The organism is Lelliottia amnigena (assembly GCF_019047465.1).
Lineage (GTDB): Bacteria > Pseudomonadota > Gammaproteobacteria > Enterobacterales > Enterobacteriaceae > Enterobacter > Enterobacter amnigenus.
In genome coordinates this window covers 3,622,423-3,678,936 of the sequence record NZ_CP077236.1, presented here as the reverse complement: position 1 = coordinate 3,678,936, position 56,514 = coordinate 3,622,423, and the positions used below count along the sequence as shown (strand labels likewise).

Sequence of the window (56,514 nt, the reverse complement as noted above, 5' to 3'; positions counted from 1 at the left end):
CTCGAATCTCTGAACGGTGGTGACATACTGATTGATAACAAACCCACGCGCGCGCTGACCGGCACGGCCCTTCGTCAACTGCGAAGCCGTGTCGGATTTGTGTTCCAGCAATTCAACCTATACGCCCATCTCAGCGCGTCTGAGAACATCAGTCTGGCGCTTGAAAAAGTGCACGGCTGGACACCGCCGCTGGCTCAGGCGCGCGCGCTGGCCCTGCTCGAACACGTCGGCATGGTGGAAAAGGCGCACCATTATCCGGCACAGCTTTCCGGCGGGCAGCAGCAGCGCGTCGCGATTGCGCGCGCACTGGCGTCCTCACCACAAATTATCCTGTTTGATGAGCCGACATCCGCGCTCGATCCCGAAATGATCGGCGAGGTACTGCAGGTCATGAAATCCCTCGCCCACAGCGGGATCACCATGATTGTGGTAACGCATGAGATGCAGTTCGCTCGTGAGATTGCTGACCGGGTGGTGTTTATTGACGGCGGCGAGATCCTTGAGACCGCCCCGCCAGCGCAATTTTTCCAGCATCCGGAACATCCTCGCACCCGCCGTTTCCTGCAAAAAGTGTTAAACCCGCTTCATCAGGAGCAGCCGTAATGCCCGCTCTCGACTGGCAAGGTGTGTTGACAGGACAACCTGTGCAATGGATTTTATCCGGCTTCCTGACCACGCTGTGGGTGACGCTGGCGGGGATAATCATCGCCAGCAGCCTGGCGATTCTGTTTCTGTTGTTACGCACGGCTGGCGGTAAAACGGGCAACATCGTCGTTTCCGTCTGGGTGTCGCTGTTTCGCAATACGCCGTTACTGGTGCAACTCCTGTTCTGGTATTTTGCGGCGTGGAACTGGCTGCCGTTTACGCTCCGGGATTACATCAATGGCGAACACACCTGGTCTGTTTTACCGGGCGACGTCTGGTGGTTCACGCCTGAGTTTTTATGTTCCGCCTGGGGACTTGGCGTGTTCACCTCAGCGTTTCTGGTTGAAGAAATTGAATCCGGGTTACAGGCTGTCTCGCGCGGGCAGCGGCAGGCTGCGCTTGCGCAAGGGTTTTCCTCATGGCAGATCTTCCGCTTTATCCTGCTCCCGCAAGGCCTGGCGCATGCGTGGCAGCCCGTTGTTGGCCAGTATCTGAACTTAATGAAACTCTCCTCACTGGCCAGCGGCATTGGCTTTGCCGAGCTGACCTATCAGGTGCGGCAAATTGAAAGTTATAACGCGCATGCGCTGGAAGCCTTTACCGTCGGCACGGTGCTTTACCTGCTGACCGGCGTATTAATGGGGCTGCTGCTGGGCAAACTCGGCCCCTCTTGCGCAAAGCGTATTCAGCGAGCACCAAAAATCACGATTGCCACAGGGAGTGAAAACGCATGATCGCCGGACTGGCTGTGATAACCGATAACCTGGATTATCTGCTGTGGGGGCGGCTTTCCGCAGGCCAGCCCGGGGGCGTGTTGCTGACATTGCTGATGGCGTTGGGCGCGGCGGTTCTGGCTCTGCCCACGGGTATAGCACTGGCAAGTCTGGCCTGGCGTTTCCCTGGCATGGTGCGCAAGGTGCTTTATGTATGGGCGGAAGTGATTCGCGGTATTCCGCTTATCTTTGTAATTTTCTGGATGTGGTATTTGCTGCCACTGTTAACCGGTGGGGATATGCCCGGTGCCGTTACCGTAACCCTGGCGCTGGCATGGTTTACCGCGGCGGCGGTGATGCACTCGGTGTTAGCGGGCCTTCGCGCCCTGCCGACCGGGCAATACGAAGCCGCGCTGACGCAGGGTTTTGGCACGCAGCAAACGCTATGGTTAATATTACTCCCGCAGGTATTCCGCACCATTCTGCCATCGCTTTTGGGGATTTTTATCAGTCTGCTGAAAGACACGTCGCTGGCCTTTATTGTGAACGTTCCGGAGCTAACGACCGTGGCCGGACAGGTCAATAACCGGGTGCAAATTTACCCGGCAGCGATCTTTATCTTCACCGGCCTGGTGTATTACCTGCTTTGCTGCGCCCTGGAGCAAATAGCAAAACGCTGGCGGGCAACCCGGCCAGCGTTTTGAGGGATGTACGTGATGAGAATGCGCGATGCGCCTTCATGCTTACGCGGTGAATACAACCAAGTAGATATTTTTGGATTTCATAACGCTGTTGATTAAAACATTTTTGATTTGAGGAATAATGATTCGCACATTTTATTTAAAGGTAAACATGATGTGCGCGTCATTTTTAACGCTGATTTTCAAAAGTGGCATCTGAAAATAAATAACGCGGGGTATTACTATTGCAAACAAGTAACGCTGCCAGGATTATCCCGCCAGCGATTTGATGACGGTTTCCATCGCCTGAGTGGTTAACTCGCTGCGCTTGATGCGCTGGTTTGCCAGCGAAGTGCGCAGAACGCCTGCGATAACAATGTGTTTTGGCTCCTGGCCTAAATCACGCATTTCAAGAACCACTTTGCCTACGACCCGGCACATCTCCTGATACAACGCTTCGTCTTTGGTGATATTGCCCATATTGCTCACTCCATTGGCCTTTTCGCCTAGCTTAAAGGATTCACTGGATCTATACAAAGAAAAAGCCCGGCACAATGCGCCGGGCTTTAATAAAAAAATAGATGTTTAATTATTTACAGGAATAACTGCGCCTTTATATTTGGTGCGGATCCAGTCCTGAATTTCTTTTGAATGCAGTACGCTCACCAGCGCCACGATATCTTTCTTCTTCTCATCGCCACGATGCACCGTAATGATGTTGGCATACGGGTTATTTTCACCGCTCTCGACGGCGATAGGATCGTGAACCGGGTCCAGACCTGCATCGATGGCATAGTTGGCGTTAATCACTACCGCATCGCCTTCGTCATTGTTATACATCTGCGGCAGCAGCGCGGCTTCGACGTTCGGGGTGAATTTCAGTTTTTTCGGGTTTTCAACGATATCGCTGATGCGTGCCGTTACTTTATCAATGCCCGGCTTCAGCTTGATAACGCCTTCTTTCTCGAAGATGGAAAGAATACGACCTTCTTCAGAGACCGCATCACGCATGATGATTTTGCCGCCTTCCGGCAGGTCTTTCAGCGACTTGTATTTTTTCGAGTAAATGCCAATAGGCTCAATGTGGATCGCGCCCGCACTAACGAAATCGTAATCTTTATCGCCAGCATGATCTTTCAGTACGCTGTTCAGGTAAGGAATGTGCTGGAAATAGTTCGCGTCGATGTCACGGCCCGCCAGCGCGGTGTTCGGCAGGATGTAGTCCTGGAACGGTTTGATTTCCAGATCGATGCCCTGTTTTGCCAGAATCGGTTTGGCCTGCTCCAGAATTTCGGCATGTGGCGTGTTGGACGCTCCCACGGTCAGGGTGTCCGCCCAGGATGCAAAACTCAGGGCGCTCAGCGTTGCGGCGGCAATCAGTGTCAGTGTTTTTTTCATGATGTCGTTTCCTGTGTGTTTTTAGTATGTGTAATTTCAGCGTTTATCGAGCAATGAAGTCATGACATCGCCGCAATACTGGATAATGAAAACGATGATTAAAATGGTCACCGTTGCCACCAGCGTGACGTCACCGTGGTTGCGCTGGAATCCTTCCAGATAAGCCAGATTTCCCAAACCGCCTGCCCCGATCACCCCGGCCATTGCGCTGTAGCTCACCAGGGCAATCAGCGTTACCGTGATGCCTGATACCAGCGCAGGGGATGATTCTGGCAATAAAACCCGAAAAATTAAGGTACTCAGTCGTGCACCCATTGAACGCGTCGCTTCGATAACCCCTTTATCCACTTCTCGCAGGGCGATCTCGACCAGGCGCGCATAGAAAGGGGCCGCACCGACAATCAGTGCAGGAAGTGCTGCATTCGCACCGAGAATGGTACCGACAATCGTTTTGGTGAAGGGAATCAACAAAACAATCAGGATGATGAACGGGATAGAACGGAACACGTTCACCACAATCGAGATCACGCTATACAGCGTTCGGTTCTGAAATAACCCGCCGCGCGCGGTTAAAAACAGCGCCAGGCCCAGTGCAATGCCGAGCACAAAAGTCGCGATCCCGGACAGTGCGGTCATGTACAACGTTTCCAGCGTCGCCGCCCAGAGTTGATCCCATTTCAGATGCGGGAAAAGTGTTTCAGCCATGCTTAATTACCTCACCATCAATATCGCTGTGCTTCAGGTCGGCGAGGATATTGTTCAATTGTTCTTCTGTCGCCACCACGTGCAGCCAAAGCTGGCCAAACACACCGTGGGCGGTTTGTGTCATTTTGCCGTGCAGGATATTAAACGGCAGACCGTAACGCAGCGTCAGCTCACCGACAATCGGCTTGTGTGTGCTGTGCCCGGTAAACGTCAGCTTAATGACGGTGCCTTCAAGTTCATTTGCCAGCTCCGGGTTGAATGCCTCCTCCTCGTGATACTGACTCACCTGGCGTACGAACTGCCGGGTAATCGGTTTTTGCGGATGCGTGAAGACGCTCAGGACGTCGCCCTCCTCCACCACCTGACCATTTTCCATTACCGCCACGCGGTCGCAGATTTTGCGCACAACGTGCATCTCATGAGTAATCAGCACAATCGTCAGTTTGAAACGACGGTTAATGTCGAGCAGCAAATCAAGGATCTGATCGGTCGTCTGCGGATCGAGCGCAGAGGTCGCCTCATCGCACAGCAACACATCCGGGTTATTAGCCAGCGCACGCGCAATGCCGACGCGCTGCTTTTGCCCGCCGCTCAACTGGGACGGATAGGCATTTTCGCGTCCTGTCAGGCCCACCAGCTCCACCAGTTCAGCCACCCGCGCCGTAATTTTGTTTTTCGGTACGCCCGCGATTTGCATGGAAAAGGCAATATTCTCATTGACCGTACGCGACCACAGCAGGTTGAAGTGCTGGAAAACCATGCTGATTTTCAGTCGCGCCTGGCGCAATGCTTCGCCCTTCGCCGATGAGATGTCATGGCCGTTAATCGTCACATTGCCGGACGTCGGTTTTTCCAGACCGTTCAGCAGGCGAATCAGCGTACTTTTTCCGGCGCCGCTATAGCCAATAATTCCGTAAATCTGTCCCTGCTCAACCGTCAAATTGACGTTATCAACAGCGGTGAGCGACACTTTCCCGTTGTCAAAAACCTTCGAAATATTCCTGAGAACAATCATTATTTTACTTATCCGTTACGCATATAGCGGTTTAGCAGTATGGATGTCCAAACGATAATAAACAGACGTTATCATGATTTAAATGAACAAAATAGTCTTTCTTATAACCTCCAGAAATATGTAGCGTGGCAACTGGCCGCAGGAGGATTAGCTTATTTTCAGCAATCATTATCTGTCAGATGCATATGTGACGGTGTAGTTGACGTAAAAACGCGCATTTTTGCAGCATTTTGCGCTTAGATAGCCATCCTCCCATCTGGAGCACTTGACGGCTTGCAGTCCTTACCGCCAAAAACGTCATTTATATTACTTTCCGTTCTATAAGGCAGTGAAACGTTCTTTATTGAGTAGATTTCACAGTCCTATCATCCAGCCATGTTCCCTTTCTGGAAAAGACCATGGCGATTTATCACTCCGTTACCGAACTGATCGGCCGCACGCCGATGATTCAGCTTCATAAACTGAATACCGGTCCGTGCTCGCTCTTTTTAAAACTCGAAAACCAGAATCCCGGCGGCTCCATTAAAGACCGCGTGGCGCTGTCGATGATTAATGAAGCCGAGCGTAAAGGTCTGCTCGCACCGGGCGGGACCATTATTGAAGCCACCGCCGGAAACACCGGGCTGGGGCTGGCGCTGATTGCCGCGCAAAAAGGCTATGCCTTAATTCTGGTCGTCCCCGACAAAATGAGCCGCGAAAAAATCTTCCATCTCCGTGCGCTGGGTGCGCACGTTGTGCTGACGCGGTCCGACGTGAATAAAGGTCATCCGGCGTATTACCAGGATTACGCCCAGCGGCTGGCAGAGGAGACGCCAGGCGCATTTTATATTGACCAGTTCAATAACGAGGCGAATCCGCTGGCTCATCGCACCTCCACTGCGCCGGAGCTGTTTGAACAGCTTGACGGCAGCATTGACGCCATTGTGGTTGGCGTAGGATCGGGCGGGACGCTTGGCGGATTGCAGGCGTGGTTTGCCGAGCACTCGCCACACACCGAGTTTGTCCTCGCCGATCCGGCCGGATCGGTGCTGGCCGATCAGGTGGAGTCCGGTCGTTATCAGGAAGCGGGGTCGTGGCTGGTGGAAGGCATCGGCGAGGATTTTATTCCGCCGCTGGCTCACATCGAAGGGGTGCACCAGGCGTTTCGCGTGAGCGATCGGGAAGCGTTTGCCACTGCGCGCGACCTGTTGAAAACCGAAGGCATTCTGGCCGGCTCGTCGAGCGGTACGTTGCTCGCGGCGGCGCTGCGATACTGCCAGGCGCAAACCACACCCAAACGGGTGGTGACGTTTGCCTGCGACAGCGGCAACAAATATCTGTCGAAAATGTTTAATGACGACTGGATGCGCCAGCAAGGGCTGATCGCGCGTCCTCGATCGGGCGATCTGTCTGACTACATTGCACTACGTCATGACGAAGGGGCCACCGTGACCGCCGCGCCCGATGACACGCTCGCCACCGTTCTGGCGCGAATGCGCCTGTATGACATTTCCCAGCTTCCGGTGCTGGAGAACGGCCAGGTTGTCGGCATCGTCGATGAATGGGATCTCGTCAGCCATATCGCGGGAGACGAAGCGCGTTTCGCCCTGCCCGTGACGCACGCCATGACCCGTCACGTTGAAGTGCTCGATAAACATGCGCCAGAGAGCGCGCTGAAGCCGATTTTCGATCGCGGCCTGGTCGCCGTCATTAATGACCGTGACCGTTTTCTCGGTCTGATAACGCGCAGCGATGTCCTCACCGTCTGGCGCAACCGTCTACAACAATAAGGAGAACACCATGAAAACACTGGCCACGTTAAGCGTTCACAGCGGCGAATTTCACGATCAGCATGGCGCGGTGATGCCGCCGATTTATGCCACATCAACATTTGCGCAACCGTCACCCGGCAATCACACCGGATATGAATATTCCCGCAGCGGCAATCCGACCCGCTATGCGCTGGAAACCGCCATCGCTGAACTGGAGAGCGGCACGCGCGGGTTTGCGTTCGCATCAGGGCTGGCGGCTATCGCCACCGTGCTGGAGCTGCTGGATAAAGACAGCCATATTGTCGCGATTGATGATGTTTACGGCGGAACGTATCGCCTGATAGAGAATGTGCGCAAGCGCAGTTCAGGCCTGCAGGTGAGCTGGGTTGAGCCCGGCGACCTTGCCGGGATCGACGCGGCCATCCGCCCCGAGACCAAAATGATTTGGGTGGAAACGCCGACCAATCCCCTGCTGAAACTGGCCGATCTCGCGGGGATCGCCGATATCGCCCGTCGCCATAACATTATTAGCGTCGCGGATAACACCTTTGCGTCGCCGGTCATTCATCGTCCGCTGGAGTTTGGTTTTGATATCGTGGTGCATTCTGCGACGAAATACCTCAACGGCCACTCGGATGTCGTCGCAGGGCTGGCGGTGGTCGGCAGTAATAGCGCGCTGGCAGAAAAGCTGGGGTATTTGCAAAATGCGATTGGTGGCGTCCTCGATCCGTTCAGCAGTTTCCTGACATTACGTGGAATTCGTACCCTTGCGTTGCGCATGGAAAAACACAGCGCGAATGCGCTGGCGATTGCGCAACGGCTGGAGCAGCATCCACAAATTGAAAAAGTCTGGTTCCCGTGGCTGGAAACTCATCCACATTATCAGCTTGCCCGCACCCAGATGGCGCTGCCCGGTGGGATGATTTCGGTGGTGGTCAAAGGGGATGCGCAACGGGCAACGGACATCATCCGTAAGCTGAAATTATTTACGTTGGCCGAAAGCCTGGGCGGTGTGGAAAGCCTTGTTAGCCAGCCGTACAGCATGACCCATGCGTCTATTCCTCTCGATCAGCGGCTGGCAAAGGGCATAGTTCCACAGCTGATTCGCCTGTCTGTCGGAATAGAGGATGTGAACGACCTGATTGCCGACCTGGAACACGCGCTGACAATTTAACCCTTTTGCGGCAGAGAGGTCATCTGCCGCAACAACCTGCTCTGGCACCTTAACGCGTTGATAACAATCTTATGTGAAACTGCACAGATTATTTTTGAAACGCCGTTTCCATTTTCCTTTTGTCTGAAAATCAGCGTATAATGCGCGCCTAATCCCTGGTGAATGGTTTCAGCCCTTGGAATACAAAAAACAACGTAAAATTTCTCCTCTCCTTCGTTGGGCTGATACTCAGGCACACTTTCTTCTGCACGCTCATTTGATGTCACCTATCCTTAGTGCGTGCCATTTAAAATTTCGCAACACAGGTTTGACTCCGCGGCAGTGCGCCCCCGGAGCGAGATTCCCATATCCTTCCCAACTTAAAAGACTAAGACTGTCATGAAAAAGACGAAAATTGTTTGCACCATCGGCCCGAAAACCGAATCTGAAGAGATGCTGAGCAAAATGCTGGACGCCGGCATGAACGTAATGCGTCTGAACTTCTCTCACGGCGATTATGCTGAACACGGTCAGCGTATTCAGAACTTGCGCAACGTGATGAGCAAGTCGGGTAAAAAAGCCGCCATTCTGCTGGATACCAAAGGCCCAGAAATCCGCACCATTAAACTGGAAGGCGGCAACGACGTCTCCCTGAAAGCCGGTCAGACCTTCACCTTCACCACGGATAAAACCGTTGTGGGTAACAGCGATATCGTGGCTGTAACTTATGAAGGCTTCACCAGCGATCTGTCTGTTGGCAACACCGTACTGGTGGACGATGGCCTGATCGGTATGGAAGTCACCGCGATCGAAGGCAAAAACGTTGTTTGTAAAGTACTGAACAACGGCGACCTGGGCGAAAACAAAGGCGTTAACCTGCCAGGCGTTTCTATTGCTCTGCCAGCGCTGGCTGAAAAAGACAAACAGGACCTGATCTTTGGTTGCGAACAAGGCGTTGACTTTGTTGCGGCTTCCTTCATCCGTAAGCGTTCTGACGTTGTCGAAATCCGTGAACACCTGAAAGCCCACGGTGGCGAGAACATCCAGATCATCTCCAAGATCGAAAACCAGGAAGGCCTGAACAACTTCGACGAAATCCTCGAAGCGTCAGACGGCATCATGGTTGCGCGTGGCGACCTGGGCGTTGAGATCCCGGTTGAAGAAGTTATCTTCGCGCAGAAGATGATGTTCGAGAAATGTGTGCGTGCGCGTAAAGTGGTTATCACCGCAACACAGATGCTTGATTCTATGATCAAAAACCCACGTCCTACCCGTGCAGAAGCCGGCGACGTCGCGAACGCCATCATTGATGGTACCGACGCAGTAATGCTGTCCGGTGAGTCCGCGAAGGGTAAATACCCGCTGGAAGCTGTAACCATCATGGCAACCATCTGCGAGCGTACTGACCGCGTGATGACCAGCCGTCTGGACAGCAACAACGATAGCCGTAAGATGCGTATCACCGAAGCCGTTTGTCGTGGCGCGGTAGAAACGGCTGAAAAACTGGATGCGCCGCTGATCGTTGTAGCGACCCAGGGCGGTAAATCTGCGAAAGCCGTGCGTAAATACTTCCCAAGCGCAACCATCCTGGCGCTGACGACCAATGAAACCACTGCGCGTCAGTTGGTTCTGAGCAAAGGCGTGATCCCACACCTGGTCAAAGAGATTGCGTCTACCGACGATTTCTATCGTCTGGGTAAAGAAGTTGCGCTGCAGCTGGTTGATCGTGGTCTGGCACGTAAAGGCGACGTTGTAGTGATGGTTTCTGGTGCACTGGTTCCAAGTGGCACCACCAACACGGCATCTGTTCACGTGCTGTAATCATTAACCAACGAATTGTTTTTTACAAAAAGCGCCCTCGGGGCGCTTTTTTATTTTTGACAACGCCATGTTTATTCTAAAAGCAAATCGAGTTTTTCTATTTAAGAGTGAATTATCTAAGATGAATCCGATGATAAATCCCTTTTTTAACATAGCTTTTTTAAAGAATTGCCCGGATTCGTTGTTTCTTTGAGCGAACGATCAAAATTAAGGGTATTCCCATCAAAAAAATATTCTCAACCTAAAAAACTTTGTGTAATACTTGTAACGCTACATGGAGATTAACTCAATCTAGAGGGTATTAATAATGAATCGTACTAAACTGGTACTGGGCGCGGTAATCCTGGCTTCTACTATGCTGGCAGGTTGTTCTTCTAACGCTAAAATCGATCAACTGTCTTCTGACGTTCAGACTCTGAACGCTAAAGTTGATCAGCTGAGCAACGACGTGAACGCAATGCGTTCTGACGTTCAGGCTGCTAAAGACGACGCAGCACGCGCTAACCAGCGTCTGGACAACCAGGCTACTAAATACCGTAAGTAATAGTACCTGTTAATAAAATGGCGCACATTGTGCGCCATTTTTTTTGCCTGTTTTCCGCGAATCCCTACTGCATCACCACGTCCTGCTCGCCTTCAGAGACTGCCGCTGAAACACGAGTGTTCTGCACCGACAACACCGCACTGTTCGCAGAAGGGCCATTACCGGCCGACACAGCGACCGGAATCCCGGCACGACGCGTTAACGCTTTGTCGATCAGCGCCTTGTCATTCCCTTCCTGAGACGCAAACGACGCAAAGTCTGCGTTGTGGAGGATTGGCGTGGTTTGCGGGTTCTCGCCTTCTGTCTGCGCCAGAGGACGGTGCACCTCAATGTAGTGCCTGCCATCCGGTTCTACCGAGAACTTCACTGGTTCATTGATGATCTGCACGCGCGTCCCCACGCGGGCCTGCGCAAACAGCGCTTTAATATCCGGGGCGTTCATTCGCATGCACCCGGAACTGACACGCAGCCCGACGCTATCGGGAGCACTGGTGCCGTGGATAAGATATTCTCCATTACCTATCCCCAGACGCAACGCAAAGCGCCCTAACGGGTTATTAGGCCCTGCTGGTACTACCGGCGGCAGTTTGATGCCCTGAGCCAGTGAGCGCGCTCTGATGCCCGCTGTAGGCGTCCAGGTTGGATTAGGGATCTTCTGGCTTACCCGCGTGGTGCTGACCGGCGTCTCCAGTCCTAATTGCCCTATCCCTAACGGATAGACCTGGACGATATTTTCACCCGGCGGGAAATAATAGAGCCGCAGTTCGGCCAGGTTCACCACAATGCCTTCTCGCGGCGTATCAGGGAGCAGCATTTGCGACGGGATCGTAATCACCGTGCCGGGCGCAGGATAGACCGGTGCAATCGTATTATTGGTTTCGAGGATCAGTTGCGCCGCCGTATTAAATCGTCGGGCAATAGCCTGCAAATTTTTATCCCCTTCCTGAATGGAATAGGTTTGATTTTGACCGATAAGACGACTTCCCGCAGGCGGCAACGGGTAATCCATCGCGCTCGCAGAATGAAGGCCACCGAAAGAGCTAATCAGTAAAAGAGTAATAAGAGACGCGCGCTTCATGCTGAGATTCCTTATTCACTGACAGGACGCCAGAAAGCTGAAAAACCCGCGAGATGGGAACCACCTCGCGAAACATGAATGAATGCTGTTTTGTTAGTTTAGCTAATGTTGGCGGCTTTGGAGCGGATTGCGCGGATCATCGCTTCCAGCCCCTGAGATCGGGAAGGGGTTAAATGCTGTGCCAGCGCCATTTTTTCGAACCACGGGCGAATGTCAAAGGCGACAATATCCTGCGCGGACATCTGGTGATACAGAATGAAAACGACGGCCACCAGCCCTTTGACAATCGCCGCATCGCTATCGCCCTGCAACTCAATCACGCCATCATCGTTCTGGCGCATCACAATCCACACCTGACTCTGGCAGCCCTGAATAATATTCTCCGGGCTATGTGCCTCTTCGCAGAGAACCGGCAGTCGCTGCCCCAGCTCAATGATGTACAAGTACTTTTCTTCCCAGTTGGCGCAACGGGTAAAGTTACGCAACAGTTTATCTCTGTCCGGCAACGCGGCCATCTCTTGCCTCTCTCTTATCCCAGGAGGTGATGGATGCGTTTCAGCCCCGTCACCAGCCTGTCGACCTCTTCCGTCGTGTTATACATCACCAGCGACGCGCGGCACATTGCCGGCACCTGGTAAAACGCCATCAGCGGCATTGCGCAGTGGTGACCCGTGCGGACCGCCACGCCATAGTTATCCAGGAAACTGCCCACATCGTAGGCATGATGTTTGCCCAGATTAAAGGCAATAACGCCTTTACGCGAGTCAGGACCATACAGGGTCAGATCCGGCACGCTGGCCAGTTCCGCGAGCGCATAGCGCATCAGAGACGCTTCATACTCTGCGATAGCATCCAGCCCGATCGTCGAAACGTAGCCGATTGCCGCACCCAGCCCAATGATCCCGCCGGTATTCGGCGTACCCGCTTCAAACCGCCACGGGGCTTTGGCGTACGTCGTCCCCTGCGTCAGGCTGACGGTCGCGATCATCGATCCGCCCCCTTCCCACGGCGGCATCGCCTGCAAAATAGCGTCTTTCACATACAGCATGCCGATACCGGTAGGGCCGTAGAGTTTGTGGCCGGAAAACACGTAAAAATCACAGTCCAGCGCCTGCACGTCAACGGTGTGATGCATAACGGCCTGCGCGCCATCCACCAGCACTTTTGCGCCAGCCTGATGCGCTTTCGCAATGATTTCAGCGACCGGATTCTCCGTGCCCAGCACGTTAGAGATCTGCGTAATCGCCACCAGTCGCGTACGCGCATCGAGCAGCGCGTCGAGCTGCTCCAGCTGCAACGTGCCGTCCACATTGAGTGGGATGACGCGCAGCTGCGCACCTACACGCTCGCAGAGCATCTGCCACGGCACGATATTGGCGTGGTGCTCCATCTGGGTGATCACAATATTATCGCCCGCCTGCACTTGGGCATTGCCCCAGCTATTGGCGACCAGGTTAATCCCTTCTGTCGTGCCGCGTACAAACACCAGCTCTTCCGGCGAACGGGCATTCAGGAATGTTGCCACCTGCGTGCGGACAGTTTCCATACGCTGCGTGGCTTCTGCGCTCAGGGTATGGATCCCGCGATGCACGGCCGCATAGCCGTGGCGGTAAAATTCCATCTCGGCGTCAATCACCTGATTCGGCTTTTGCGCACTGGCTGCGCTGTCGAGATAGGCAAGCGGCAAACCGTTGACTTCACGGGTCAGGACAGGGAAATCCGCCCGCACTTTCTCTACCGGGAAACTCATGCTTTGCCTCCAGGCAAACGCTGACCAATGCGTGCCAGCACCTGCTGTTTGAGTACTTCGTCGCCGAGTGCTTCCGTCAGTTCCGCAGCAAACGCGTAGATGATCATTTTCTGCGCGGCCTGTTTGTCAATCCCACGCGAACGGAGATAGAACATCTGTTCGTCGTCGATACGACCGACCGTCGCGCCATGGCTGCACTTCACGTCATCGGCGTAAATTTCCAGCTGCGGCTTGGTATCCACCTCAGACAAACGCCCCAGCAGCAAATTGTTGTTGGTCATCTGGCCGTCAGTTTTGATAGCGTGTTGCGCAACATTGATCATGCCGTTAAATACCGCACGACCCTTATCGTTGACGATAATTTTGTGCATCTGGCGGCTATTGCAGTAGCCCTTATTATGCTCAACCCAGGTGCGCGTATCGCACACTTCAGATTTCACCGGCATCGCGAGGCTGTTAATGCGCAGTGTGGTATTTTCGCCGTTGAGCTGGGTACTGGTGTTGTGGCGCAGCACCGAACCGCCGAGCAGGAAACTGTGGCTATACGCCGCCGCATCGGCTGCCATAAAGAGATCGTTATGGGCAAAATGGTGACAAGACGGGTTTTCGAACGCCAGCTTGATGTGATGCAGTTGCGCATTCGCCGCGACGTTCATCGTCACCCGCGCGCCGGTGAAATGCGCAGTCTCGTTCAGGCTGACGTAATGCTCAAGAATGGTCGCATCGGCCCCTTCGGCCAATTCAACATGGTGACGATAATGCGCGGTGTTGACCTCGTCGCCCTCAAGACCCTGCGTGATATGCAGCAGCAGCAACGGTTTTGCCGGACGCTGATTACGCTTAACGCGAATGTGCGTCACGCTCGGAGAAAGGCTTTCGGTCAGATGCAGAAACACGTCCGGCTGCACTGGTGCGGGCAAGGCCTGACGATTGTCGTTAATCTCAACGTCAAAACCGCTGCCTTCGGTGCTATCGCTAAGTGACGGGTTATAGCACCCGTCGACAAACACCAGGCGCACGGCGTCAATATTCAGCGCCAGCGCATCGCGCTGAGCCGGGCTAACGTCCGCCAGCCGCGTCACAAACTGGCTGTTCAGCAAGCCGTCCAGCGGGGTGTATTTCCAGTTCTCATGCTTACGCGTCGGCAGGCCCAGTCGCAGCATGTGTTGCAGATGCTGCTGCGCGTATTCCGAACGCGTTTTGCCCTGCGCTTCAAACAGGCGATGCCACTGCTGCAGCGCGTTACTGCTGTTCGGTAAGCCAGCCATAGCCCTGCTCCTCCAGTTGTTTGACCAGCGTAAAATCACCCGATTTCACAATACGGCCCTGGTACAGCACGTGGACGTGATCCGGTTTGATATAGTCCAGAATGCGCTGGTAGTGGGTGACGATAATGAAAGAACGTTTGCCGTCACGCAGGGAGTTCACGCCGTCAGCGACAATTTTGAGCGCATCAATGTCCAGCCCGGAGTCGGTTTCATCCAGAATGCACAGCTCAGGTTCAAGCACCGCCATCTGCAGAATATCGTTACGCTTTTTCTCACCGCCGGAGAACCCCACGTTCACCGAACGGGTCAGCAAATCTTCCGGCATTTTCAGCAGTTTGATCTTCTCTTCCATCAGATCCTGAAAATCAAAACGATCCAGTTCTTCTTCACCGCGGTATTTCCGCACCGCATTCAGAGACGTTTGCAGGAAGAACTGGTTGCTGACGCCCGGGATTTCGACCGGGTACTGGAAAGCCATGAAAATGCCTTCGCCCGCGCGGTCTTCCGGTGACAGTTCCAGCAAATCTTTGCCTTTGAATTCAACCGTTCCGCCGACGACTTCATAGTCTTCACGTCCGGCAAGCGTAGCCGACAGCGTGCTTTTACCGGAGCCATTCGGGCCCATAATGGCGTGCACTTCGCCCGGACGAACCTCGATGTTCAGCCCGCGCAGGATCGCTTTATCTTCCACACTGACCTGTAAATCTTTAATGCTTAACATGTGCTTTCCTTAATCCTTAACCGACGCTGTGTTCGAGGCTAATTGCCAACAGTTTTTGTGCTTCAACGGCGAACTCCAGCGGCAGTTCAGAGAACACGTCTTTACAGAAGCCGTTCACAATCATCGAAATGGCATCTTCTTCGCTGATCCCGCGCTGCAGACAGTAAAACAGCTGATCTTCACCGATGCGCGAAGTGGTGGCTTCATGTTCAAGCTGAGCCGTATTGTTACGGCACTCCACATACGGGAAGGTGTGCGCGCCGCAGTCGGTGCCAATCAGCATCGAGTCGCATTGGGTAAAGTTGCGTGCGTTGGTGGCCGTCGGCATGATTTTCACCAGGCCGCGATAGCTGTTCTGGCTGTGTCCGGCGGAGATCCCTTTCGAAATAATTGTCGATTTGGTGTTTTTACCGATGTGAATCATCTTGGTGCCGGTATCGGCCTGCTGATGCCCGCTGGTCAGCGCTACGGAGTAGAACTCACCGATGGAGTTATCCCCGCGCAAAATGCAGCTCGGGTATTTCCAGGTGATGGCTGAGCCGGTTTCCGATTGCGTCCAGGACATCTTGCTATTTTCACCTTCGCACAACGCGCGTTTGGTGACGAAATTCAAAATCCCGCCCGTATTGCCATCGCCCGGGAACCAGTTCTGCACGGTGGAATATTTTACTTCCGCATCTTTATGGATAATCACTTCCACCACCGCTGCGTGCAGCTGGTAGCTGTCGCGCACGGGCGCAGAACACCCTTCGATATAACTGACGTAGCTGCCTTCGTCGGCCACCAGAATGGTGCGCTCGAACTGTCCGGTTTTTTCGGCGTTGATACGGAAATAGGTCGACAGTTCCATCGGGCAACGCACGCCTTTCGGAATGTAAATAAAGGTCCCGTCAGAGGCCACAGCGGCATTGAGTGCGGCAAAGAAATTATCGTTACTCGGCACAACGGTGCCGATGTACTTTTTCACCAGATCCGGATGATCGTGGATCGCTTCGCCGAATGAACAGAAGATAATGCCCTGCTCCGCCAGCTTGCCGCGATAGGTCGTGGCGACGGAAACGGAGTCAAATATGGCATCGACCGCCACTTCGCGTCCTTCACGGACCGGCACGCCGAGCTGTTCAAACGCCTCTTCCACCTCTTTACTCAGATAACTATTTTCCCCGGTCTGCTGCACAGCGCCAGGCTGTGAGGCACAGGTATCGTCACAGCTACCGCAAGACGGCGCGGAATAATAGCTGTAATCCTGATAGTTAAGATGTTTATAGTGCGCCTTCAGCCAGTGCGGCTCTTCCATCTCCAGCCATGCGCGAAATGCGCTCAGGCGAAATTCGAGCATCCATTCTGGCTCGTTACGCTTTGCCGAGATTGCCCGCACGACATCTTCGTTAATGCCTTTTGCGAGCTCATCAGTTTGTAGCTGGGTGAAGAACCCCTCTTTGTAATTGAGGTGCCCGCCGCTCCAGGTGTTGACATCGTCTGTTGCTTCAGTATTACGAGACATAGTACCGCCTATACCCCAAAGCTTTCGCCGCAGCCGCATTCGTTCTGGGCTTTCGGGTTATTAAATTTGAATAACTGGTTTAAACCTTCGCGCACGAAATCGACTTCTGTTCCGTCGATAAACGGCATGGCCTGGAGGGCAACAAACAGCTTCGCGCCGTCCGTTTCAAAGACCAGATCGTCTTTCTCAGGCTCGGTGACCGTATCCAGCACGTAGCCAAAGCCCGCACAGCCAGTCTGTTTCACGCCTAAACGCAAACCCACTATTTCCGGTTTTTTATCGATTAATTCGTGAATCTGCGCCGCCGCAGTCGGCGTGAGAGTCAATCCACGCCAGGCGAAATCAGCAGGGTTAAAGGTTTCTGAATGCAGTTCCATAGGTCCACCTCGTCTATTGAGCCACTACGGGCATAACACCATGTTAGTGATAACGATTATCACTTCAACCCCCTGACAGCAGGGGCTTTCGGCTTAATCGCCCTTTTTGGCTACTTTACTTAAGCATAGACCCTGCCACGGCTGGCAGGAGCGTTGGATAAAATAATGCAATATATTGATAAATAATGGATTAGAAAAAGCTAATCGCTGCAACGGGTTACCCTGTTAAAGATGCATAGACAATACCTATTTTTAAAATAGACAGAGCAGAATTTCCAGGAAAATACTGAAACAGGGTGAAAATGGCGCGTCGAGCGAGCGATTTGGCCGTCAGGCGCTAGACTTTAGGAGACACCAAAAGGAGATTACTATGTCATCACATGATTTTGAGAATGAAGCCGATCGCCTGGCGAATAAAGCCTTTAACAAAGCTGACGAACTTGCTGGAGAAGCGCAATCCCAGTTTGGCGCTGCGGTTGACTCTCCGAAACATCAGCTTAAAGGCGCAGCACGAAAATATGCCGCCAAAGCGTCGGATGTGGCAGATGATGTGTCTGAAAGAGTGCGTGATAATCCGCTAACCGGATTGATGGCCGCAGGTGCCATTGGCCTGATTATTGGCCTGTTGATGGGTCGTAAATAATACCTTCACTCTGGCCCGCAAGGGCCTTTTTTACAATCCCGCTTCGTGGAACGACACCGCAAACCCCTGCTCTCGCCAGTGATCCAGCTGTTCCTGCTGACGTGGTGTAGCGGTTTTACCCGTCCAGACAAAGATTTTTTGCCCCGGGAAAAGCTCCGGGCGTGGGGAATCGATCGGCTCTGCTAACACGTCAATATGCCAGCCTTTATGGGAAAGCCGGGCAGCTTCAAGCCACAAGCGCGTGCGGTCTTCGCACTCCCATCCCATTAACAGCGCGTCTTTTCCTGGTTTTTTGCGCGACTCCACCAGAGAAGCCGCCGCAACCTCAATGAGCACACCGTCTAGCAGACTTGCCATATGGCGAACCGTGTTTTGATCGAGACTCATGCGTTGGCGGACCGGGACAAGAATATGATCGATGAGGGCTTCAACGGAATGTTCACGGCGGAAGTCAGCAAGTTTGGCGCGCAGTTTTGCCGGGCTGGCGTAGCGCAAGACCAGCATCATCTCTTCCTGATATGCCGTCCAGCTACTCTCCGTGACCAGTTCCTGCGTGCCCAAAAGGGCTTTCACCTTGCCCACCGAAACGCCGCTCTTCATAAGACGTTTAATTTCTTCGATGCGCAGAATGTCTTCTTCATCGAACTGGCGATGGCCGCCTTCGCTGCGCTGCGGTTTCAACAAACCGTAGCGACGCTGCCATGCACGCAGCGTAACTGGGTTGATTCCGCATCGTTCGGCGACTTCGCCGATACTGTAATAGGCCATTAGCTCCCTCACGCTCAATACTTCCATACTAAAACTAACTAACCTTATCAGATTGTACAAACGAAATGTATAACTAAGAACCCGGATGACAGCAAGTATTAGTCTTACAAACCCGGATTAGGTTTATGCATTGTTGTACAATCTTTACGATATGTATCGCTTAGCATGAGGGAGATTTACGGCAACGTTAGAAATCGACTTTCTTTTCAGGCCAGGCAATCGGCGGAATGCCTCCCAGTTTTGGGCTGGCAAAAAGATGCCCCTGAAACTCAGAAATGCCAGCCGATTCAAGCCACATCCACTCTTCCGCTTTTTCAACGCCCACGGCGCAAAACTGGATTTCCAGTGAGGCGCAGCATTTGATGATGGCCTGGACAATCGCCTGGCGCGGGCCGCTTTTATGCACATCCGCAACCAGTTCGCGGTTGATCTTGATACGATCTGGCTGGAATTGCGCCAGCAGCAGCAAGCCCGCAAAACCAGCTCCAAAGTGATCGATCGCCACGCTGATGCCGGCGCTCTTGAGCTGTCGGACCGCCACTTTGAATTCGGTGAGCCGCGAAATCACTTCACTTTCGGTGAATTCGATAATGATTTGCTCAGGCACCAGACCATTGGCAGCAATTTCTTTCAGCAGGAAATCGACGGCATCAGGCACATTGACCAGCGTCATCGGCAGCAGATTCAGGGATAACGTCTGGCCTTCAAGGCCCAGCGCACTCGCCATCGACAGCGCCACCTGTTTGCTTTTCAGATCAGATTCGTAAATCGCATTCCCGGTCAGCGACGCAAAATAAGTGACCGGTGACTCGCCAGACGGCGTACGCAGCAGCGCTTCCCAGGAGACAACTTGTTGAGTCAACGGGTCAACAATAGGCTGAAACGCAAAGCTACAGTCTGCCCCTTTGGCGATCACTTGAGGCTGGCGTGAAAACGCATCCTCTTCGGGGATAAAATCCCACGAATCGCCCGGCGGAATCTCGAAATAGTTTTCTTTTTCAGTGGCTTCAACAAAGGTTCGAAAGAACTGTAGCGCACGATCGTTGTACGTCAGCTGATAGCGCGTTGTCCCTTTATTCAACACCTGCTGAAGCACTTCTTCCCTGTCATAGCGCCTCAGATCAAAGAGTTCCATTCCTACATGGCCAAATCGTCTTGATGGACCGTAGTCATAGAGCAACTCCACCAGATTGTAGTGCCGGGTGTCCTGGCAAATATGCTCGTAGATACGCCTGACGCTCTCTTCTGGCCCTTCCAGCAGCTGGAAAAAGTGCATTCCGTTGAATAATAAAATCCCTGTGACGTCAGAGTGCCGGTTCTTATCCGCGGCAGCCTCTACCATCTTTTCCAGAGATTTAACTGGAACGTCCGCGCAGATATGGCTGCGGTAAATAATGGTTGTGAGCATGATTTTCCAGGGTGTTTTTGAGTGAGTCACACATGCAAATGGTGTGAATATCGCTTGTTATACCATATTAGTTGCTTAACAAATAATTTACAGCTCAAGGATTTAGGTGTTTTTTTGATCCGTTTTTCCGCCTTGTACAACTTTGCTTCGGCATACACGTTGTACAATATATCCTTTGCATAATCCTGCATTCCTGATAAACGTAAAGCATTGATTTATATAAAACCTGTTACAAAAAATGAAAAAATATGAAAAATCTGTACATTTTTAATGTACAGATTTAGGAAAAGTGTATACCTTATTTGTAACGTTACTGATTACTCATTTTTACAGGATCGAAACATGCGCCAGAACGGATACCAACCCGATGCCGCCACTGCCATTGCACAGTACTTTGACAAGGCCGCCTTACCTACCCAGCAGGAGACGCTCGGGCAGGTGGTTGTCGAAATCCTGCGTGACGGGCGCAGCCTGAACCGCAAAACGCTGTGTGCCAAGCTCCTGTGCCGTCTTGAAGATGCATCGGATTTGGAAGAAGAGAAACATTATCAAACGCTTATCGGATTACTGTTTGATCGCTGAAGTTCGCAAAACAATTAACAGGTTTCCTGGTTTGTCAGTCAACGGGACGAAGGAGCGCTGAGGGCTAGCAAAGACCAGGCGATCGGAAATGCTGTTAGAGATGCTGTTATGAATAGACGTGGTGTAGACAAAATAGTTGACGAGCTTATTGGTGAAGCCGTTCTTTCGCTTTTGAAAGAGAACGGCCCCATCAATACGCATGCATTAACGCAAAGATTACGGAATATGAAAGCTCATGAAAAGGATCCTGAGCGGCGGGAAGCCATAGCAGCGGTTATTGCAGAGATAAGCGGCAATGATGTGGCGTTTAAACATTACAGAGCCGTGCAAAACCCAGCGAATCGAGAGGGATCTCAAAGGATGAATAATAACAACGTTGTTCCTTTATTCAGCAACGGAAAGCCTGCCGATCCAAAGAAAATACATTGACTGCCAACCGCCACTTAACCATCACGGTGAGAATAAATGAGACAGAATATTCAGGTTCAACCCGAATTTAATACAGTAAACTTCGATAGCGCAGTATCAGAATATTTTCGTAACGCAGGCGATCGGTTTGCGGATGAGTCCGCTGTTTTTAACGCTGCGGTGCGTGATGTGCTGGTAAACGATGGATATGTCTCCAACAAAGCGATCATTCTTTGGCTCATTCATGCGCTGGAGTCGACGAGCGATGTCGTTCGCGCCGACGTGATTCGCAAAACGCTGGAAATCGTTGTGGGTTACACAATGGATGATATTTAACGCCTGTACGCTAATCCCCGTAACGTGTCATCGTCAAATGTGTCGAGCATCATGACGATGACACGCTCTTCCTGGCAACAAACCCTCCAATAAACCCTGATATATCAATGAAATGAATATATGGCATGGATTCTGCTTATGTCCTGCTTTCGAGAGTGTTTCCCGCTGAACCTCTCTTCATTTCTTAACAGGTCTGTTATTGATGAAAAAAGTCGCAAGCGTCTGCCCTTACTGCGGTGCAGGCTGTAAATTAAATCTCGTTGTCGAAAACAATCGTATTATCCGCGCCGAAGCCGCCGATGGCGTCACGAACCAGGGTACGCTGTGCCTGAAAGGTTTTTACGGCTGGGATTTTCTGAACGATACCCGACTCCTCACCCCTCGCCTGACCCAACCGATGATCCGCTACAACAAAGGTGACGCCTTTACGCCCGTCACCTGGGTAGAGGCGATCCGTTACACCGCGAATAAACTGAAAACGATCAAAGAACACTATGGCCCACGATCCATTATGACCACCGGGTCATCACGCGGAACGGGCAACGAAACCAACTATGTGATGCAGAAATTTGCTCGCGCCGTCCTGAACACCAACAATGTGGATTGCTGCGCGCGCGTATGTCACGGCCCGTCTGTTGCCGGTTTGCAGCAAACCCTCGGGAACGGGGCGATGAGTAACTCAATTAACGATATCGAGAACTCAAAATGCCTGCTGGTGTTTGGCTATAACTGTGCAGATTCTCACCCTATCGTGGCGCGCCGCGTGCTGAAAGCGCGTCAGAACGGCGCGAAAATCATCGTTTGCGACCCGCGTCGTATCGAAACCGCCCGCATCGCCGATCAACATTTACCGCTCAAAAACGGCAGCAATATGGCGCTGGTTAATGCGTTCGGCTACGTCCTGCTGGAAGAGGAGTTGTACGACAAAACCTACGTCGCACGCTTTGCTGAGGGGCTCGATGCCTATCGTGAGACCGTCAAAGATTACGCCCCAGAAAAGGTTGAGCATCTGACCGGCATTCCCGCGCGGGACGTGCGTCAGGCAATGCGCACCTTTGCGGCCGCGCCGTCTGCCACGGTGATGTGGGGCATGGGCGTGACGCAGTTTGGACAAGCGGTGGATGTGGTAAAAGGGCTTTCCAGCCTGGCGCTGCTGACCGGGAATCTCGGTCGTCCTGCCGTTGGCGTCGGCCCGGTTCGCGGTCAAAACAACGTGCAGGGTGCGTGTGATATGGGCGTCCTGCCCAACATGTTCCCGGGCTATCAGGATGTCACCGATCCTGAAATACGTCAGAAATTTGCCGACGCGTGGGGAATCGACGCCACCAAAATGGACGATCAGCCAGGCGTTCGCATCACCGAAGTCCCGCATCTGGCGCTGGAAGGCAAGGTGAAAGCCTATTACATCATGGGCGAAGATCCGCTTCAGACCGAGGCCGATCTGGGCCTGGTGCGCAGCGGTTTTGAGGCTCTCGATTTCGTTGTGGTGCAAGATATCTTCATGACCAAAACGGCGGAAGTGGCGGACGTGCTGCTGCCCGCGACGTCCTGGGGCGAGCACGGCGGGGTTTTCACCTGCGCCGATCGCGGATTCCAGCGTTTTGGCAAGGCGATCGATGCCACCGGCAACGTGAAGCGCGACTGGGAGATCATCAGTTTGCTGGCCAGCGAGATGGGTTATCCGATGCATTACGATTCTAACCAGCAAATCTGGGACGAAATGCGCGAGCTGTGCCCGCTGTTTTACGGTGTCACCTACGAAAAAATGGGCGAGATGGGTCATATTCAGTGGCCATGTCCGACGCTGGATCACCCAGGCACGCCGTACCTGTACAAAGATAATCAGTTCGATACGCCGAGCGGCAAAGGTCAGCTGTTCGCCGCACCGTGGCGCGCACCTGCCGAAGTGCCGGACCTGGATTATCCGCTGGTACTCTGCACCGTGCGTGAAGTCGGACATTACTCCTGCCGCTCGATGACCGGTAACTGCGCTGCGTTGCAAAGTCTGGCCGATGAACCGGGGCGCGTACATATTCACCCGGCAGATGCCGACGCGTTGGGCATTGCGGATGGACAACTGGTGTGGGTGCGTTCGCGCCGCGGGAAAGTGATTACCCGTGCCAGCGTCAGTGAGCGCATTAACGCCGGTGCGGTTTACATGACCTATCAGTGGTGGATTGGGGCGTGCAATGAACTGACCCAGGATAACCTCGATCCGATTTCCAAAACGCCCGAAACCAAATATTGTGCGGTGCAGCTTGAGGCTATCGACGATCAGCGTTGGGCGGAAGATTATGCCGCGACGGCCTATCAGTCGATGAAATCACGGTTAATCAGTGCGGTGAACGTTTAGCAGAGAATTAACGGGAATGAACAGCAAAGAGGCTCGCCGGTGCGAGCCTCTTTTTTATCGCTTACTCTTTGTTTTGCTCTTTGGCTTCGACCTCGCGATACCAGCGTGGATGGTGTTTCTTCGCCCAACGACGGCTCACCTTCCCTTCAATCATTCCCTTGACCGACCCTTTCACCCAGAACGCCATATACATATGGATCAGGATGGCGTGGATCAAAATAATCGCCGCCGTGGCATGAATTAACAGACTCCAGCGCACCACCGTCATCGGGAAATAATGGGCAAAATAGGGACGCCAGATAATCACGCCCGTCGCCAGCAGCACAAAAATCATGCTCATAATGCTCCAGAACATCATTTTCTGTCCGGCGTTATATTTGCCGACGTCCGCCACTTTGTGTTCGTTGCCTTTCAGCACTTCAACAATCCCTTTTATCCAGGGCAGATCCTGTTTATCCGGAATGTTGTGATGCACGAAACGCACAAACATAAACATCAGCGCAAAGAATATCAGTACGCCAAAAAACGGATGCAGAATACGCCCCATTTGCGGTGTGCCGAAGGTCTGAGTGAGCCACTGAAGCGTCGGGAAAAAGAGCGCAATCCCGGAGAGAGAGACCAGGAAGAAGCAGATCACTACCGTCCAGTGACAGGCGCGATCGATAAACTTCGTGCGCAGGATCATTTTGCTCTTACTCATGATCGTTCTCCTCTTCATCGTCGTCCGTCTCTTTGTTTGGCCCCACACCGATATAGTGGTAAATCAGTCCGGCAAACGTGGCGATAAATCCGGCTGCAGAGAGCGGCTTCAGAATGCCTTTCCACAGGTTGACCGGGACGTCGATTTTCGGATCGTTTGGCAGATTGTGATACAGCTCCGGCTGGTCGGCATGGTGCAACACGTACATTACATGCGTGCCGCCCACACCCTGCGGGTTGTAAACGCCCGCATGCGCATAGCCGCGTTTTTTGAGCTGCGCCACGCGCGTCTCCCCCATCTCCAGCATCTCTTTTTTGCTGCCGAAATGAATCGCGCCGGTCGGACACGTTTTGACGCACGCCGGTTCCTGGCCGACGGTCACGCGATCCACGCACAACGTACATTTGTAGACGCGGTTATCGTCAGGATTCAGGCGGGGAATGTTGAACGGACAGCCGGCGATGCAGTATCCGCAACCGATGCAGTGCTCGGACTGAAAATCCACAATCCCGTTGGCATACTGGATAATCGCCCCGGCAGACGGGCAGGCCTTGAGACAGCCCGGATCCGCGCAGTGCATGCAGCCGTCCTTGCGGATCAGCCACTCCAGCTTGTTGTTTTGCGTGGTTTCGCTAAAGCGCATCACCGTCCAGGATTTGGCCGTCAAATCCATCGGATTGTCGTACACGCCTTCGCACACCCCCACTTCATCGCGAATATCATTCCATTCGGAACAGGCGACCTGACAACCTTTACAGCCGATGCAGGTTGAGACATCGATAAGCTTCGCGACCTCGGTTTTGAAGTCCCGCGCCTGGGGCGGAGGCGTGAAGCCGTTGGTGGCCGAACGCTTGATAATATCTTGTGATTGCATGGACATACGTGGCCTCCCTTACGCCTTCTCGATGTCGACTAAAAACGCCTTGTACTCCGGCGTCTGCGAGTTGGCGTCGCCCACGGAGGGCGTCAACGTATTCGCCAGGAAGCCTTTACGCGTCGCCCCCTCAAAGCCCCAGTGACACGGAATGCCCACGGTGTTGACCTTACGTCCGTCAATGGTCAGGGTTTGCAGGCGTTTGGTGACCACCGCTTTCGCTTTGATAAAGCCACGTTTCGACATCACTTTCACTTCGTCCCCGGCGACAATGCCCTTCTCTTGCGCCAGCGCTTCGCCAATTTCGACAAACTGATCCGGCTGGGCAATCGCGTTGAGCCGCGCATGTTTGGTCCAGTGACGGAACAGCTCGGTGATTGAATAGGTGGTAGCGACATACGGGAAGTCATCGGCTTTGCCCATATTCGGCAGGTCTTCCTTGAAGATGCGTGCGACGGGGCTGGAGATCACATTCGGATGCAGCGGGTTGGTGCCAATCGGCGATTCAATCGGTTCATAATGTTCCGGGAACGGGCCGTCGTTCATCTTGTCGATGGAGAACAGGCGCGCCACCCCTTCTGGATTCATGATAAACGGCCCGACGTTGCTGCCCGGTGCCGACGCGTTGTAATCCGCCACGTCCTGACCGGTCCATTTTTTGCCATCCCAGTGCAGCAAAGCACGTTTGGCGTCCCAGGGTTTCCCGGCCACATCGGCAGAGGCGCGGTTGTAGAGAATGCGACGGTTCGCCGGCCACGACCACGCCCAGCCTGGCGTACAGCCCAGTCCGTACGGATCGCTGTTATCGCGGTTCGCCATCTGGTTGCCTTGCTCAGTCCAGCTTCCGCAGTACACCCAGCAGAAGCTGCTGGTGGTGCCGTCATCGCGTAGCTGCGCAAAACTGCTGAGCTGCTGGCCTTTTTTCGCCACCAGCTGGCCTTTGTCATCAAACAGATCCACCAGCGCCATACCGTTGGCTTCGCGGGCAATCTCTTCCGGATGCGGATCGCGGGGATTTTTGTAATCCCACGACATGTTCAGCACCGGCGCCGGGTTCGCCCCGCCTTCGGCCTGATAGAGTTCGCGCAGGCGCGTAAACAGGCGGCCCAGAATTTTGCCGTCGTGCATCGCTTCACCCGGTGGCTCAGCGGCCGCCCAGTGCCATTGCAGCCAGCGGCCCGAGTTGGCAATGGAACCGTCTTCTTCCGCAAAACAGGATGATGGCAGACGGAAGACTTCGGTCTGGATATCTGCCGGATTAACGTCGTTCATTTCGCCGTGATGCTGCCAGAAGGTCGATGACTCGGTGACCAGCGGATCGATAACCACCATGTATTTGAGCTTCGAGAGCGCCCGGGACGATTTGTTCTTATCCGGGAACGCCGCCAGCGGGTTAAAGCCCTGAACGATGTAACCATTGATTTTCCCGTCGAGCATCAGCTTGGCCTGGGTCATCACGTCATACAGACGATCCCATTTCGGCAGCCAGTCGTAGCCCCAGTTGTTGTCTGCCGTGGCATGTTCACCCCAGAAGCTTTTCATCATGCTGATAAAGAACTTCGGCGTGTTTTGCCAGTAGTTCACTTCGTTAAGCCCCAGCGACGGCGGGGTGATCTGCGAGATATAGGTCTGATAATCCGGCTGCTTTTCGGACGGCAGCGGCATGTAGCCCGGCAGATTGGTTGAGAGCAACCCCAGATCGGTGTAGCCCTGAATATTGGAGTGGCCGCGCAGCGCGTTGACGCCACCGCCTGCCATCCCGATATTGCCGAGCAGCAGTTGCAACATGCCCGCCGCGCGGATGATCTGTGCGCCCGCCGTGTGGTGCGTCCAGCCGAGCGCGTACAAGATTGTCGCCGTGCGATCCGGTACGCTGGTGCTGGCCAGGATCGCGCAAATGCGGTTGAAATCATCAATCGACGTTCCGCACAGACGGTTCACCATCTCTGGCGTATAGCGATCGACGTGCGCTTTAAGCAGATTCCAGACGCAGCGCGGGTGGCTGAGCGTATCGTCACGCTGCACGTGGCCCTGCGCGTCCAGTTGATAGAACCAGCTCGATTTATCGTACTGACGCTTTTCAGCGTCATAGCCGCTGAACAGACCGTCATCGAACGCATAGTCGTCGCGAATAATCAGGCTGGCATTGGTGTAGGCACGGACGTATTCGTGCTGGATGGCGTCATGCGCAATCAGATAGCGAATGGCCCCCAGCAGGAAAGCGGTGTCTGAACCGGCACGGATGGGCGCATAAAGATCGGCAACCGCCGCGCTGCGGTTAAAGCGTGGATCCACCACCACCACCGTGGCGTCGTTTTTGGTCTGCGCTTCAACGACCCATTTAAAGCCGACCGGATGGGCTTCCGCGGCGTTACCGCCCATGATCAACACCACGTTGGCGTTTTTAATATCAACCCAGTTATTGGTCATCGCCCCGCGACCAAAGGTCGGTGCCAGGGCGGCAACGGTTGGACCGTGGCACAAACGTGCCTGACAGTCGATCGCCACCATGCCCAGCGCGCGGGCAAATTTTCCGTCGAGAATACCGGTTTCATTGCTGGCCGCCGACGAACAGAGCATGCCCGTGGTTGTCCAGCGGTTGACCGTCAGCCCTTGGGCGTTCTTTTCGATAAAATTGGCGTCACGATCCGCTTTCATCAGACGGGCAATACGGCCGATGGCGTCGTCCCATGAAATACGCTGCCATTTATCAGACCCCGGCGCGCGGTATTCGGGATACAGCAGGCGGGTCTCACTGTGGATGTAATCGAGTACCCCTGCCCCTTTCGGGCAAAGTGAACCCCGGCTGACCGGATGATCCGCGTCGCCTTCGACGTGATAGATACTTTCTTTGACGTTTTTGGCATCGTCGCCGAGGCTATACATGATCATGCCGCAGCCAACCGAGCAGTATGTACAGTTATTACGCGTCTCTTTTGCTTTTAAGAGTTTGTATTGACGTGTTTCCGCGAGCGCGGAAAAAGATGATAAAAATCCGAGAGATGCAACAGTGGTTCCTGCCATACCGCCCGCGCAGATCTTAAAGAACTGCCTCCGGCTAAACTCCATGTATCCTCCAGCTTAAACTTAAGACGGGAAAAGGGACGGAGATTATAGGGTTATTAAGCTGGATAAACCATTATCCATTTGTGGTTATACGCGGTGAGATCACAGAGGAGTAAAAAACAAAAAAGGCCGCCTCAGCGACCTTTTATCAGGTATCGAACATTAATGGACGTGAACGCCCAACCGCCAGGCAAAATAGATCTCTTCTTTTAATTCATTAGAAGAGAGCGCGAGCAAGTCGGCAAATTCCAGTTCAAGCTGTTTCAGCTTTTTCAGGTACTGTGCCGGAGACAAGTTGCTCTTATCGCGACGCAAAAACTCTACTGCCAGTATGGCTGGGTTTAATTCGGTATCCATAACATCCTCTCTTGTGTACAAAACCTGACCAGTATAACACCTTTCACTGCCCATTTTTTGACCAGAGACAATTTGTTGCAGATGCTTACCGTTGTTTAAACCACGGTGGTCGTCAGCCGCGACGAGCAGCACAGGCGGTCCTGCTCATCAAAGATGTCAATTTGCCACACCTGATGACGGCCCCCCGTATGCAATGCCCGGCACACACCCCGCACACGCCCACTGCGCACAGACCGGATGTGATTGGCATTCACCTCAAGCCCGACGGCTTTTTGCTCGCCCTCGGTACAAAGATAACCCGCAACCGAACCCAGCGTTTCGGCGAGCACCACCGAGGCTCCGCCGTGCAGCAAGCCGAACGGCTGATGGGTGCGGTGATCCACGGGCATGGTGGCCTCAATGTCGTCTGCCCCGATACGCGTAAACTGAATATCGAGCAGCCCGACCATATTGCCTTCGCCCATGGCGTTGAGCGCGTGCAGCGTGACGTCACGTTTCCAGATCATCCCATAATCTCCAGTAAAGCCTGTAACGGATGGCGAACGCCGTTGCCTTCGACGCGTTTCACCTGGCTGCGACAGGAATACCCCGTCGCCAGACACCGGTTACGCGGCAAACGCTGCATCGCCTGATGCCACGACAATTCGTAAATCCCGAGGGAATTGGCGTGGTTTTTCACTTCATGCCCATACGTCCCGGCCATACCGCAGCAGCCGACGCTGACGTTTTCCAGTTTCGCCCCAAAACGGGCGAAGATAGACGCCCACTGAGCAGGCGCAGCGGGCAGCGCGGTCACTTCGGTACAGTGGCCAAACAGATACCAGGATTCCCCGCTGGTCTCCTGCGTCGCAACATTTTGCAGCGCCGCGGGCAACCATTCGTGTACCAGCATGACGTTGAAATCACCGCGCTTATCGCCGAGCGTTTGTTTGTATTCATCGCGATAACACAGCACCAGCGCCGGATCGACGCCCACCATCGGCATCCCTAGTTGCGCAACGCGATTCAGGAAGTCAGACGTTTTCTGCGCCGTTTTGGCAAACCGACTCAGGAAGCCTTTAATATGCTGCGCTTTGCCATTTGGTGAGAACGGCAGGACCACCGGCTGATAGCCCACACGTTCCACTAAGCGTACAAAATCGGCGACCACCCGTGCATCGTAATAGCTGGTGAACGGATCCTGCACCACCAGCACGGTTTTCGCTTTTTGCTCGTCGCTCAGGGTTTCCAGCTGTTCCAGCGTCATATTGGCCGAACGGTGTCCGACCAGCTCGCGTTGCAAAGACGGCGTAGAGAGCAGCGGCAGATCGACCATGCCGATATGCTTTTCGGACAGCTTGCGTACCAGCGGCTGATTGATGAAAAAGTTGAAGGTTTTTGGCGCGCGCGCCATCAGCGGTGCATAGATTTCAACCGTCGCTACCAGATGATCGCGCACCGGGCGCAGATAGCGGGAGTGATAAAGCTGCAGGAAGCGCGAGCGGAACTCCGGCACGTCAATTTTGATCGGGCATTGCGTCGAGCAGGCTTTACAGGCCAGGCAGCCGGACATCGCCTCTTTCACTTCGTGCGAGAAATCGTACTCACCTTTACTGGCATGCCAGCTGTTTCGGGAGCGTTCAATCAGCGTGCGCAGGCTGGCGCGTTTTTCCGGCAGGTCGTTTTCCAGCTTAACCGGATCGACACCACGATCCGCCAGCAGACGCAGCCATTCACGTACCAGCGTCGCACGCCCTTTTGGGGAATGGATGCGGTTGCTGGTGATTTTCATCGACGGACACATCGGGCTTTTCACGTCGAAGTTAAAGCACAAACCGTTGCCGTTACACTCCATCGCGCCACGCCAGGATGAGCGCACCGCAATCGGAATCTGCCGGTCGAAGGTGCCACGCTTCACGGCGTCGACCTGCATCATCGGATCGTCAACGCCTGCTGGCGGGCAAATTTTGCCCGGATTGAGACGGTTATCCGGATCAAACGCCGCTTTCACTTTGCGCAGTTCACCATACAGTTGCTCGCCGAAAAACGCCGGGCTGTACTCTGCGCGGAATCCTTTGCCGTGCTCGCCCCACAGCAGACCGCCGTATTTTGCCGTGAGCGCCACCACCTCGTCAGAGATGCGCTTCATCAGCATCTCCTGCTGGGGATCACACATATCCAGCGCAGGACGCACGTGCAATACGCCGGCATCGACATGGCCGAACATGCCGTAGCTCAGGCCGTGGCCGTCGAGCAGCGCGCGGAACTCGACGATATAATCCGCCAGATGTTCCGGCGGTACGCAGGTGTCTTCCGCAAACGGAATCGGCTTGGCCGCCCCTTTAGCGTTACCCAGCAGACCGACTGCTTTTTTACGCATCGCATAGATCCGCTCGATGCCCGAGAGGTCGTTGCACAGTTGCCAGCCAATCACGCCGCCTGCACCCGTGGCGATCAGTTCATCGAGACGGTTGCATAGCATTGATACCTGGCTCTCAATCAGCGCCGCGTCATCGCCCGCAAATTCCACGATGTTTAGCCCAAGCATCTCTTTATCCGGCACGTCGGTAATCAGCTCGCTGACCGAATGCCAGACAATATCTTCTCGCGCCAGGTTGAGCACTTTAGAGTCGACGGTTTCCACCGACAGCGCCCGCGCATCGACCATAAACGGCGCATTGCGCAGCGCAGAATCGAAAGAGTTATATTTAACGTTGACCAGACGGCGCACCTTCGGCAGCCGGGTGATGTCCAGACGCGCTTCAGTGATAAACGCCAGCGTACCTTCGGAGCCGGTCAGAATACGGGTTAAATCGAATTCGCTGAGATCGTCATTGAAAACATGACGCAGATCGTAGCCGGTCAGGAAGCGGTTAAGTTTCGGGAATTTATCGATAATCAGCTGACGGTTGTCGCGACAGCTATCCAGCACGGTACGGTAAATTCGCCCGACCGCGGTGTTGTCTTTCCCGAGCGTTTCAGCCAGTTCAACCGGCATCGCCTGGGTATCAAGGATATCGCCGCCCAACAGCACCGCACGGACGCCCAGAATGTGATCGGATGTTTTCCCGTAGACTAGCGACCCCTGCCCGGAGGCATCGGTGTTAATCATGCCGCCAATGGTGGCGCGGTTACTGGTCGAGAGCTCCGGCGCGAAGAAATAGCCGTAAGGCTTCAGGAACTGGTTGAGCTGATCTTTTATCACGCCCGCTTCAACACGCACCCAGCCCTCTTCGGGATTGATCTCAATAATACGGTTCATATAACGCGACATATCAATGATGATGCCCTGATTCAGAGCCTGACCATTGGTGCCGGTTCCGCCGCCGCGCGGGGTAAAGACCAGCGACGCGAAACGTTCCTGGGCCGCCAGACGCGAAATGAGCGCCACGTCTGCGGTGGAACGCGGGAAAACGACGGCATCGGGAAGTAACTGATAGATACTGTTGTCGGTCGCCATCGTTAGCCTGTCGGCGTAACTGGTGGCGGTATCACCTGTAAAACCCTGTTGCTCCAGTGCTTGCAAATAATTCAGTACCAGCTGAACGACGCCGGGTGCCTGAGAAATCAATGGGATCATTACTGTCGACCCTAATTATTAAGTGGTGAACTCCCTGGATAGTTCGCGCTGATTGCGGCTGGTAACGGCGTGGCCCCTGGCGCAGAGATAACGCTTTAACGGGGAGGAACGCACCCAACCAACGCAGCTACAGCATGAAATATGACGGGAGATAATCGTTTGCGTTGTGTCTGAATGTTTGTATCACATTTTTTTCTTATACGCTCAGCAGAATTACGGGCAGAATCCGACTGTCAAAAACGGCTGAAATCACTAATGATTAGAGTGACGCGGTTTTAGCTTTCCACCAGCGCGGCTGGTGTTCATTAAAGGTAAATTTCATTTATGGTCAATCTTCGTCAGCCCAGGGACGTTGCGCAAATTCTGCTGTCGGTGCTGTTTTTAGCCATCATCATCATTGCGTGTCTATGGATAGTACGCCCTTTTGTTCTGGGTTTTGCGTGGGCCGGAACGGTGGTTATCGCCACCTGGCCACTGTTTATTCGTTTGCAAAAACTGCTGTTTGGTCGTCGCTCACTGGCGGTGTTGGTGATGACGCTGTTTCTTTTTCTGGTCTTCATTATTCCGATTGCGCTGCTGGTGAACAGTCTGGTCGATACCAGCGGCCCGGTGATTCGCTCGATTACCAGCGGCGAAATGAGCATTCCGGATCTCGCGTGGCTGAACAGTGTCCCGATAATTGGCGCGAAGCTTTACAGCGGCTGGCATAGCCTGCTGGAGATGGGCGGCAGCGCAATCATGACGAAGGTCCGGCCTTACATCGGCACCACCACCACCTGGTTTGTAGGTCAGGCGGCGCATGTTGGGCGTTTCGTGATGCATTGCGCCCTGATGCTGGTCTTCAGCGCCCTGCTTTACTGGCGTGGCGAACAGGTGGCCCTCGGCGTGCGTCATTTTGCCACGCGCCTGGCAGGACCGCGCGGCGATGCGGCCGTGTTGCTGGCAGGACAGGCGGTACGCGCCGTGGCGCTCGGTGTGGTGGTAACTGCGCTGGTGCAAGCGGTTCTCGGCGGCATTGGTCTGGCGATTTCAGGCGTACCGTATGCGACCATTTTCACGGTCATCATGATCCTGACCTGTCTGGTGCAGCTTGGGCCTCTGCTGGTGCTGGTCCCGTGCATTATCTGGCTTTACTGGAGCGGCGACACCACCTGGGGCACAGTGCTGCTGGTGTGGAGTTGCGTGGTTGGCACGATGGACAACGTTATCCGCCCGATGCTGATACGCATGGGCGCCGATCTGCCGCTGATTCTGATCCTGTCTGGCGTCATTGGCGGTTTGATTGCTTTCGGCATGATTGGACTGTTTATTGGTCCGGTTCTGTTGGCCGTGACCTGGCGTCTGTTCTCCGCATGGGTGCATGAAATTCCGCCCCCTGCGACCGACCCGGATGTGGTGTTACACGAACTCGAAACGCTGGAAGATAAAAACAAGCAGTAGTTCTCTCCAGGCGGGGCAACCCGCCTGATACATAAGCCCAACTAATCAATTTTGATACGTAAAACGAGTCTGACCTGCTGCACCTCACCTAACCACGTCATTCCCCTCGCAAAATGTTCACACCTCTTAAACTATTGAGACGAATCTGATCGACGCAAAAACGTAGCATGCCTACTATTAGCTCAAGGTTATAAATCAACGCATTGATTTATAAGCATGGAAATCCCCTGAGTGAAACAACGAATTGCTGTGTGTAGTCTTTGCCCATCTCCCACGATGGGCTTTTTTTTATGCTTTTTTGGCGGGTTCAAGCCTCAGACATAAAAAAGCCCGGCAAGCATGACGCCGCCGGGCTTTTTCAGGAAGATATTACTTCTTCAGTTCGGCCAGACTCAGCCAGGTTTGCACCACCGTATCTGGGTTCAGGGACAGGCTGTCGATCCCTTCTTCCATCAGCCATGCCGCAAAATCTTCGTGATCGGAAGGACCCTGACCACAAATCCCGACGTATTTGCCCTGTTTCTTGGCTGCGCGAATAGCCATCGACAGCAACGCTTTTACCGCTTCATTACGTTCGTCGAACAGCTCTGACACCACGCCAGAATCGCGGTCCAGGCCCAGCGCCAGCTGCGTCATATCATTGGAGCCGATAGAGAAACCGTCGAAATGTTCCAGGAACTGCTCTGCCAGCAGGGCATTCGACGGGATTTCGCACATCATGATGATCTTCAGCCCGTTCTCGCCGCGTTTGAGTCCCTGACGTGCCAGCTCCTCTACCACGGCTTTCGCCTGCTCAACGGTTCGCACAAACGGCACCATGATTTCGACGTTGGTGAGACCCATTTCGTTACGCACGCGTTTTACCGCGTCGCATTCCAGGGCGAAACAGTCGCGGAAACTGTCAGAAACGTAACGGCCAGCGCCACGGAAGCCCAGCATCGGGTTCTCTTCTTCTGGCTCGTAGCGTTCACCGCCCACCAGATTGGCGTATTCGTTAGACTTAAAGTCTGACAGACGCACAATCACCCGCTTCGGATAGAACGCCGCCCCAAGCGTCGCGATCCCTTCCGTCAGACGGCCTACGTAGAACTCTTTCGGCGAGTCGTAGCCTTTCATCATCTCGCGAATTTCTTTTTGAAGCGCGACGTCCTGGTCGTCAAACTCCAGCAGCGCACGCGGATGCACCCCAATCATGCGGTTGATGATAAATTCCAGACGCGCCAAGCCCACGCCTTCGTTAGGCAGACAGGCAAAATCAAAGGCACGGTCAGGGTTACCGACGTTCATCATGATTTTAAGCGGCAGATCCGGCATGGTATCGACGCTGGAACTTTTCACGCTGAAGTCCAGAATATCGGCATACACGTAGCCGGTATCGCCTTCGGCGCAGGAGACGGTCACTTTCTCGTCATCTTTCATGCGTTCGGTCGCGTCACCACAGCCCACCACCGCCGGGATGCCCAGCTCACGCGCGATGATGGCGGCGTGACAGGTGCGGCCACCACGGTTTGTGACGATCGCCGCGGCTTTTTTCATGATCGGTTCCCAGTCCGGGTCGGTCATGTCAGTCACCAGCACATCACCCGGCTGAACCAGATTCATTTCGCTGATATCGTGGATCACTTTGACCGGACCCGCGCCAATACGGTGGCCAATCGCACGGCCTTCGGCCACGATTTTGCCCTGCGCATGCAGCGTGTAACGCTCCATCACCTGGCCGCGAGAACGCACGGTTTCTGGACGGGCCTGCACGATAAACAGCTTACCGGTGTGCCCGTCTTTCGCCCATTCGATGTCCATCGGACGGCCGTAGTGCTTCTCAATTTGCACCGCTTGTTTCGCCAGCTCCTGCACGTCGTCATCACTGAGAGAGAAACGGTCGCGCTGCTCCTGCGGCACATCTTCAATCTCAACCTGTTTACCGTGTTCAAGATTCGGCGCATAAATCATGCGGATTTTTTTGGAACCCATCGTACGACGAACGATAGAGGGGCGATTCGCCGCCAGCGTCGGTTTGTGTACATAGAATTCGTCAGGGTTAACCGCGCCCTGCACCACCATCTCACCCAGCCCCCAGGCGGATGTGATAAAGACCACCTGATCGAAACCGGATTCGGTATCAATCGAGAACATCACGCCGGAAGCGCCAACATCGGAGCGCACCATGCGCTGCACGCCCGCAGAGAGCGCGACGCCACGGTGATCGTAGCCCTGATGCACACGATAGGAGATGGCGCGGTCATTGAACAGCGAAGCAAAGACGTGTTTCACCGCGACCAGCACGGCGTCATACCCCTGCACGTTGAGGAACGTTTCCTGCTGACCGGCAAACGAGGCATCCGGCATATCTTCTGCGGTGGCGGAAGAGCGCACGGCAAACGAAGCCTGCGCGTCGTCGGCAGACAGTTGGTTATAAGCCTCATGAATGGCGTGTTCCAGTTCAGGCTGGAAAGGTGTGTCGATGATCCACTGGCGGATTTGCGAACCGGCTTTGGCAAGCTCGGTCACGTCATCAATATCCGTTTTGTCCAGCAGGTCGTAAATGCGCTGGTTTACACCGCTCTGATCGAGAAAATAGTTAAACGCATCGGCGGTAGTGGCAAAACCATTCGGTACGGAAACACCCATACCGGACAGGTTTGTAATCATTTCACCCAGGGAGGCATTTTTGCCTCCAACTCTGTCTACATCATTCATGCCGAGTTGGTTATACCAAAGCACCAGCGGTGACGAGCCATTGTTGGACATCGAAACAATCCTTTTGTGATATTTAAGCGGAGTAAGAAACGTCTGACTTCGTATTTATACTTACATATTTATCCCCGACAAAAAAACGGTGAATCGTGTAAGCACTTTTATTTTTCTCTTTTTCGGATACTTTCCCATCAGCGCCTAACGCCATGATTCGTATGGATTCATACAAAGACCATGAAACTAAGACGCCTATTTTAAAAATGAAATCCACTTTTCATTAAAATTAAAAACACCATTTCATTTATAATTTAAAAACGTTCTTTGCTGTGTATTTTACTTTTTTAATTTATGCTTTCAGTCAATTAGGTTCGCTATTCTGGGTGAGTAAAATGGATAATGCTGTCGATCGCCACGTTTTTTATATTTCTGATGGTACGGCCATCACCGCCGAGGTGTTGGGCCATGCGGTGATGTCACAATTCCCGGTGGCGATAAACAGCATCACGCTGCCGTTTGTCGAAAATGAAAGTCGCGCCAAAGCGGTGAAAGAGCAAATTGATGCGATTTACCAGCAAACCGGCGCGCGCCCGTTAGTGTTTTACTCCATCGTTATCCCCGAAATTCGCGACATTATTTTGCAAAGTGAAGGATTTTGTCAGGATATTGTGCAGGCGCTGGTCGCGCCCTTGCAGGGTGAGTTAAAACTCGACCCGACGCCCATTGCCCATCGCACTCATGGGCTTAATCCGGGCAACCTGATCAAATATGACGCGCGTATCGCCGCGATTGATTACACCCTGGCGCACGACGACGGGATTTCGATGCGTAATCTCGATCAGGCCCAGGTGATTTTGCTTGGCGTATCGCGCTGCGGCAAAACGCCCACCAGCCTGTATCTGGCGATGCAGTTTGGCATTCGTGCCGCGAATTACCCTTTTATTGCCGACGATATGGATAACCTGGTGCTCCCTCCCGCGCTGAAACCGCTGCAGCATAAACTCTTTGGTCTGACCATTAACCCAGAGCGCCTCGCTGCCATCCGTGAAGAACGGCGTGAGAACAGTCGTTACGCGTCAATGCGTCAGTGCCGCATGGAAGTGTCGGAAGTCGAAGCGCTGTACCGCAAAAACCAAATTCCGTGGCTGAACAGCACCAACTATTCGGTAGAAGAGATCGCCACAAAAATCCTCGACATCATGGGTCTGAATCGCCGCATGTACTAATATGCTAGTACATTATTTTCATTTCAGTTATGATCGCTTTCACTCTCGGGGCCGACATGCCCCGAACTTGAAATCAGCAGGGATTGGTTTAAGGTGATGCCCATCACTTCCCGGTAGTCTGCCGATGAAGCAAATATTTCTGAGACATTCCATGAATAAAACCGACGAACTTCGCACAGCGCGTATTGAAAGTCTGGTGACGCCCGCAGAACTGGCACAGCGCCACCCCGTTTCCGCAAACGTTGCGGAACATGTCATTGCGTCGCGCCGACGCATCGAAAAAATACTGAACGGTGAAGATCGCCGTTTGCTGGTGGTTATTGGCCCGTGCTCGATCCACGATCTTGATGCTGCAATGGATTACGCCAAACGCCTGAAGGTGCTGCGCGATAAGCACCAGGATCGCCTTGAAATCGTAATGCGCACCTATTTCGAGAAACCGCGTACCGTGGTGGGCTGGAAAGGGCTGATTTCTGATCCTGATTTGAACGGCAGCTATCGCGTTAATCACGGTATCGAACTGGCGCGTAAATTACTGCTCCAGGTGAACGAACTCGGCGTGCCGACAGCCACCGAGTTTCTCGATATGGTGATCGGACAGTTTATCGCTGACTTGATTAGCTGGGGCGCGATTGGCGCGCGGACTACCGAAAGCCAGATCCATCGCGAGATGGCCTCTGCCCTTTCTTGCCCGGTGGGCTTTAAAAACGGTACGGATGGAAATACGCACATCGCGGTCGATGCTATCCGCGCCTCGCGTGCCAGCCATATGTTCCTCTCGCCGGACAAAAACGGTCAGATGACCATTTATCAGACCAGCGGTAACCCGTATGGCCATATCATTATGCGTGGGGGTAAAAAACCTAACTACCATGCCGAAGATATCGCCGCGGCCTGCGATACGCTGCACGAGTTTGATCTGCCGGAACATCTGGTGGTCGATTTCAGCCACGGCAACTGCCAGAAGCAACATCGTCGCCAACTGGACGTGTGCGATGAAATTTGCCAGCAAATCCGCAGCGGTTCGACCGCTATCGCCGGAATCATGGCGGAAAGTTTCCTGAAAGAAGGCACACAAAAAGTCGTGGCAGGACAACCCATTGCGTATGGTCAGTCGATCACCGATCCGTGTCTAAGCTGGGAAGACAGCGAACTGTTGCTTGAAAAATTAGCGTCTGCCGTCGATAGCCGTTTTTAATTACCTACCCCGCTGCCCTGGCGGGGTTTTTATTTCACAACCCGTCACTTTTCAAACCCTTCGCAGCAAATTTGATCCAGTCACATTTTTTTCACAAAAAGGCTTGCCGTGAAATTTCACTTTGTTGATAATGATTATCATTGTTACTTTGATTATTATTTTTAAACATTATGTCACGTACGGATAACACGGCGACCACGCTCGCAAAAGATTGCACACAGCCTACACCCACTGCTTCGGAGCGTCGGATAGACAGCAAAAGTCTGCTTGGCGATGAAGGACGGGTAATTATTGAGCATGACGGCCAGCAGTATCTGCTGCGCCAGACCCATGCCGGAAAACTGATTCTTACGAAATAAACCTAGCCATACTATTCGCCAGCCACCCAGGTGATCCCCAGGCAGCCAGCGCTTTCGATTTCCTAATGGAGAGTTGCTATGCCATACCTGCATTCCGCGTCGTTGCGCCCATCGCTGCTGGCGCTGGCCATTGTCAGTGCCCTTCCGGGCATTGCTTTTGCGGCCTCTGATGAAATGACCGTCACCGCAACGGGCAACGCCCGCAGCGCGTTCGAAGCGCCAATGATGGTGAGCGTTATTGACGCCACCGCCCCAGAAAATCAAACCGCCAGCTCCGCCGCCGATCTGCTGCGCACCGTGCCGGGCATCACGCTGGACGGCACGGGCCGCACCAACGGTCAGGACGTGAATTTGCGCGGTTACGACAGACGCGGCGTGCTGATTTTAGTCGATGGCGTGCGTCAGGGAACGGATACCGGACACCTCAACAGCACGTTTCTCGATCCGGCGCTGATCAAACGTATCGAAGTGGTGCGAGGCCCGTCTGCTCTGCTGTACGGCAGCGGCGCGATGGGCGGCGTGATTTCCTATGACACGGTAGACGCGAAAGATCTGCTTGAGGCCGGGAAAAACAGCGGTTTCCGCGTGTTTGGGACCGGTGCTACGGGCGATCACAGTATTGGCATGGGTGCCAGCGCGTTTGGTCGCACCGACGTGCTGGACGGCGTTGTTGCGTGGTCCAGCCGCGATCGCGGGGATTTACGTCAAAGCGACGGCACCACCGCGCCAAACGATGAATCCATCAATAATATGCTGGCGAAAGGCAGCTGGAAAATCGACAGCGCCCAGACGCTGGGCGGCTCGCTGCGCTATTACAACAACGCGGCGCAGGAGCCTAAAAACCCACAAACCATCGATGCAAGTGACAGCAGTAACCCGATGACGGATCGCTCCACCATCCAGCGTGATGCGCAATTGACCTACAACATTGCACCAGACGGCAACGACTGGCTTAACGCGGATGCAAAGGTGTACTGGTCTGAAGCGCGTATCAACGCCCAAAACGTCGACAGCACCGCCGAATTCCGCAAGCAAACCACCAAAGGCGGAAAAGTAGAGAACCGTACGCATCTGTTTACTGACACCTTCGCCTCGCACCTGCTCACCTACGGCGGGGAGTATTATCGTCAGGAGCAAAATCCAGGCGGCGCGACCACCGGCTTCCCGGAGGCAAAAATCGACTTCAGCTCCGGCTGGTTGCAGGACGAAATCACCCTTCGCGACCTGCCGATCACGCTGTTAGGCGGCACACGCTATGACAACTACCGTGGCAGCAGCGAGGGGTATGACGATGTCGATGCGGATAAATGGTCATCCCGCGCGGGCATCACCGTTACCCCGGCCGACTGGCTGATGCTGTTCGGGTCCTACGCGCAGGCTTTTCGCGCGCCAACAATGGGCGAGATGTATAACGATTCTAAACACTTCTCCATTGGCAATTTCTACACTAACTACTGGGTGCCGAACCCGAATCTGCGTCCGGAAACCAACGAAACACAAGAGTACGGCTTTGGTCTGCGCTTTGACGACCTGATGCTGGCCAACGATGAGCTGGAGTTCAAAGCCAGCTACTTCGATACCAAAGCCAAAGACTACATCTCTACGACCGTTGATTTTGCTGCCGCAACCACGCAATCCTATAACGTGCCTGACGCCAAAATCTGGGGCTGGGACGTGATGGCGAAATACACGGCGGACCTGTTCAGCCTTGACGTGGCGTATAACCGCACGCGCGGGAAAGACACCGATACGGGCGAATACATCTCGACGATTAACCCGGACACCGTGACCAGTAAACTGAACGTTCCGGTGGCCCAAAGCGGCTTCTCGGTTGGCTGGATCGGCACATTTACCGATCGCTCAACGCATATCAGCAGCGAATACAGTAAACAGCCGGGCTACGCGGTGAATGACTTCTACGTGAGCTATCAGGGCCAGCAAGCCCTCAAAGGGGTCACTACCACGCTGGTCCTGGGCAATGCCTTCGACAAAGAGTACTGGTCACCGCAGGGCATTCCGCAGGATGGCCGCAACGGTAAGATTTTCGTCAGTTATCAGTGGTAATCCCCCTTGCCCCGGTGCGCCGGGGCCTTATCCGAAAGGAAGAGACAATGAATCACTACACCCGCTGGCTTGAGTTAAAAGAAGAAAACCCAGGAAAATACGCGCGCGACATCGCCGGGCTGATGAACCTCAGCGAAGCCGAACTGACGTTCGCCCGCGTGGGGCACGACGCCTGGCGTTTACACGGAGACATCCGTGCGATCCTCGGCGCGCTGGAAACTGTCGGCGAAACAAAATGCATTTGCCGCAACGAATACGCCGTTCATGAACAGATCGGCACGTTCACCAATCAACACCTTAATGGCCATGCCGGGCTGGTGCTGAATCCGCGCGCGCTGGATCTGCGCCTGTTCCTGAGCCAATGGGCAAGCGTGTTCCACATCTGCGAAGCCACGGCACGCGGTGAACGCCAGAGTATTCAATTCTTTGACCATCAGGGTGATGCGCTACTCAAGGTCTATGCCACCGATAACACGGACGCTTCCGCATGGGGCGATATTTTGACCCGTTTTACCGTTGCCGATAATCCTGCGTTGGATCTGAAAGCGGCCGATGTGGCGCTCAACAGCGCGTCGCCTGACGCTGAAAAAGTCGATGCGGAATGGCGCGCCATGACTGACGTGCATCAGTTCTTCAGCCTCCTGAAGCGCCACAGTCTGAGCCGGCAACAAGCGTTCCGTCTGGTGGGTGACGACCTGGCCTGTAAAGTAGACAACCGCGCCTTAGCACGCCTGTTGGATGCCGCGCATCAGACCGGAAACGAAATTATGGTCTTCGTGGGCAACCGCGGCTGCGTGCAAATATTTACCGGCGCAGTGGAAAAAGTGGTGCCGATGAAGGGCTGGCTTAACATTTTCAATCCAGCGTTTACCCTGCATTTGCTGGAAGAGACGATCGCGGAAACCTGGGTTACGCGTAAGCCTACCGCCGACGGCCACGTCACCAGCCTGGAGCTGTTCGCCGCAGACGGGACGCAGATTGCGCAACTTTATGGCCAGCGTACCGAAGGCGAACCAGAACAAACGCAGTGGCGCGCGCAGATCGACGCCCTGACACCGAAAGGGATAGCCGCATGAGAAAATGGCTTGCCCTGATTATCGCCCTACCGCTGACGGCGTTCGCTGCGCCACAGGAGAAGATCGTCGCGCTCGGCGGGGACGTCACGGAGATTATCTCTGCGTTGGGCGCAGAGTCTTCTCTCGTGGCGCGCGACAGCACCAGCCTGTGGCCGCAGCGGGTCACGTCACTTCCGGACGTGGGCTATCTGCGCCAGTTAAACGCCGAGGGTATTCTGGCGATGCGCCCGACGCTGGTGCTGGCGAGCGCGCAGGCGCAGCCTTCGTTAGCGCTTAAACAGGTCGAGCAAAACAACGTGAACGTCGTGACGGTACCGGGCGGTAACGATCTGAGCGCGATCGATGAGAAGATCCGCGTGATTGCACAAGCAACCCATCGCGTCGTGCAGGGAGAAGCTCTGCGCAAAACGGTGCAGCAGGAGCTGGCAGCGTTACCGACGTCGCCACTCAATAAACGCGTGCTGTTTATTCTCAGTCACGGCGGGATGAACGCGATGGCCGCCGGACAACAAACCGCTGCGGATACGGCGATTCGCGCCGCCGGTTTGCACAATGCCATGCAGGGATTTTCGCGCTATCAGCCCTTGTCTCAGGAAGGCGTGATCGCCAGCCAGCCCGATCTGGTGGTGATCTCGCAGGCTGGCGTGAAGACAATGGGCGGCGAAGCGAATCTGTGGAAGCTGCCGGGTCTGGCGCAAACGCCTGCGGGTCGTAACAAACAGATTTTGCAGATTGATGATATGGCGCTGCTCGGATTTAGCGTCCGCACCCCGCATGCCATTCAACAGCTGCGCGATAAAGCCGAGCAAGTGCCCTGATGACTCGCCGTATCGCGCTATCGCTATGGATGCTGGCATTTTCGCTGGCGTTGATGACGCTGCTGGCGACCGGTTTTGGCGCGTTGCGTCTGCCGGTCTCGCTGCTGTGGAGCGGTCACGATGAAACCCTGCGCCAGATCTGGCTGACCATCCGTCTCCCGCGCGTGCTGCTGGCTCTGGTGATTGGCGGTTCGCTGGCGCTGGCAGGCTGCGTGATGCAGGGTCTGTTTCGCAATCCGCTGGCCGATCCTGGATTACTGGGGATCAGCAGCGGCGCGGCCTGTGCCGTCGCGCTGTGGGTGGTGTTGCCCTTGTCACTCCCGGCGTTGCTGATGCTTTATGCTCCCATGCTGGCAGCCTTTGCGGGTGCCCTGGCGGCCACGCTGGTGATTTTCCTGCTCAGCCAACAACAGGTCAGTACCCTGTCGCGCTTGCTGCTGGTGGGGATTGCCATCAATGCACTATGCGGCGCGGTAGTCGGTGTGATGTCGTGGGTCAGCAATGACGCACAGCTGCGTCAGCTTTCACTGTGGGGCATGGGCAGTCTTGGGTCTGCGCAGTGGTCAACATTACTGGCTGCAACCTCGCTGATGATCCCAGCCGTGATGGTTATCTGGCGCCTGGCCGGGGCACTGAATTTACTGCAGTTGGGCGATGAAGAGGCGCATTATCTGGGTATCGACGTCCGCGCCGTGCAGCGTATGTTGCTGCTGTGCAGCGCCTTGCTGGTGGCCTCCGCCGTGGCGGTGAGCGGTGTGATTGGCTTTATCGGTTTAGTGGTTCCGCATTTGGTGCGGATGTGGCTGGGCGCCGATCACCGGGCCGTTATCCCAGGCTCAGTGCTGGCAGGCGCTTTTTTACTGCTGATCGCCGATACCCTCGCACGCACCGTCGTTACACCGGCAGAAATGCCCGTCGGATTGCTGACCAGCCTGCTGGGCGCGCCGTGGTTTTTATGGCTCATTTTCCGTCGGGGAGCGCACTTTGGCTGAACAATTTCTGGCACAGGCGCTGACCTACCGCATCGCAAATAAAACGGTACTTCATGATGTGTCGCTTTCGCTGAACCAGGGTGAAATGGTGGCGCTGATCGGCCCCAACGGTGCGGGTAAATCCACGCTGCTACGCCTGCTGACGGGCTATCTTCCACCGACCTCTGGCAGCTGTAAACTGGTCGGGAAACCGCTGGACAGGTGGAGCACCCAGATGCTGTCGCGCCATCGCGCCGTTATGCGCCAGCAGACACAGCTCGAATTTGACTGGCCGGTTGAGGCCGTTATTGGAATGGGAAGGTCGCCATGGACCTCGCAGCCGGAAGCCGCCGTGATCGCCCAGGTAATGCAGATAACGGGGTGTACGCCGCTGGCAGGACGAAAATATGCAGCATTGTCGGGCGGTGAACAGCAGCGCGTTCAGCTGGCCCGGGCTCTGGCCCAACTGTGGTGCGACGGAGCGCCGCGCGGCTGGCTGTTTCTCGACGAACCCACATCGGCGTTAGATCTTTACCACCAGCAACATGTACTGCGGCTGCTGAAATCCTTAACCGCCCAGGGAAATCTGCACGTTTGTGTGGTGCTGCACGATCTCAATCTGGCCGCGCTGTGGGCCGATCGGATCGTGCTGCTGCATGAAGGGAAAATCGTTTCGCAAGGCGCGCCCGACTTGGTTTTACAGGCCGACGATCTGGCGCGCTGGTACGGCGCCCAAGTTCACGTTGGCCTGCATCCGACGAGTGCTATTCCGCAGGTATTTCTCGCCCCTTAGCTGGAACAGCTCACTTCCAGCCGTTTGCCCCAGTCCGGCGGGCGGCTGACATAGTCATCATCTCTGTCGTCAAACGGCGTGCGTAAGGCGTCGTGCAATCGATGCAACTCGGCATAATCGCCCTGCTCGGCCTGCTCTATCGCCCGCTGCGCCAGCCAGTTACGCAGGATCATGGCCGGATTGACCGCGTTCATTTGCGCGTTGCGGACGTCATCAGGCGTTTCCTCACGCTGCAGGCGCTCACGATAGGTTGCAAACCAGCTATCAAAGGCCTGTCGATCGATAAACTCATCGCGCAATGGCGAAGCGGCGCTGTGCTTTTCGGTTTGACCAAGCATGCGGAAAGTGCGCGTATAATCGCTGCCTTCACGCGCCATAAGTGCAAACAACGCGTTGAGGATATCGTTATCCCCTTTCTCCTGGGTCATCAACCCCAGCTTGCGGCGCATGAGTTTGCCGTATTCCTGCATCAGCACTTCCTGATACCGATCCAGCGCATCATTCAGAGCCTCGACGTCAATAAATGGCGATAGGGATTGCGCCAGATGCTGTAAGTTCCACAGCCCAACCGCAGGCTGATTTTCAAAACTGTAGCGCCCCTGATAATCAGAGTGGTTACAGATGAAATCCGGCTGATAGTCATCGAGGAAGCCGTACGGGCCGTAGTCAATGGTTAGCCCGAGAATAGACATGTTGTCGGTGTTCATCACCCCATGCGCGAAGCCCACCGTTTGCCAGCAGGCCATCAGCGATGCCGTACGCGCCACCACATCCCGGAACCAAAGAACATATTTATCGGCGTCGTTCTGCCACTGCGGCCAGTGATGGGCAATGACAAAATCAGCGAGCTGGCGGACCTTTTCTGGCTCACGGCGATAGTAAAAATGTTCAAAATGGCCGAATCGCACGTGGCTTTGCGCAATACGCATCAGCATTGCGCCCTGCTCCATCGATTCGCGGGCAACCTGAGTATCGCTGGTGACAATGGATAACGCGCGTGAAGTGGGGATCCCCAGGGCATGCATCGCTTCTGAGGCGAGGCTCTCGCGGATTGTTGAGCGAAGCACTGCGCGCCCGTCGCCCATACGCGAATACGGCGTCAAGCCAGCGCCTTTCAGATGCCAGTCGACGGTTTGTCCGTTCGCGAGCTGTTGTTCGCCCAGCAAGATGCCACGTCCATCCCCAAGCTGCCCTGCCCACACACCAAACTGGTGGCCGCTATAGACCTGTGCCAGCGGGCGCATGCCGGGAAGCAGCGTTTCCCCTCCCCATACGCCCGCGCCTGCATCGGCGTGGAATAACGACGCAGGCACGCCTAGATCATTCGCCAGACTGGCGTTGTGCCAGATCAAACGGGCATTTTTCAGCGGAGTGGGATTGAGCGCGGTGTAGAAACCGGGTAATTCGTCATGCCAGTGAGCAGTAAAAGACAGGGTCATAGGTCCTCCTGTCTTAAGTGTAGAGGGTTTACCCGCACTTAAACACGGGCGAAATGAAGGGTTATCGTTGGACGAGGGACGTCACTTGCTCGGCAGTCACCGCTGACCACAAATTGCCTTGCATGGCGCTGAAGTTGAATGGCAGCATACGTCGCAAGATCTCTTCATCGTCGACGCCTGCAACAATTACGCCCTGGCAATAGGGCGTGATTTGCGCCAGAATCGCGCGCATAAAGGGTTCGAACGAAAACTCGGCAACGCGCGCATGGATAAATCCTTTATCCAGTGCAATGCGTTTAAACAATCCATCAAAGACGGCTTTGTTGGATGCAGTTCCCGCCCCAAAGTCAGCCAACACCATTGGGAAATGGATTGCCATTCTTGCGAGCACGGGATCGTCTTTTCCATTATTTAAACCGGGAAAACTCTCATTAACCGTAAACTCAAGAAATGGATAGCGTTCTAATATTGATGTGGCATTCCCGTCTGCCAAAAGATACTCAACAATAGCTGGCGATATATTTATCCATGCAATAAGGTGATGCTGAATAAAAAACAGTTTACACGCGTCCAGCAATTCCAGCTTTTCGTGAAACAGCGCTAACTCGTCTGCCGCACTGAGATGCGGGGTGACCAGTTCCGTTGGAATACGGACGTCAGTTCCCACACCAACAAAGTGAGCAAAAATTTCTAAACCTTTTAGCTCACCTGCGCAATTGCGAGCAGGAAGTAATAATAGTTCAGAGTGATAAGGATTATTCAGGGTGACAATCATTGCGCCGGCCCCGCGTTTAAGAAGATAACGAGCATCCTGGAGCAATTGCTAAAATAATTCAACTTTATTGATTTTAAAAAGATTAATTTCATTGTTTCCTTTTTATTTTTAAGATTTTTCCATCAATCTAAAATAATTTTATCCTGGTTATGGTGTAATAGCCAGTTTTAGCGAAAACAGCTAGTTATCGACATAATTAATTACATTTAGATTTAACTCAAACTGGATAACTTAAAAACGAGCGCGATTCAGATGACCGCGCCAGGAAGAAACGGAAACCGCCCGCTATATACGTCGAGCCTGCCAGAAGTTTTTCCGCCAGTAAACATTATCCAGAGAAGATCGCATCACACCGCGACTGGTTGAGGCGTGAATAAACTGATTGTCAGTATCATAAATGCCAACATGCAGGCCACTTTCACCTGATCCCGTTTTAAAAAACACTAGATCGCCCGGCAATAAATCGCCTTTGTCTATTTGCGTACCGATCTCAGCCTGCATCCGCGTTTCGCGCGGGAGTTGCAGATCGAACTTGTCGCGGAAGGTCATCAGCACGAAGCCTGAACAATCAACGCCGCCCCGGCTCATTCCACCGTAGCGATAAGGTGCCCCGCGCCAGTGTTGCAACTGGTCGTTAAGATTAGCGATCACGGTAATAGAATCCGATAACCGCGGATTAGGGGGCGGTGCACGATGACTGCTGCATCCTGCAAGTAATAACATGCCCACAATGATTAACCAGAATCGCATTTCCAGACGAATCCTCTGCTTTTTTATCCTTTCCGTAATTTAGCCTGTGATTACGCAACCTTGCAAGAAACGCTATTCCTGAACGGTCGAAATCAGCATTCGGTGCCCTTCAATATCCAGACGACGAAAAGGCATACCGTAAGCCTGAGCAAGATTTGGTGGCGTCAGTACGCTGTCGCGCGCGCCGCTGGCGATCATGGCCCCGCGCGCCAAAAGCCATACCCGGTGGGCGTGGCGCAGCGTGTGGTTTAAATCGTGACTGCTCATCACAACGGCGATGCCTTTGCCGGAAAGCAGGCTTAATAGCTTGTCGAGCGCGGCCTGCTGAGCCACATCCAGACCGCTCGTCGGCTCATCCAGTAACATCACGCTCCCGTGAGGATTTCCCGCAGGATGGATTTGCAGGATCGCAGCGGCCAGGCGCACACGCTGCCACTCACCGCCGGAGAGTTGGTTGGCGTTGCGCGCGAGTTTATCTTCCAGCCCCAGCGCGCGAGTGACATCCTCAAGCAGCGCGGAATGGGTTTTATCATGCTGATGCAGGGCCAGATAGTGCCAGACAGGCATGGCAAAGGGCGGCATCTGCTGCTGGATTAGGTAGCTGCGCCGGTGAGCCAGCGAGACGGGAGACCATTCGCGAAGAGAATGCCCCAGCAACGTGATTTCCCCCTCACCCATCGTCAGCCCAGCCATACGGGCCAGCAACGTACTTTTCCCGGCCCCGTTGGGGCCGACAAGATGCACGATCTCACCCGGATGAACCTCAGCGTTGACCGGTTCCAGCCTTCCCTTCTGCGCCACGCCCGTCAACTGCATCAGCATGGTCATTACTTCGCCAGTGCCAGTTTGATCGATTCCATCACAATAGGGTCTTCGGGTGTCATATCCGGAGAAAAACGTTGTACAACCTGTCCGTCACGGCCAACCAGGAATTTCTCGAAATTCCACAAAATATCATCCGGATACAGAGGCGCACGTCCTTTGCTCGCCATGCGCTCATAGAATCCGCTTTGTTCTGGCGCAACGGCCGTTGGGGCTGCAGCGATCAGCTTTTGGTAAAGCGGATGGCGATTTTCACCGTTCACATCAATTTTGCTGAACATGGGGAACGTGACGCCATAGGTGGTACTGCAAAACGTTTTGATCTCCTCTTCACTACCCGGTTCCTGACCCAGAAACTGATTACACGGGAAACCAAGAACCACCAGGCCATCCTTCTCCCAGGCTTTTTGAATGTTTTCAAGCTGTTCATACTGCGGCGTCAAACCGCATTTCGACGCGACGTTCACGATCAACAACACTTTACCTTTGTAGCTTTCGAGCGTTGTTTTCTCGCCATCAATGGTCGTGACTTCGGTATTCAGAATATCGTACTGCATAGCGTCCCCTTAGTTTGTTTACCCTGTCGGATCTCACGTCCGGCCTTTAATAGTAGACAGATAAAGCAATTAAATACCAAATATTAGTCTAAACAATAATTTATCATGAAATCAGTGAATTACAAAAATGACTACCGGCAAAGAGCGGCCAGGACAGGACATGCTGTGATAAGCAGACCCGCAGCGGCAATACGCATCGCTCCAAAGCGGATAATCAATGCTGGTAAAAAACGCCTGCGCCGGTGCCGACCATAAAAGCAGCTTTACGGCCTTGTTTTGCGCCAGTGAACATAACGGCAAGATACACGTTGCCCATCCCCAGAACAAAATGGTGATGGGCAACGTGGCGAGAGAATTGTCATGCGCAATTGCATTACCCACAATTGCGCCTGTAGCATAAAAACTGCGGCGTTAGCACCGGCGAGAGCCTGTGCGGACGACGGGAGGAAGAGATTATTTTTCTGGTCTGCAACGGGCAGGAAGCGTTATGTGGACATGTGATTAATTATCCTGATTCATGGTAAGCACTATCCGGAAGCGCGCCTGCCCCCTCTTCAGTCTGTCGAGGGCCTCGTTTGCACGCTCAAAGGGCATCTGTTCTATGACGGGCAAAGTCTGAAAAAGATGGCTGAACCTCAGCGCTCGCTCGGTTTGTGCCGGTGTGCTGACGAAGGATCCTGTCAGGGTACGTTCAGCGCCGATCATCATACCCGGCATGACCTGCAGTGGTGTTCGCCCGGCACCCAGCAGGATCGCTTTTCCCCGCGTTGCCAGGGCGGGCAGCAAGGCTGCGACCGTTTCTGAATCCGGCGCCGTAGCCACAATAAAATCGACACCACCGTCATTTTTCAGGCGCTCTAAACCGTTTTCCTTAAATGTATCGATGTAGTGATGCGCACCCAGCTCAAAGGCCACTCGTTCTTTATCACTCCCCCGTGCAACTACCGTAACCTCAAAACCCATTTTACGGGCGTACTGAACGGCCATATGACCAAGTCCCCCCATCCCGAGAACCGCCACTCGGTCGCCTGCCCTGGCACCTGAATTACGCAGCGCGTTGAAGGTAGCGGTACCGGCGCAAAGGATCGGTGCGGCATGCACAGAAGAAAGCGCTGATGGAATGGCTATCAGCGCGGTATGTCGCATGACAACGTACTCTGCGTAGCCGCCATCGCAGCTCAGACCCGGCGTCAGCTGATTTTCACAGAGATGAAAAAGCCCGTTGCGGCATGGGTTACAGTATTGGCAGTACCCCCCCAGACGCCCGACGCCTACACGCTGACCGGTTTGCCAGATACCCCGCACCCGGTCTCCTTTCCGGGCGATATGTCCGACAATCTCATGTCCCGGTATACGGCCTGGTTGGCCCTCCTGCGGCGCTTTTTCTGCGTCCCGGAGATCGGCACCGCATACCCCGCATGCTTCAATTTTAATGAGTACATCATCCGGACCGGGAGCAGGTATCGGCCGCTCTGTCATTTCCAGCACACCGGGGGCAACGATCTGCATAGCACGATATTTTTTATTCATAAATTGCACCAGTAAAAATGGGGATTATCAGATTGCAGGCGCGACGAGAAAACGAGATACCCTGTTACAGGCGGTGACGGTTGCAACGGCTTCCACGGTCTCATTTCCACCTAACAGATTTTTCAGCGCGTCGCTAACGTTCTTCTCGACCACGACGTTGCGGGTGGACTGGTCCGTAAGATGAATCAGCAGCGTCTCAGTGTGGGGATGTCATTTCTTTCTATTGAGCAGAATAATCCAGCCGCGTCAGCTCAGTGTTAAGTCACCTTCGATCAGCATATTCTGGGCCAGTAACCACCGGTTCATGGAGATGTTAATCACCCGCTGATGGATCCCTTCAAACTGATGCACTGTGCCGTCACCGCTGACGTAAATGACATACTGAAGCCTGCCGGAATCCGCCTTTGCAGGCCTGTCGCCGGTTGCCGGTATACCTTTCGGAAGATGCCCGTCAGTGTGTATTTCAAGATGTTTGAGCGCGATACCGCAAGCCCTGACTTCCTGAATAAAGGCGGCCATCATGCAGGCATTAAACGCAGCGAGCATCAGCTCCTGGGGGTCAGGAGCCAGCCCTTCGCCACCCAACGAAATCGGTTCATCGGAATCGATAACATGACTTTGCATGACTGGTGTGGCGTTGTCTGCGGAAAAGGACTGGCAGAGCGTCCGGCTGGCCATGCTCCCCCGCCACGTAGTGACAAGGTCGTAATGCGCGGTCTGGATTTGCATAATCACTCCAGTGCCGCACGCGAGCCAGCACGTGCGGCATACTCATCAGGCGTTACGGCCGGCCATCACACCGCCATCGATATCCCAGATAGCGCCGGTGACCCAGCCCGTCTTATCAGAAAGCAGGAAAGCAACGGTTTCCGCGATATCGACCGGGGTACCCACGCGTCCGATCGGATGGAAACTGTCAAAGCTGTTCATCACATCCTTCACGTCGTCTTTCGGAATGAAACCTTCGTAAATTGGCGTGTGAACGACGGCCGGAGAAACCGCATTCACGCGGATCCCTTTCTCACCCAGCTCAATGGCCAGGTTTTTGGTCAGCGCATGCAGACCGGCTTTAGCCATTGAGTAAGCTGATGACGGTGTGGCACCGATGGCCTGTTGTGCCCACATGGAGCCGATATTCACGATAGAGCCTTTAATACCGCCCTCGACCATATTGCGCACCACGTCACGGGTAATAAAGAACGTGGCGCGGTTAATATTCATATACATGTCATAGTCTGACGTTTCATGTTCGGTGAAGGGTTTCGGGAAGAATACGCCAGCCGCATTGACCAGCAGGCTGATATCTTTGTGTTCGGCGTTAATGATATCCACCACGTGCTGCATACCTTCTTCTTTCATCAGGTTGGCAACGATGATCGAAACCTGACCGTCTGCAGCCAGCGCCTGGCGGGCCTGCTCAGCTTTGTCCTGACGATGACCAACAAGCACAACGCTGCCGCCGTTTTTCACGACCAGCTTCGCCGTTTCGAAGCCCATACCGCTTGTACCGCCGACCACTAACAGTTTTTTACCGGCAAAAGATGCGTTCATCGCTACCCTCTTTATATTCATCTGAGTGAGATTGATGAAAAGCCGCGCTCCTCATCGTGTGAAGCCAGAATGCCACCCTGAAGGTTGGTTGACGACTGAGAAGAAATTGCGACACAGGAAAGAAAATCTTTCTCGCTAGCGTATACTGAGACAAATAACGGATCAGGACGACGACAATGCGATCGCTAAACCGACTTAAATGGCTACACGCTTTTGAAGCCACCGCCAGGCACGGCAGCTTTACCGGCGCGGCACAGGAGCTGGGCGTTACGCCCGCAGCAGTAGGCCAGCTGGTACGCTCGCTGGAAGACTGGGTCGGGCACCCGCTTCTTCACCGTACCCGCTCAGGAAAAGAGCGGCTGACGCTGGTTGATGAAGCGCAGGAGGCGCTGCAGGACATCACGCAGGGGCTCGACAAACTTGAAACCGGATTAAACAAGCTTCGTGGCCGCCGTTCGCGCTCGGTAGTGGTCGTAACGGCGTCGCAGGTGCTGATGATGAACTGGCTGATGGATCGCCTGAACCGTTTTTCGGAAACGCACGAAAATATCGATCTGCGGCTTAACGTCACGGAAAAGCTGATGGACGTGTCGCACGGCGAGGCGGATATCGGTATTCGCTGCGGACAGGGCGACTGGCCTGGCGTGAATAAAACCTGGCTGATGGATGAAGAGGCGGTGCTGGTCTGCAGTCCACGCCTGGTACCACCAGAGAAAATGGCCTGCAGCGAATGGCTCGCCACGCAAAAACTCATTCACGATGACACGCCGCATCCCGGGGCGGATTTTCCGTCATGGGATGATGTACTGATGGCGGTTGGTGCACCCGAAGCGCTGGAAAGCGGGCTGCATATTAACTCCGCCTCAGCAGTGATCCTGTCGGCCCTGAGCGGCAGAGGCGTGGCTATTGTCCGGTACGCTCTGGTGACGAAGCTTATCGAAACCGGGCAGCTGGTCCAACTGCATCCCGACCATCGCTGGCCACTCAAATGGTCCTATTATCTTGTCACTCCACAGCAGAATGTCATGCGTCATGAAGTAAAGGTATTCCACAACTGGCTTCTTCAGGACGTCGTCTCAGATCGTTCATAAACTGCCCCCTCAGGCATTACGCTGCCCCGGTAATCACGCCGGGCGCGTAATGCTTATTCCACGACAAATCACGACATAGAATTTCTACTCTGCTTTGCAAGATTATCTGATTTGTTGAATTACTCTGGCTTTTTCATAATCTTCCTCAACGAAAGGGAATACACACCGGATCTTTAAACGGGTGCATTGCCTCAACCCTGAGAAAAGGAGAGCAAGATGGCTTATCTGCAAATCACCCTGGATATCAGTAATGAAAACCGTACGGCAGCAGCAGGGGTATACCAGAAATACAAAACCCCGTTTCTGACCACCATCGAGGGTGCCACCTCTAAAGAACTGCTTATCCGTGACGAAGACGTCCAGGTGCTGCACGGTTTTAATACCGTCGCGCAGGCACAGGCATATCTCAACAGCCAACTATTCATACAGGACGTCGTTGCCGGATTAACACCTTATTTAAACAGCGCGCCTGACGTGCATATTTTTGACGTCATGTAATGACTTTTCTGAGACAAACACTCACCGGAGTTTTCAATGTTCTTAAACTGGAATGAATATCGCAGTGGTCTGCTCGCCACTGTTGGCAAATTTGCCAAACTGCAGCCTGAATTTATGAAAGGCTTGCAGCAGATGGACAAAGGGGCGTCAGAAAACAAGCATCTCGATCCCAAAACCCATGAGCTGATTGCACTGGCAGTGGCCGTAACCACCCGCTGCGACGGCTGCCTGGCCGTGCATGTAGACGCTGCGGTTAAGCACGGTGCCACGCGTGAAGAGATCGCCGAAGCGCTGGCCGTTGCCATTAGCCTGAACACCGGCGCAGCGCTGACGTATACCGCGCGTGCTCTGGATGTGTACGATAATTTGCCAAACAAATAGGCCTGCAGACGGCCCCCTGTGGGCCGTCATATCACTGATTATGACATTATTGAATTCTGATTTTTCGCAGCGTGCGATCGTCACCCCGGATGATTATCAGTGGGTACCTTCTCCTCAGCCCGGCGTTGAGCGCGTGATGCTTGACCGCATTGGTCACGAGCAGGCTCGCGCAACCAGCCTTGTCAGATATGCGCCCGGGTCCGAATTTCCCGAACACAGCCATCCCGGCGGAGAGGAAATTCTGGTGCTCGACGGGACTTTTACCGAGAACGGAATCGATCATCCTGCTGGCTGGTACCTGCGCAGTCCGGACGGTTCTTCTCATCACCCCTCCAGCCGCGACGGCACAACCATTTTCGTCAAGCTGCGCCAGATGTCTGCCGATGAACGCCAGCCGGTCAGGATAAACACGAAGGAGGCAGCCAACTGGCACGGTCAGCCGCACAGACAAATCTGCCCCTTATTCTCCGGTACTTCAGAAACCGTTCTGCTTCAGAAGCTTGCCCCGGGCGAGCCGGTCTTCTGTGCACCACGTGTTGGCGGAGCAGAACTCTTTCTTCTGAAAGGGCAACTCGTGGTGCAGGAAGATTGCTATGAGGCAGGAAGCTGGCTGCGCTTTCCGCCGGGTGATATGCCTGCTCTTATGGCTACCGCTTCTGGTGCACTTTTTTATCTGAAAACGGGACATCTCAGCCCGACAACCCTGACCGGAGCGACATGATGAAACAGCGCGTTGTTATCATTGGTGCGGGCATAAGCGGCCTTTATGCCGCCACGCTGCTTGAAAAAGCGGGTGTGGACTATGTGATTCTTGAGGCTCGTGACAGAACGGGCGGACGCGTGCTGTCAGGCCTGGAATTGGCGGGGACCTCCGCGGGCCTCCATGTAGATATGGGGGCCGCGTGGTTCTGGCCTGATATTCAACCGGACTTCGCGCACCTGATCGAGCGGCTGAATCTTCCGGTAATAGCGCATGGCCGCCCGGGTGACATGCTCTACGAACGCCAGCTGAATTCGCCCCCCGAACGCTATCCAGCATGGGAGAGCTCCCCAGCGTCTTTCAGGCTGAAGGGAGGAATGCAGGCGCTGACGGCGGCGCTCAAAAGTCAGATCCCGGTTGAGAGGATTAAAACAGGCCATCAGGTGATAGCTGTTTCCCGGGTCGGCAAGCAAGTGCAGGTCCATACCCGGTCCGAAGGCAGTAAAAAAGCCGTGTTTTCCGGGGAGCATGTCTTCCTCGCTTTGCCTCCTGCCCTGGCAGCTAAAATAGATTTCAAACCGGCGATGCCGGAACAGGTGCTTTCAAACTGGCGGAAAACCCCGACGTGGATGGCCCCCCATGCGAAATATGTCGCTGTTTATAAAACGGACTTACTGCATGCACGACAACTTTCAGGGAATGCAGGAAGCCGCGTTGGGCCAATGGTTGAGATCCACGACGTTTCCGAGCCAGATTCGGATAAAACGGCGATTTTCGGTTTTATTGGCGTACCGGCAAAATCGAGATGGACGGTCAGCGAAGCGGTGCTCAAAGGCCTTTGCCGGGAGCAGCTCGTACGCTTATTTGGACAGGACGCGGCAGAACCAGAAGCTGAGTATATAAAAGACTGGGCGGCCGATCCGTATACTGCAACGGAATCTGATCTCCTTCAGGACGTCGGGCACGCAATGTCTGAGCAACTTCCTGCCAGGGGAGAATGGTCTCGCGAGATGACGGGCATCGCCAGTGAATGGTCGCCGCAGTTCTCGGGTTATCTGGCAGGTGCAATTGACTCCGCGTCAAGGGGTGTTCAGCGCTGGCTACATCAGAAATAATCCCGCGAAAATGGTTTGCAGCCTTTCGAGCCGGAGATGGGTTATTAAAAAAATGGCTATCGGGTTCGATACTACGTCAGCTGTTAAAAGCAGCTGGCTTCTGAAATGTCTGTTTCTGGCACCTGCGGATATCTTCGCGACCAGGTCCGCAGTGAGCAAAAAGCGGACGTCTGCATGGGGTACGCAGACGTCCGGATAATGATACGAAATGGGCTGATTACTTAACCCGGTTCCCGTCTTCATCAATCACTTTTTCACCGTCCTCTTTGGTGAACGTGCCTTTCTGACCTTCAGGTAGAATATTCAGCACAATTTCTGAGGGGCGACAAAGACGCGTACCAAGCGGCGTCACTACAATCGGTCGATTAATCAGGATCGGATGCTTAAGCATAAAATCGATCAACTGTTCATCAGAAAATGTATCTTCATCCAGACCCAACTGCTCATAAGGTTCAACGTTCTTACGCAACAACGCGCGCACCGTCATTCCCA

At 54.1% G+C, this 56,514-nt stretch carries 56 protein-coding genes, 1 other RNA gene and 1 pseudogene (2 of these 58 cut by a window edge); 28 read left to right on the top strand and 30 right to left on the bottom strand.

The features are described from left to right. The 3 genes in view from I6L74_RS17320 to I6L74_RS17310 are tightly spaced (each overlapping or abutting the next) and all read left to right on the top strand, a layout consistent with a single transcriptional unit that may run on beyond the window. On the top strand, positions 1-603 hold the 3' portion of the coding sequence (locus I6L74_RS17320) for an amino acid ABC transporter ATP-binding protein (protein WP_059178139.1). 213 nt of this gene lie to the left of the window's left edge; the window shows 603 of its 816 coding nt (coding positions 214-816); the start codon falls outside the window, past its left edge; its stop codon occupies positions 601-603. Then, positions 603-1,379, top strand: a complete 777-nt coding sequence (locus I6L74_RS17315) for an amino acid ABC transporter permease (protein ID WP_059178140.1) — start codon at positions 603-605, stop codon at positions 1,377-1,379. Before I6L74_RS17320 ends, I6L74_RS17315 begins: the two co-directional genes overlap by 1 nt. Then, on the top strand, positions 1,376-2,062 hold the full coding sequence (locus I6L74_RS17310) for an amino acid ABC transporter permease (RefSeq protein WP_059178141.1): 687 nt from the start codon (positions 1,376-1,378) through the stop codon (positions 2,060-2,062). Before I6L74_RS17315 ends, I6L74_RS17310 begins: the two co-directional genes overlap by 4 nt. A gap of 246 nt (positions 2,063-2,308) precedes the next feature. Here the strand turns inward: I6L74_RS17310 and fumD are convergent, their stop codons facing one another. From fumD to I6L74_RS17290, 4 genes are all read right to left on the bottom strand, one after another. After that, positions 2,309-2,518 carry a fumarate hydratase FumD gene (gene fumD / locus I6L74_RS17305; protein WP_012017168.1) on the bottom strand — a complete coding sequence of 70 codons (210 nt, stop codon included), beginning with the start codon at positions 2,516-2,518 and terminating at the stop codon, positions 2,309-2,311. Between the two features lie 105 nt (positions 2,519-2,623). Beyond that, a complete protein-coding gene (locus I6L74_RS17300) occupies positions 2,624-3,436 on the bottom strand; it encodes a MetQ/NlpA family ABC transporter substrate-binding protein (RefSeq protein ID WP_059178142.1) in 813 nt (270 codons plus the stop codon). Between the two features lie 36 nt (positions 3,437-3,472). Continuing rightward, entirely contained in the window at positions 3,473-4,141 is a 669-nt protein-coding gene (locus tag I6L74_RS17295) for a methionine ABC transporter permease (RefSeq protein ID WP_059178143.1), read from the bottom strand. After that, the gene (locus I6L74_RS17290; protein WP_059178144.1) at positions 4,134-5,156 is read right to left on the bottom strand and encodes a methionine ABC transporter ATP-binding protein; all 1,023 of its coding nucleotides are present in this window, start codon (positions 5,154-5,156) and stop codon (positions 4,134-4,136) included. The genes I6L74_RS17295 and I6L74_RS17290 overlap by 8 nt, the downstream gene beginning before the upstream one ends. 398 nt (positions 5,157-5,554) lie before the next feature. Here I6L74_RS17290 and I6L74_RS17285 point away from each other — a divergent pair, with 398 nt between their 5' ends. The 5 genes from I6L74_RS17285 to I6L74_RS17270 all read left to right on the top strand — a co-directional run bounded on the left by I6L74_RS17285 (position 5,555) and on the right by I6L74_RS17270 (position 10,425). Next, a complete protein-coding gene (locus I6L74_RS17285) occupies positions 5,555-6,925 on the top strand; it encodes a pyridoxal-phosphate dependent enzyme (RefSeq protein ID WP_059178145.1) in 1,371 nt (456 codons plus the stop codon). 10 nt (positions 6,926-6,935) lie between these two features. Beyond that, positions 6,936-8,081 carry a trans-sulfuration enzyme family protein gene (locus I6L74_RS17280; protein ID WP_059178146.1) on the top strand — a complete coding sequence of 382 codons (1,146 nt, stop codon included), beginning with the start codon at positions 6,936-6,938 and terminating at the stop codon, positions 8,079-8,081. A 175-nt stretch (positions 8,082-8,256) separates the two neighbouring features. Then, positions 8,257-8,463 carry a protein YnhH gene (gene ynhH, locus I6L74_RS21710; RefSeq protein WP_419720718.1) on the top strand — a complete coding sequence of 69 codons (207 nt, stop codon included), beginning with the start codon at positions 8,257-8,259 and terminating at the stop codon, positions 8,461-8,463. After that, complete coding sequence (pykF, locus tag I6L74_RS17275; RefSeq protein ID WP_059178148.1) at positions 8,460-9,881, top strand: pyruvate kinase PykF; 1,422 nt, start codon at positions 8,460-8,462, stop codon at positions 9,879-9,881. The genes ynhH and pykF overlap by 4 nt, the downstream gene beginning before the upstream one ends. Positions 9,882-10,188: 307 nt before the next feature. Beyond that, positions 10,189-10,425 (top strand): major outer membrane lipoprotein, encoded by a 237-nt coding sequence (locus I6L74_RS17270; protein ID WP_012017161.1) that lies wholly within the window; start codon positions 10,189-10,191, stop codon positions 10,423-10,425. 64 nt (positions 10,426-10,489) lie between these two features. Here I6L74_RS17270 and ldtE read toward each other — a convergent pair whose 3' ends face one another. The 7 genes from ldtE to sufA all read right to left on the bottom strand — a co-directional run bounded on the left by ldtE (position 10,490) and on the right by sufA (position 17,123). After that, positions 10,490-11,503 carry a L,D-transpeptidase LdtE gene (ldtE, locus tag I6L74_RS17265; protein ID WP_059178149.1) on the bottom strand — a complete coding sequence of 338 codons (1,014 nt, stop codon included), beginning with the start codon at positions 11,501-11,503 and terminating at the stop codon, positions 10,490-10,492. A gap of 98 nt (positions 11,504-11,601) precedes the next feature. Next, positions 11,602-12,018 carry a cysteine desulfuration protein SufE gene (gene sufE, locus I6L74_RS17260; protein WP_059178150.1) on the bottom strand — a complete coding sequence of 139 codons (417 nt, stop codon included), beginning with the start codon at positions 12,016-12,018 and terminating at the stop codon, positions 11,602-11,604. 14 nt (positions 12,019-12,032) lie between these two features. Continuing rightward, positions 12,033-13,253 (bottom strand): cysteine desulfurase SufS, encoded by a 1,221-nt coding sequence (gene sufS / locus I6L74_RS17255; RefSeq protein ID WP_059178151.1) that lies wholly within the window; start codon positions 13,251-13,253, stop codon positions 12,033-12,035. After that, the gene (gene sufD / locus I6L74_RS17250) at positions 13,250-14,521 is read right to left on the bottom strand and encodes a Fe-S cluster assembly protein SufD (protein WP_059178152.1); all 1,272 of its coding nucleotides are present in this window, start codon (positions 14,519-14,521) and stop codon (positions 13,250-13,252) included. The genes sufS and sufD overlap by 4 nt, the downstream gene beginning before the upstream one ends. Further along, positions 14,496-15,242, bottom strand: a complete 747-nt coding sequence (gene sufC / locus I6L74_RS17245; RefSeq protein WP_059178153.1) for a Fe-S cluster assembly ATPase SufC — start codon at positions 15,240-15,242, stop codon at positions 14,496-14,498. Before sufC ends, sufD begins: the two co-directional genes overlap by 26 nt. A 16-nt stretch (positions 15,243-15,258) precedes the next feature. After that, positions 15,259-16,746: a Fe-S cluster assembly protein SufB gene (sufB, locus tag I6L74_RS17240; RefSeq protein WP_059178154.1), complete on the bottom strand. Its 1,488-nt coding sequence runs from the start codon at positions 16,744-16,746 to the stop codon at positions 15,259-15,261. 8 nt (positions 16,747-16,754) lie between these two features. Then, a complete protein-coding gene (gene sufA / locus I6L74_RS17235) occupies positions 16,755-17,123 on the bottom strand; it encodes a Fe-S cluster assembly scaffold SufA (protein ID WP_059178155.1) in 369 nt (122 codons plus the stop codon). A 370-nt stretch (positions 17,124-17,493) separates the two neighbouring features. Here sufA and I6L74_RS17230 point away from each other — a divergent pair, with 370 nt between their 5' ends. After that, on the top strand, positions 17,494-17,766 hold the full coding sequence (locus I6L74_RS17230) for an ElaB/YgaM/YqjD family protein (protein WP_012017153.1): 273 nt from the start codon (positions 17,494-17,496) through the stop codon (positions 17,764-17,766). 30 nt (positions 17,767-17,796) lie between these two features. Here I6L74_RS17230 and I6L74_RS17225 read toward each other — a convergent pair whose 3' ends face one another. Continuing rightward, entirely contained in the window at positions 17,797-18,534 is a 738-nt protein-coding gene (locus I6L74_RS17225; protein ID WP_059178156.1) for a MerR family transcriptional regulator, read from the bottom strand. A gap of 187 nt (positions 18,535-18,721) precedes the next feature. Beyond that, positions 18,722-19,942: a diguanylate phosphodiesterase gene (locus tag I6L74_RS17220; RefSeq protein ID WP_059178157.1), complete on the bottom strand. Its 1,221-nt coding sequence runs from the start codon at positions 19,940-19,942 to the stop codon at positions 18,722-18,724. A 342-nt stretch (positions 19,943-20,284) separates the two neighbouring features. On the opposite strand from I6L74_RS17220, the gene ycgZ reads away from it, so the two are divergent. The 4 genes from ycgZ (at position 20,285) to fdhF (ending at position 23,621) form a co-directional block, all read left to right on the top strand. After that, entirely contained in the window at positions 20,285-20,524 is a 240-nt protein-coding gene (gene ycgZ, locus I6L74_RS17215) for a regulatory protein YcgZ (protein WP_059178158.1), read from the top strand. 108 nt (positions 20,525-20,632) lie between these two features. Beyond that, entirely contained in the window at positions 20,633-20,953 is a 321-nt protein-coding gene (locus tag I6L74_RS17210) for a hypothetical protein (RefSeq protein WP_059178159.1), read from the top strand. A 36-nt stretch (positions 20,954-20,989) separates the two neighbouring features. Next, positions 20,990-21,268 (top strand): biofilm/acid-resistance regulator YmgB/AriR, encoded by a 279-nt coding sequence (locus I6L74_RS17205; RefSeq protein WP_059178160.1) that lies wholly within the window; start codon positions 20,990-20,992, stop codon positions 21,266-21,268. A 202-nt stretch (positions 21,269-21,470) separates the two neighbouring features. Beyond that, positions 21,471-23,621 carry a formate dehydrogenase subunit alpha gene (gene fdhF / locus I6L74_RS17200; RefSeq protein WP_059178161.1) on the top strand — a complete coding sequence of 717 codons (2,151 nt, stop codon included), beginning with the start codon at positions 21,471-21,473 and terminating at the stop codon, positions 23,619-23,621. 61 nt (positions 23,622-23,682) lie between these two features. Here fdhF and fdnI read toward each other — a convergent pair whose 3' ends face one another. The 6 genes from fdnI to ydiJ form a co-directional block, all read right to left on the bottom strand. Beyond that, complete coding sequence (gene fdnI, locus I6L74_RS17195) at positions 23,683-24,321, bottom strand: formate dehydrogenase-N subunit gamma (protein WP_059178162.1); 639 nt, start codon at positions 24,319-24,321, stop codon at positions 23,683-23,685. Beyond that, entirely contained in the window at positions 24,314-25,201 is an 888-nt protein-coding gene (gene fdxH / locus I6L74_RS17190) for a formate dehydrogenase subunit beta (RefSeq protein WP_059178163.1), read from the bottom strand. Before fdxH ends, fdnI begins: the two co-directional genes overlap by 8 nt. Positions 25,202-25,213: 12 nt before the next feature. After that, positions 25,214-28,264, bottom strand: a complete 3,051-nt coding sequence (gene fdnG, locus I6L74_RS17185) for a formate dehydrogenase-N subunit alpha (RefSeq protein ID WP_072241779.1) — start codon at positions 28,262-28,264, stop codon at positions 25,214-25,216. Positions 28,265-28,423: 159 nt separating this feature from the next. Further along, complete coding sequence (locus I6L74_RS17180; protein ID WP_012017143.1) at positions 28,424-28,618, bottom strand: YdiH family protein; 195 nt, start codon at positions 28,616-28,618, stop codon at positions 28,424-28,426. A 95-nt stretch (positions 28,619-28,713) separates the two neighbouring features. Continuing rightward, complete coding sequence (menI, locus tag I6L74_RS17175) at positions 28,714-29,124, bottom strand: 1,4-dihydroxy-2-naphthoyl-CoA hydrolase (protein ID WP_059178164.1); 411 nt, start codon at positions 29,122-29,124, stop codon at positions 28,714-28,716. Further along, entirely contained in the window at positions 29,121-32,177 is a 3,057-nt protein-coding gene (gene ydiJ / locus I6L74_RS17170; RefSeq protein ID WP_059178165.1) for a D-2-hydroxyglutarate dehydrogenase YdiJ, read from the bottom strand. The genes menI and ydiJ overlap by 4 nt, the downstream gene beginning before the upstream one ends. Positions 32,178-32,501: 324 nt before the next feature. Between ydiJ and ydiK the strand changes: the two genes are divergently transcribed. After that, the gene (ydiK, locus tag I6L74_RS17165; protein WP_059178166.1) at positions 32,502-33,617 is read left to right on the top strand and encodes an AI-2E family transporter YdiK; all 1,116 of its coding nucleotides are present in this window, start codon (positions 32,502-32,504) and stop codon (positions 33,615-33,617) included. 184 nt (positions 33,618-33,801) lie between these two features. Next, an RNA gene (gene rprA, locus I6L74_RS17160) (antisense sRNA RprA) lies at positions 33,802-33,909 on the top strand. 77 nt (positions 33,910-33,986) lie between these two features. Here rprA and ppsA read toward each other — a convergent pair. Continuing rightward, on the bottom strand, positions 33,987-36,365 hold the full coding sequence (gene ppsA / locus I6L74_RS17155; RefSeq protein ID WP_059178167.1) for a phosphoenolpyruvate synthase: 2,379 nt from the start codon (positions 36,363-36,365) through the stop codon (positions 33,987-33,989). Positions 36,366-36,700: 335 nt separating this feature from the next. Between ppsA and ppsR the strand changes: the two genes are divergently transcribed. From ppsR to I6L74_RS17115, 8 genes are all read left to right on the top strand, one after another. Then, on the top strand, positions 36,701-37,534 hold the full coding sequence (gene ppsR, locus I6L74_RS17150; protein WP_059178168.1) for a posphoenolpyruvate synthetase regulatory kinase/phosphorylase PpsR: 834 nt from the start codon (positions 36,701-36,703) through the stop codon (positions 37,532-37,534). 151 nt (positions 37,535-37,685) lie between these two features. Continuing rightward, positions 37,686-38,732 (top strand): 3-deoxy-7-phosphoheptulonate synthase AroH, encoded by a 1,047-nt coding sequence (gene aroH / locus I6L74_RS17145; protein WP_059178169.1) that lies wholly within the window; start codon positions 37,686-37,688, stop codon positions 38,730-38,732. Between the two features lie 170 nt (positions 38,733-38,902). Next, a complete protein-coding gene (gene hemP / locus I6L74_RS17140) occupies positions 38,903-39,091 on the top strand; it encodes a hemin uptake protein HemP (RefSeq protein ID WP_072241780.1) in 189 nt (62 codons plus the stop codon). 78 nt (positions 39,092-39,169) lie between these two features. After that, positions 39,170-41,155, top strand: a complete 1,986-nt coding sequence (locus I6L74_RS17135) for a TonB-dependent hemoglobin/transferrin/lactoferrin family receptor (RefSeq protein ID WP_059178170.1) — start codon at positions 39,170-39,172, stop codon at positions 41,153-41,155. Between the two features lie 47 nt (positions 41,156-41,202). Beyond that, entirely contained in the window at positions 41,203-42,231 is a 1,029-nt protein-coding gene (gene chuS / locus I6L74_RS17130; protein WP_059178171.1) for a hematinate-forming heme oxygenase ChuS, read from the top strand. After that, positions 42,228-43,049, top strand: coding sequence for a heme/hemin ABC transporter substrate-binding protein (locus I6L74_RS17125; RefSeq protein ID WP_059178172.1), 822 nt, complete (start codon positions 42,228-42,230; stop codon positions 43,047-43,049). The genes chuS and I6L74_RS17125 overlap by 4 nt, the downstream gene beginning before the upstream one ends. After that, the gene (locus tag I6L74_RS17120) at positions 43,049-44,041 is read left to right on the top strand and encodes a FecCD family ABC transporter permease (RefSeq protein WP_059178173.1); all 993 of its coding nucleotides are present in this window, start codon (positions 43,049-43,051) and stop codon (positions 44,039-44,041) included. The genes I6L74_RS17125 and I6L74_RS17120 overlap by 1 nt, the downstream gene beginning before the upstream one ends. After that, on the top strand, positions 44,034-44,813 hold the full coding sequence (locus I6L74_RS17115) for a heme ABC transporter ATP-binding protein (protein ID WP_059178174.1): 780 nt from the start codon (positions 44,034-44,036) through the stop codon (positions 44,811-44,813). The genes I6L74_RS17120 and I6L74_RS17115 overlap by 8 nt, the downstream gene beginning before the upstream one ends. Here I6L74_RS17115 and selO read toward each other — a convergent pair. From selO to I6L74_RS17070, 9 genes and pseudogenes are all read right to left on the bottom strand, one after another. Then, positions 44,810-46,252: a protein adenylyltransferase SelO gene (selO, locus tag I6L74_RS17110; protein ID WP_059178175.1), complete on the bottom strand. Its 1,443-nt coding sequence runs from the start codon at positions 46,250-46,252 to the stop codon at positions 44,810-44,812. The two genes, I6L74_RS17115 and selO, sit on opposite strands and share 4 nt — an antisense overlap. A gap of 61 nt (positions 46,253-46,313) precedes the next feature. After that, complete coding sequence (locus I6L74_RS17105; RefSeq protein WP_059178176.1) at positions 46,314-47,027, bottom strand: EAL domain-containing protein; 714 nt, start codon at positions 47,025-47,027, stop codon at positions 46,314-46,316. 285 nt (positions 47,028-47,312) lie between these two features. Continuing rightward, positions 47,313-47,777 carry a C40 family peptidase gene (locus tag I6L74_RS17100; RefSeq protein WP_059178177.1) on the bottom strand — a complete coding sequence of 155 codons (465 nt, stop codon included), beginning with the start codon at positions 47,775-47,777 and terminating at the stop codon, positions 47,313-47,315. Between the two features lie 72 nt (positions 47,778-47,849). After that, positions 47,850-48,605, bottom strand: coding sequence for a vitamin B12 ABC transporter ATP-binding protein BtuD (gene btuD / locus I6L74_RS17095; RefSeq protein ID WP_059178178.1), 756 nt, complete (start codon positions 48,603-48,605; stop codon positions 47,850-47,852). Further along, positions 48,605-49,156 (bottom strand): glutathione peroxidase, encoded by a 552-nt coding sequence (locus I6L74_RS17090; protein WP_059178179.1) that lies wholly within the window; start codon positions 49,154-49,156, stop codon positions 48,605-48,607. The genes btuD and I6L74_RS17090 overlap by 1 nt, the downstream gene beginning before the upstream one ends. A gap of 229 nt (positions 49,157-49,385) precedes the next feature. Next, a pseudogene (locus tag I6L74_RS21490) lies at positions 49,386-49,635 on the bottom strand (MFS transporter); the annotation flags it as partial. 22 nt (positions 49,636-49,657) lie between these two features. Continuing rightward, positions 49,658-50,686, bottom strand: a complete 1,029-nt coding sequence (locus tag I6L74_RS17080; protein WP_059178180.1) for an alcohol dehydrogenase catalytic domain-containing protein — start codon at positions 50,684-50,686, stop codon at positions 49,658-49,660. A 246-nt stretch (positions 50,687-50,932) separates the two neighbouring features. Further along, complete coding sequence (locus tag I6L74_RS17075) at positions 50,933-51,415, bottom strand: OsmC family protein (RefSeq protein WP_059178181.1); 483 nt, start codon at positions 51,413-51,415, stop codon at positions 50,933-50,935. 45 nt (positions 51,416-51,460) lie between these two features. After that, positions 51,461-52,237, bottom strand: coding sequence for an SDR family NAD(P)-dependent oxidoreductase (locus I6L74_RS17070; protein WP_059178182.1), 777 nt, complete (start codon positions 52,235-52,237; stop codon positions 51,461-51,463). Positions 52,238-52,413: 176 nt separating this feature from the next. Here I6L74_RS17070 and I6L74_RS17065 point away from each other — a divergent pair, with 176 nt between their 5' ends. From I6L74_RS17065 to I6L74_RS17045, 5 genes are all read left to right on the top strand, one after another. Then, a complete protein-coding gene (locus tag I6L74_RS17065; RefSeq protein ID WP_059178183.1) occupies positions 52,414-53,328 on the top strand; it encodes a LysR substrate-binding domain-containing protein in 915 nt (304 codons plus the stop codon). Between the two features lie 216 nt (positions 53,329-53,544). After that, a complete protein-coding gene (locus I6L74_RS17060; RefSeq protein WP_059178184.1) occupies positions 53,545-53,826 on the top strand; it encodes a hypothetical protein in 282 nt (93 codons plus the stop codon). A 36-nt stretch (positions 53,827-53,862) separates the two neighbouring features. Further along, positions 53,863-54,207 (top strand): carboxymuconolactone decarboxylase family protein, encoded by a 345-nt coding sequence (locus I6L74_RS17055; protein WP_059178185.1) that lies wholly within the window; start codon positions 53,863-53,865, stop codon positions 54,205-54,207. Between the two features lie 40 nt (positions 54,208-54,247). Further along, positions 54,248-54,928 (top strand): cupin domain-containing protein, encoded by a 681-nt coding sequence (locus I6L74_RS17050; RefSeq protein ID WP_059178186.1) that lies wholly within the window; start codon positions 54,248-54,250, stop codon positions 54,926-54,928. After that, positions 54,925-56,022 (top strand): flavin monoamine oxidase family protein, encoded by a 1,098-nt coding sequence (locus I6L74_RS17045; RefSeq protein WP_279385948.1) that lies wholly within the window; start codon positions 54,925-54,927, stop codon positions 56,020-56,022. Before I6L74_RS17050 ends, I6L74_RS17045 begins: the two co-directional genes overlap by 4 nt. 217 nt (positions 56,023-56,239) lie before the next feature. Here I6L74_RS17045 and arsC read toward each other — a convergent pair whose 3' ends face one another. Beyond that, positions 56,240-56,514 carry the 3' portion of a glutaredoxin-dependent arsenate reductase gene (arsC, locus tag I6L74_RS17040; RefSeq protein WP_059178188.1) on the bottom strand. Its footprint extends 151 nt past the window's final position, so only the last 275 of its 426 coding nucleotides appear in the window; the start codon falls outside the window, past its right edge — the gene reads right to left on this strand; its stop codon occupies positions 56,240-56,242.

What these genes read in the sequence shown, in the direction of transcription:
- I6L74_RS17080 (WP_059178180.1), bottom strand. Translation starts at nt 50,686, where the DNA reads ATGAATAAAAAATATCGTGCTATGCAGATCGTTGCCCCCGGTGTGCTG.
- aroH (WP_059178169.1), top strand. Translation starts at nt 37,686, where the DNA reads ATGAATAAAACCGACGAACTTCGCACAGCGCGTATTGAAAGTCTGGTG.
- sufB (WP_059178154.1), bottom strand. Translation starts at nt 16,746, where the DNA reads ATGTCTCGTAATACTGAAGCAACAGACGATGTCAACACCTGGAGCGGC.
- I6L74_RS17090 (WP_059178179.1), bottom strand. Translation starts at nt 49,156, where the DNA reads ATGCAGTACGATATTCTGAATACCGAAGTCACGACCATTGATGGCGAG.
- I6L74_RS17045 (WP_279385948.1), top strand. Translation starts at nt 54,925, where the DNA reads ATGATGAAACAGCGCGTTGTTATCATTGGTGCGGGCATAAGCGGCCTT.
- I6L74_RS17125 (WP_059178172.1), top strand. Translation starts at nt 42,228, where the DNA reads ATGAGAAAATGGCTTGCCCTGATTATCGCCCTACCGCTGACGGCGTTC.
- hemP (WP_072241780.1), top strand. Translation starts at nt 38,903, where the DNA reads ATGTCACGTACGGATAACACGGCGACCACGCTCGCAAAAGATTGCACA.
- ydiJ (WP_059178165.1), bottom strand. Translation starts at nt 32,177, where the DNA reads ATGATCCCATTGATTTCTCAGGCACCCGGCGTCGTTCAGCTGGTACTG.
- fdnI (WP_059178162.1), bottom strand. Translation starts at nt 24,321, where the DNA reads ATGAGTAAGAGCAAAATGATCCTGCGCACGAAGTTTATCGATCGCGCC.
- fumD (WP_012017168.1), bottom strand. Translation starts at nt 2,518, where the DNA reads ATGGGCAATATCACCAAAGACGAAGCGTTGTATCAGGAGATGTGCCGG.
- I6L74_RS17060 (WP_059178184.1), top strand. Translation starts at nt 53,545, where the DNA reads ATGGCTTATCTGCAAATCACCCTGGATATCAGTAATGAAAACCGTACG.
- I6L74_RS17075 (WP_059178181.1), bottom strand. Translation starts at nt 51,415, where the DNA reads ATGCAAATCCAGACCGCGCATTACGACCTTGTCACTACGTGGCGGGGG.
- I6L74_RS17270 (WP_012017161.1), top strand. Translation starts at nt 10,189, where the DNA reads ATGAATCGTACTAAACTGGTACTGGGCGCGGTAATCCTGGCTTCTACT.
- I6L74_RS17290 (WP_059178144.1), bottom strand. Translation starts at nt 5,156, where the DNA reads ATGATTGTTCTCAGGAATATTTCGAAGGTTTTTGACAACGGGAAAGTG.
- fdhF (WP_059178161.1), top strand. Translation starts at nt 21,471, where the DNA reads ATGAAAAAAGTCGCAAGCGTCTGCCCTTACTGCGGTGCAGGCTGTAAA.
- ppsA (WP_059178167.1), bottom strand. Translation starts at nt 36,365, where the DNA reads ATGTCCAACAATGGCTCGTCACCGCTGGTGCTTTGGTATAACCAACTC.
- I6L74_RS17065 (WP_059178183.1), top strand. Translation starts at nt 52,414, where the DNA reads ATGCGATCGCTAAACCGACTTAAATGGCTACACGCTTTTGAAGCCACC.
- ldtE (WP_059178149.1), bottom strand. Translation starts at nt 11,503, where the DNA reads ATGAAGCGCGCGTCTCTTATTACTCTTTTACTGATTAGCTCTTTCGGT.
- I6L74_RS17220 (WP_059178157.1), bottom strand. Translation starts at nt 19,942, where the DNA reads ATGCTCACAACCATTATTTACCGCAGCCATATCTGCGCGGACGTTCCA.
- I6L74_RS17100 (WP_059178177.1), bottom strand. Translation starts at nt 47,777, where the DNA reads ATGCGATTCTGGTTAATCATTGTGGGCATGTTATTACTTGCAGGATGC.
- I6L74_RS17310 (WP_059178141.1), top strand. Translation starts at nt 1,376, where the DNA reads ATGATCGCCGGACTGGCTGTGATAACCGATAACCTGGATTATCTGCTG.
- menI (WP_059178164.1), bottom strand. Translation starts at nt 29,124, where the DNA reads ATGATCTGGAAACGTGACGTCACGCTGCACGCGCTCAACGCCATGGGC.
- sufD (WP_059178152.1), bottom strand. Translation starts at nt 14,521, where the DNA reads ATGGCTGGCTTACCGAACAGCAGTAACGCGCTGCAGCAGTGGCATCGC.
- pykF (WP_059178148.1), top strand. Translation starts at nt 8,460, where the DNA reads ATGAAAAAGACGAAAATTGTTTGCACCATCGGCCCGAAAACCGAATCT.
- I6L74_RS17105 (WP_059178176.1), bottom strand. Translation starts at nt 47,027, where the DNA reads ATGATTGTCACCCTGAATAATCCTTATCACTCTGAACTATTATTACTT.
- fdxH (WP_059178163.1), bottom strand. Translation starts at nt 25,201, where the DNA reads ATGTCCATGCAATCACAAGATATTATCAAGCGTTCGGCCACCAACGGC.
- I6L74_RS17210 (WP_059178159.1), top strand. Translation starts at nt 20,633, where the DNA reads ATGAATAGACGTGGTGTAGACAAAATAGTTGACGAGCTTATTGGTGAA.
- I6L74_RS17120 (WP_059178173.1), top strand. Translation starts at nt 43,049, where the DNA reads ATGACTCGCCGTATCGCGCTATCGCTATGGATGCTGGCATTTTCGCTG.
- I6L74_RS17315 (WP_059178140.1), top strand. Translation starts at nt 603, where the DNA reads ATGCCCGCTCTCGACTGGCAAGGTGTGTTGACAGGACAACCTGTGCAA.
- I6L74_RS17280 (WP_059178146.1), top strand. Translation starts at nt 6,936, where the DNA reads ATGAAAACACTGGCCACGTTAAGCGTTCACAGCGGCGAATTTCACGAT.
- sufS (WP_059178151.1), bottom strand. Translation starts at nt 13,253, where the DNA reads ATGAGTTTCCCGGTAGAGAAAGTGCGGGCGGATTTCCCTGTCCTGACC.
- sufE (WP_059178150.1), bottom strand. Translation starts at nt 12,018, where the DNA reads ATGGCCGCGTTGCCGGACAGAGATAAACTGTTGCGTAACTTTACCCGT.
- sufA (WP_059178155.1), bottom strand. Translation starts at nt 17,123, where the DNA reads ATGGAACTGCATTCAGAAACCTTTAACCCTGCTGATTTCGCCTGGCGT.
- I6L74_RS17300 (WP_059178142.1), bottom strand. Translation starts at nt 3,436, where the DNA reads ATGAAAAAAACACTGACACTGATTGCCGCCGCAACGCTGAGCGCCCTG.
- I6L74_RS17225 (WP_059178156.1), bottom strand. Translation starts at nt 18,534, where the DNA reads ATGGCCTATTACAGTATCGGCGAAGTCGCCGAACGATGCGGAATCAAC.
- I6L74_RS17205 (WP_059178160.1), top strand. Translation starts at nt 20,990, where the DNA reads ATGAGACAGAATATTCAGGTTCAACCCGAATTTAATACAGTAAACTTC.
- I6L74_RS17285 (WP_059178145.1), top strand. Translation starts at nt 5,555, where the DNA reads ATGGCGATTTATCACTCCGTTACCGAACTGATCGGCCGCACGCCGATG.
- I6L74_RS17055 (WP_059178185.1), top strand. Translation starts at nt 53,863, where the DNA reads ATGTTCTTAAACTGGAATGAATATCGCAGTGGTCTGCTCGCCACTGTT.
- ppsR (WP_059178168.1), top strand. Translation starts at nt 36,701, where the DNA reads ATGGATAATGCTGTCGATCGCCACGTTTTTTATATTTCTGATGGTACG.
- I6L74_RS17295 (WP_059178143.1), bottom strand. Translation starts at nt 4,141, where the DNA reads ATGGCTGAAACACTTTTCCCGCATCTGAAATGGGATCAACTCTGGGCG.
- chuS (WP_059178171.1), top strand. Translation starts at nt 41,203, where the DNA reads ATGAATCACTACACCCGCTGGCTTGAGTTAAAAGAAGAAAACCCAGGA.
- I6L74_RS17180 (WP_012017143.1), bottom strand. Translation starts at nt 28,618, where the DNA reads ATGGATACCGAATTAAACCCAGCCATACTGGCAGTAGAGTTTTTGCGT.
- selO (WP_059178175.1), bottom strand. Translation starts at nt 46,252, where the DNA reads ATGACCCTGTCTTTTACTGCTCACTGGCATGACGAATTACCCGGTTTC.
- I6L74_RS17135 (WP_059178170.1), top strand. Translation starts at nt 39,170, where the DNA reads ATGCCATACCTGCATTCCGCGTCGTTGCGCCCATCGCTGCTGGCGCTG.
- I6L74_RS17070 (WP_059178182.1), bottom strand. Translation starts at nt 52,237, where the DNA reads ATGAACGCATCTTTTGCCGGTAAAAAACTGTTAGTGGTCGGCGGTACA.
- I6L74_RS17230 (WP_012017153.1), top strand. Translation starts at nt 17,494, where the DNA reads ATGTCATCACATGATTTTGAGAATGAAGCCGATCGCCTGGCGAATAAA.
- sufC (WP_059178153.1), bottom strand. Translation starts at nt 15,242, where the DNA reads ATGTTAAGCATTAAAGATTTACAGGTCAGTGTGGAAGATAAAGCGATC.
- ycgZ (WP_059178158.1), top strand. Translation starts at nt 20,285, where the DNA reads ATGCGCCAGAACGGATACCAACCCGATGCCGCCACTGCCATTGCACAG.
- btuD (WP_059178178.1), bottom strand. Translation starts at nt 48,605, where the DNA reads ATGACCATGCTGATGCAGTTGACGGGCGTGGCGCAGAAGGGAAGGCTG.
- fdnG (WP_072241779.1), bottom strand. Translation starts at nt 28,264, where the DNA reads ATGGAGTTTAGCCGGAGGCAGTTCTTTAAGATCTGCGCGGGCGGTATG.
- I6L74_RS17050 (WP_059178186.1), top strand. Translation starts at nt 54,248, where the DNA reads ATGACATTATTGAATTCTGATTTTTCGCAGCGTGCGATCGTCACCCCG.
- ydiK (WP_059178166.1), top strand. Translation starts at nt 32,502, where the DNA reads ATGGTCAATCTTCGTCAGCCCAGGGACGTTGCGCAAATTCTGCTGTCG.